Source organism: Sulfitobacter undariae, from assembly GCF_014196805.1.
Lineage (GTDB): Bacteria > Pseudomonadota > Alphaproteobacteria > Rhodobacterales > Rhodobacteraceae > Sulfitobacter > Sulfitobacter undariae.
The window spans coordinates 54706-95192 of record NZ_JACIEI010000013.1 but is presented as its reverse complement, the minus strand read 5'-3'; the positions used below and the strand labels follow the sequence as shown (position 1 = coordinate 95192).

At 56.1% G+C, this 40487-nt stretch carries 38 protein-coding genes and 1 tRNA gene (1 of these 39 running past the window's edge); 17 read left to right on the top strand and 22 right to left on the bottom strand.

Going from position 1 to position 40487, the window contains the following annotated elements; translation table 11 throughout:
• Nucleotides 1-51: 51 nt before the first annotated feature.
• Both GGR95_RS14895 and GGR95_RS14890 read right to left on the bottom strand, forming a co-directional pair.
• The gene (locus GGR95_RS14895; protein WP_184567238.1) at nucleotides 52-492 is read right to left on the bottom strand and encodes a hypothetical protein; all 441 of its coding nucleotides are present in this window, start codon (nucleotides 490-492) and stop codon (nucleotides 52-54) included.
• Between the two features lie 91 nt (nucleotides 493-583).
• Nucleotides 584-667 (bottom strand) — tRNA-Leu (locus GGR95_RS14890).
• Nucleotides 668-816: 149 nt separating this feature from the next.
• Here GGR95_RS14890 and GGR95_RS14885 point away from each other — a divergent pair.
• The 5 genes from GGR95_RS14885 (at nucleotide 817) to GGR95_RS14865 (ending at nucleotide 5076) form a co-directional block, all read left to right on the top strand.
• Nucleotides 817-1338, top strand: a complete 522-nt coding sequence (locus GGR95_RS14885; protein ID WP_184567236.1) for a Hint domain-containing protein — start codon at nucleotides 817-819, stop codon at nucleotides 1336-1338.
• 318 nt (nucleotides 1339-1656) lie between these two features.
• Nucleotides 1657-1995, top strand: a complete 339-nt coding sequence (locus GGR95_RS14880; RefSeq protein WP_184567234.1) for a P-II family nitrogen regulator — start codon at nucleotides 1657-1659, stop codon at nucleotides 1993-1995.
• 43 nt (nucleotides 1996-2038) lie between these two features.
• Nucleotides 2039-3445 carry a type I glutamate--ammonia ligase gene (glnA, locus tag GGR95_RS14875; RefSeq protein ID WP_184567232.1) on the top strand — a complete coding sequence of 469 codons (1407 nt, stop codon included), beginning with the start codon at nucleotides 2039-2041 and terminating at the stop codon, nucleotides 3443-3445.
• 185 nt (nucleotides 3446-3630) lie between these two features.
• Entirely contained in the window at nucleotides 3631-4434 is an 804-nt protein-coding gene (locus GGR95_RS14870; protein ID WP_184567230.1) for a lytic murein transglycosylase, read from the top strand.
• A 216-nt stretch (nucleotides 4435-4650) separates the two neighbouring features.
• Complete coding sequence (locus tag GGR95_RS14865) at nucleotides 4651-5076, top strand: glyoxalase superfamily protein (protein ID WP_184567228.1); 426 nt, start codon at nucleotides 4651-4653, stop codon at nucleotides 5074-5076.
• Between the two features lie 158 nt (nucleotides 5077-5234).
• Here the strand turns inward: GGR95_RS14865 and rpiB are convergent, their stop codons facing one another.
• Both rpiB and GGR95_RS14855 read right to left on the bottom strand, forming a co-directional pair.
• Nucleotides 5235-5684: a ribose 5-phosphate isomerase B gene (gene rpiB, locus GGR95_RS14860; protein ID WP_184567226.1), complete on the bottom strand. Its 450-nt coding sequence runs from the start codon at nucleotides 5682-5684 to the stop codon at nucleotides 5235-5237.
• 67 nt (nucleotides 5685-5751) lie between these two features.
• Nucleotides 5752-6906: a trans-sulfuration enzyme family protein gene (locus GGR95_RS14855; RefSeq protein ID WP_184567224.1), complete on the bottom strand. Its 1155-nt coding sequence runs from the start codon at nucleotides 6904-6906 to the stop codon at nucleotides 5752-5754.
• A gap of 163 nt (nucleotides 6907-7069) precedes the next feature.
• Between GGR95_RS14855 and GGR95_RS14850 the strand changes: the two genes are divergently transcribed.
• The gene (locus tag GGR95_RS14850) at nucleotides 7070-8287 is read left to right on the top strand and encodes a bifunctional alpha/beta hydrolase/OsmC family protein (protein WP_184567223.1); all 1218 of its coding nucleotides are present in this window, start codon (nucleotides 7070-7072) and stop codon (nucleotides 8285-8287) included.
• Between the two features lie 5 nt (nucleotides 8288-8292).
• Here GGR95_RS14850 and GGR95_RS14845 read toward each other — a convergent pair whose 3' ends face one another.
• Nucleotides 8293-8703 (bottom strand): DUF6314 family protein, encoded by a 411-nt coding sequence (locus tag GGR95_RS14845; protein ID WP_184567222.1) that lies wholly within the window; start codon nucleotides 8701-8703, stop codon nucleotides 8293-8295.
• 170 nt (nucleotides 8704-8873) lie between these two features.
• On the opposite strand from GGR95_RS14845, the gene purB reads away from it, so the two are divergent.
• The 3 genes from purB (at nucleotide 8874) to GGR95_RS14830 (ending at nucleotide 12382) form a co-directional block, all read left to right on the top strand.
• Nucleotides 8874-10178, top strand: coding sequence for an adenylosuccinate lyase (gene purB, locus GGR95_RS14840; protein WP_184567254.1), 1305 nt, complete (start codon nucleotides 8874-8876; stop codon nucleotides 10176-10178).
• A gap of 169 nt (nucleotides 10179-10347) precedes the next feature.
• On the top strand, nucleotides 10348-11415 hold the full coding sequence (locus GGR95_RS14835) for a flagellar motor switch protein FliG (protein ID WP_184567221.1): 1068 nt from the start codon (nucleotides 10348-10350) through the stop codon (nucleotides 11413-11415).
• 67 nt (nucleotides 11416-11482) lie between these two features.
• A complete protein-coding gene (locus GGR95_RS14830) occupies nucleotides 11483-12382 on the top strand; it encodes a lysophospholipid acyltransferase family protein (RefSeq protein ID WP_184567220.1) in 900 nt (299 codons plus the stop codon).
• On the opposite strand, the gene GGR95_RS14825 is transcribed toward GGR95_RS14830, so the two are convergent.
• Entirely contained in the window at nucleotides 12379-13089 is a 711-nt protein-coding gene (locus tag GGR95_RS14825) for a DUF1223 domain-containing protein (RefSeq protein WP_184567219.1), read from the bottom strand. The genes GGR95_RS14830 and GGR95_RS14825 overlap by 4 nt on opposite strands.
• Nucleotides 13090-13313: 224 nt before the next feature.
• Here GGR95_RS14825 and acnA point away from each other — a divergent pair, with 224 nt between their 5' ends.
• Together acnA and GGR95_RS14815 are read left to right on the top strand one after the other, a co-directional pair.
• Nucleotides 13314-16100, top strand: coding sequence for an aconitate hydratase AcnA (gene acnA / locus GGR95_RS14820; RefSeq protein WP_184567218.1), 2787 nt, complete (start codon nucleotides 13314-13316; stop codon nucleotides 16098-16100).
• Nucleotides 16101-16190: 90 nt separating this feature from the next.
• Nucleotides 16191-16877, top strand: coding sequence for an SDR family NAD(P)-dependent oxidoreductase (locus GGR95_RS14815; RefSeq protein ID WP_184567216.1), 687 nt, complete (start codon nucleotides 16191-16193; stop codon nucleotides 16875-16877).
• 11 nt (nucleotides 16878-16888) lie between these two features.
• Here GGR95_RS14815 and GGR95_RS14810 read toward each other — a convergent pair whose 3' ends face one another.
• From GGR95_RS14810 to yajC, 10 genes are read right to left on the bottom strand one after another with little or no spacing between them, the layout of a single operon-like run.
• Nucleotides 16889-17428: a DsbE family thiol:disulfide interchange protein gene (locus GGR95_RS14810; protein ID WP_184567214.1), complete on the bottom strand. Its 540-nt coding sequence runs from the start codon at nucleotides 17426-17428 to the stop codon at nucleotides 16889-16891.
• Entirely contained in the window at nucleotides 17415-17579 is a 165-nt protein-coding gene (gene ccmD, locus GGR95_RS14805) for a heme exporter protein CcmD (protein ID WP_425506410.1), read from the bottom strand. The genes GGR95_RS14810 and ccmD overlap by 14 nt, the downstream gene beginning before the upstream one ends.
• The gene (locus GGR95_RS14800) at nucleotides 17576-18307 is read right to left on the bottom strand and encodes a heme ABC transporter permease (RefSeq protein ID WP_184567212.1); all 732 of its coding nucleotides are present in this window, start codon (nucleotides 18305-18307) and stop codon (nucleotides 17576-17578) included. The genes ccmD and GGR95_RS14800 overlap by 4 nt, the downstream gene beginning before the upstream one ends.
• A 50-nt stretch (nucleotides 18308-18357) precedes the next feature.
• Nucleotides 18358-19014 (bottom strand): heme exporter protein CcmB, encoded by a 657-nt coding sequence (gene ccmB, locus GGR95_RS14795; RefSeq protein ID WP_184567210.1) that lies wholly within the window; start codon nucleotides 19012-19014, stop codon nucleotides 18358-18360.
• On the bottom strand, nucleotides 19011-19631 hold the full coding sequence (gene ccmA / locus GGR95_RS14790) for a heme ABC exporter ATP-binding protein CcmA (protein WP_184567208.1): 621 nt from the start codon (nucleotides 19629-19631) through the stop codon (nucleotides 19011-19013). Before ccmA ends, ccmB begins: the two co-directional genes overlap by 4 nt.
• 5 nt (nucleotides 19632-19636) lie before the next feature.
• Nucleotides 19637-19990 (bottom strand): Mth938-like domain-containing protein, encoded by a 354-nt coding sequence (locus GGR95_RS14785; RefSeq protein WP_184567206.1) that lies wholly within the window; start codon nucleotides 19988-19990, stop codon nucleotides 19637-19639.
• Between the two features lie 3 nt (nucleotides 19991-19993).
• A complete protein-coding gene (locus GGR95_RS14780) occupies nucleotides 19994-20749 on the bottom strand; it encodes a sulfite exporter TauE/SafE family protein (RefSeq protein WP_184567204.1) in 756 nt (251 codons plus the stop codon).
• Nucleotides 20742-21710, bottom strand: coding sequence for a protein translocase subunit SecF (gene secF, locus GGR95_RS14775; RefSeq protein ID WP_184567202.1), 969 nt, complete (start codon nucleotides 21708-21710; stop codon nucleotides 20742-20744). The genes GGR95_RS14780 and secF overlap by 8 nt, the downstream gene beginning before the upstream one ends.
• Nucleotide 21711: 1 nt before the next feature.
• Nucleotides 21712-23361 carry a protein translocase subunit SecD gene (gene secD, locus GGR95_RS14770; RefSeq protein WP_184567195.1) on the bottom strand — a complete coding sequence of 550 codons (1650 nt, stop codon included), beginning with the start codon at nucleotides 23359-23361 and terminating at the stop codon, nucleotides 21712-21714.
• Between the two features lie 37 nt (nucleotides 23362-23398).
• A complete protein-coding gene (gene yajC / locus GGR95_RS14765; RefSeq protein ID WP_184567193.1) occupies nucleotides 23399-23677 on the bottom strand; it encodes a preprotein translocase subunit YajC in 279 nt (92 codons plus the stop codon).
• 215 nt (nucleotides 23678-23892) lie between these two features.
• On the opposite strand from yajC, the gene serS reads away from it, so the two are divergent.
• Entirely contained in the window at nucleotides 23893-25185 is a 1293-nt protein-coding gene (serS, locus tag GGR95_RS14760; protein ID WP_184567191.1) for a serine--tRNA ligase, read from the top strand.
• A 15-nt stretch (nucleotides 25186-25200) separates the two neighbouring features.
• Here serS and GGR95_RS14755 read toward each other — a convergent pair whose 3' ends face one another.
• The gene (locus GGR95_RS14755; protein WP_184567189.1) at nucleotides 25201-26418 is read right to left on the bottom strand and encodes a DUF2235 domain-containing protein; all 1218 of its coding nucleotides are present in this window, start codon (nucleotides 26416-26418) and stop codon (nucleotides 25201-25203) included.
• A gap of 63 nt (nucleotides 26419-26481) precedes the next feature.
• Here GGR95_RS14755 and GGR95_RS14750 point away from each other — a divergent pair, with 63 nt between their 5' ends.
• Entirely contained in the window at nucleotides 26482-27192 is a 711-nt protein-coding gene (locus GGR95_RS14750; RefSeq protein ID WP_184567187.1) for a tryptophan-rich sensory protein, read from the top strand.
• A 55-nt stretch (nucleotides 27193-27247) separates the two neighbouring features.
• Here GGR95_RS14750 and der read toward each other — a convergent pair whose 3' ends face one another.
• The 3 genes from der to GGR95_RS14735 form a co-directional block, all read right to left on the bottom strand.
• Nucleotides 27248-28711, bottom strand: coding sequence for a ribosome biogenesis GTPase Der (gene der / locus GGR95_RS14745; RefSeq protein ID WP_184567185.1), 1464 nt, complete (start codon nucleotides 28709-28711; stop codon nucleotides 27248-27250).
• 81 nt (nucleotides 28712-28792) lie between these two features.
• Nucleotides 28793-30175 carry a PQQ-like beta-propeller repeat protein gene (locus GGR95_RS14740; protein ID WP_184567183.1) on the bottom strand — a complete coding sequence of 461 codons (1383 nt, stop codon included), beginning with the start codon at nucleotides 30173-30175 and terminating at the stop codon, nucleotides 28793-28795.
• 65 nt (nucleotides 30176-30240) lie between these two features.
• Nucleotides 30241-30924, bottom strand: coding sequence for a hypothetical protein (locus tag GGR95_RS14735; protein ID WP_184567181.1), 684 nt, complete (start codon nucleotides 30922-30924; stop codon nucleotides 30241-30243).
• A gap of 253 nt (nucleotides 30925-31177) precedes the next feature.
• On the opposite strand from GGR95_RS14735, the gene GGR95_RS14730 reads away from it, so the two are divergent.
• The 3 genes from GGR95_RS14730 to GGR95_RS14720 all read left to right on the top strand — a co-directional run bounded on the left by GGR95_RS14730 (nucleotide 31178) and on the right by GGR95_RS14720 (nucleotide 36787).
• On the top strand, nucleotides 31178-32419 hold the full coding sequence (locus GGR95_RS14730; RefSeq protein ID WP_184567179.1) for an efflux RND transporter periplasmic adaptor subunit: 1242 nt from the start codon (nucleotides 31178-31180) through the stop codon (nucleotides 32417-32419).
• A complete protein-coding gene (locus tag GGR95_RS14725) occupies nucleotides 32416-36228 on the top strand; it encodes an efflux RND transporter permease subunit (protein ID WP_184567177.1) in 3813 nt (1270 codons plus the stop codon). The genes GGR95_RS14730 and GGR95_RS14725 overlap by 4 nt, the downstream gene beginning before the upstream one ends.
• Before the next feature lie 97 nt (nucleotides 36229-36325).
• Entirely contained in the window at nucleotides 36326-36787 is a 462-nt protein-coding gene (locus tag GGR95_RS14720) for a DUF302 domain-containing protein (RefSeq protein WP_425506409.1), read from the top strand.
• Between the two features lie 45 nt (nucleotides 36788-36832).
• Here GGR95_RS14720 and GGR95_RS14715 read toward each other — a convergent pair whose 3' ends face one another.
• Nucleotides 36833-38686, bottom strand: a complete 1854-nt coding sequence (locus tag GGR95_RS14715; protein WP_184567175.1) for an ABCB family ABC transporter ATP-binding protein/permease — start codon at nucleotides 38684-38686, stop codon at nucleotides 36833-36835.
• A gap of 56 nt (nucleotides 38687-38742) precedes the next feature.
• Nucleotides 38743-39909, bottom strand: a complete 1167-nt coding sequence (locus GGR95_RS14710) for a LysM peptidoglycan-binding domain-containing protein (protein ID WP_184567173.1) — start codon at nucleotides 39907-39909, stop codon at nucleotides 38743-38745.
• Nucleotides 39910-40035: 126 nt separating this feature from the next.
• Between GGR95_RS14710 and GGR95_RS14705 the strand changes: the two genes are divergently transcribed.
• A protein-coding gene (locus tag GGR95_RS14705; protein WP_184567171.1) for an LOG family protein crosses the window boundary here: on the top strand, nucleotides 40036-40487 show its 5' portion. Its footprint extends 121 nt past the window's final position; the window shows 452 of its 573 coding nt (coding positions 1-452); it begins with the start codon at nucleotides 40036-40038; its stop codon lies beyond the right edge, outside the window.

Sequence of the window (40487 nt, the reverse complement as noted above, 5' to 3'; positions counted from 1 at the left end):
CCACTCAGCACTGGGCTGGAAAAGCCCTGTCGCCTTCGAACGAAAGGTGGCTTAAACGAGCACTTGGGGCGGCACTAAAGCGTGACAGGTCCAGTATTCGGGTGTGGGTGCATCGGGTTGAATGACCGCCTTGTAAAGCAGCGGGTCAGCTTGGCGCTGGGCAAGGTCTTCAGCCAATACTTGTCTGACCACTTCTTCCCCGCCATAGGAACCTTCAAGCAGCCTTTCAGCTTCTTTCTGTGCTTCATGCCAGAGAACTCTTGGAGATGTTTGCTCACGCTCTTCAAGAGTGTGCCTGTGGGTAGCTACAACAGCTTCAAATTCTTTTAGGAGTGCTGTGTGTTCAGCCACCAGATCAGCATCTGTCATGGCTTTGAGCGGCTCTTGGAAGAATGTTTCGCCTCTAATCTCGGCTACATCCTTGGGCCACCGTCTGCGGAATCTTTTACGGCCTCCGCTTAGCTCGTCGATATACTTTAATCTCATCGTCATTGGTAGTGTCTCGCTTATGTCCCAGAAAGTGTCCTGAACAACAACGCAAGTGCTCGTTAGCTAATGAAATATAGTTCTACAACCGAAGTTGTGGTGCGGGTGAAGGGACTCGAACCCCCACGCCATAGGCGCCAGAACCTAAATCTGGTGCGTCTACCAATTCCGCCACACCCGCACATACTGAATCAGTAACGAACCGTTCAGTAATGCGTCACTAACAAACAACACTCGAAGAGGCGAGACATAAAAAGCTCGCGGCATAAACATTTTATTGTCATAATGTTCGTACAACCTGAGGCAGGTTAAATAACAAGAGAGACGCCCATGAAACCGAATACGGTCGGGCGCGTTCGTGAAGATACTTCACCAACGGGCCAATACGCGCCTTACGCATCCCGTGATATCGGGTTGCTGCAAGGCACCATGCTACTGACACTTGATGGGGAAATGCCCGTCGAATTCGTAAGTGTCGGTGATAAAATCATTACACGCGACAGCGGCATCGCCCGCATCCAGCATATCCAGCGGACAAAACGTATGGTGCATACCATCGCTTTGGCAGCAGGTTCACTGGGTCACACCCGCCCTGAGCGGGACGCCACTCTGGCAGGTGATCAAATGTGCCTGATACGCGACTGGCGCGCAAAAGCCTTGTTCAGCGCAGACCGCGCGCTGGTGGCTGCCCGTACATTGGTCGACGGTGAATTCATCCGCGATCTGGGCATGCAAGAACAAACACTTGTGCAGATATTCTGTGACGGCCCGCATATCATCTATGCAGACGGTCTTGAGGTCAGCACCGCCGACGGCGCGCGCGCGCGCGGACAGGTCCTTCACGCGGCCTGATTCTACCCCTCTTGTTTAACCGCAAGGCTCCGGTTTATCCGGAGCCTTTGGCGTTGCGTAACGACATTTCCTATCGATCAAGAGGTCGAGCAGTTACACTCCCTGCCCCAAACCCGTTCTGATCTCGAAATGATTACGCCTATCTCCCAACGCGACAATCGCGATTCACTTCTGATTATATTTTAATCACTAAGCCAGATTATTATGCACAAATGGCAAATTGCCGCCCGTTCACCTGCGTTTTCAAACCCACATCTGGATTCATCCCGACGATGATGAAATGTCTTTCCCTGAACTTAGCCACAGGGAGGCACGACGGTGAAAAAGATCGAAGCAATCATCAAGCCATTCAAGCTCGACGAAGTGAAGGAAGCTCTTCAGGATGTCGGCGTGCAAGGCCTGTCTGTGATCGAGGTAAAGGGATTTGGCCGTCAAAAAGGCCATACCGAGCTGTATCGTGGCGCCGAATATGTTGTGGACTTCCTGCCGAAAGTTAAAATCGAAATCGTGCTGGACGACGATCAAGTTGACGCCGCCATCGAGGCCATTGTGAACGCTGCTAAAACTGAGAAAATCGGGGATGGTAAAATCTTTGTCTCCCCTATTGAGCAAACAATACGCATTCGTACCGGTGAGACCGGTTCGGACGCTCTGTAACACCAATCACTTGCGACTAGACCAAAAGTAAAAGGACATCGCCATGAACAACAAAGACCTGTTGAAGCTAATCAAAGATGAGGACATCGAATACGTCGATATCCGCTTCACCGACACACGCGGCACGTTGCAGCACGTCACAATCGTGAATGATCTGGTTGACGAAGACTTCCTTGAAGAAGGCTTTATGTTTGACGGTTCATCCATTGCCGGTTGGAAATCCATCGAAGCATCCGACATGAAGTTGATGCCCGATGCGTCCACGGCCTACATTGATCCCTTCTATGCAGAAAAAACCATCTGCATTCACTGCTCCGTTGCAGAGCCTGACACGGGCGAAAGCTATGAGCGCGATCCTCGTGGCACAGCCGAAAAAGCAGAAGCCTACCTGAAGTCTTCCGGTATCGGCGATACAGCCTACTTTGGCCCAGAAGCGGAATTCTTCCTCTTTGACAACGTCAAATACTCTAACTCGATCAACAAAGTATCCTACGAAGTTGATGCGTCTGACGGTTCGTGGAACACAGATACCGACTATGAAATGGGCAACACAGGCCACCGTCCTGGCCTCAAAGGTGGTTACTTCCCTGTAAACCCCGTTGACGAAGCCCAAGACCTGCGCGCTGAGATGCTCTCAACCATGAAGCGTCTGGGTATGAAAGTTGACAAGCACCACCACGAAGTGGCGTCTTGCCAACACGAGCTGGGCCTGCTGTTCGGCACACTGACCAAGCAAGCTGACGAAATCCAGAAATACAAATACGTTGTTCATAACGTCGCGCATGCATACGGCAAATCTGCGACCTTCATGCCCAAGCCAATCTACGGCGACAACGGGTCAGGCATGCACGTAAACATGTCCATCTGGAAAGATGGCAAACCATTGTTTTCAGGCGACAAATACGCCGATCTGTCACAAGAAGCGCTGTATTTCATCGGCGGCATCCTGACGCACGCGAAATCGTTGAATGCCTTCACCAACCCGACCACAAACAGCTACAAGCGCTTGATCCCGGGCTTTGAAGCCCCCGTTCTGCGCGCCTATTCCGCACGTAACCGCTCGGGTTGTGTACGTATTCCATGGACAGAATCCCCCAAAGCAAAACGCGTAGAGGCGCGCTTCCCTGATCCGGCAGCAAACCCCTACCTGTGCTTCTCGGCTCTGTTGATGGCTGGCCTCGACGGCATCAAAAACAAGATTGATCCGGGCGAAGCCATGGACAAAAACCTCTATGACCTGCCCGCAGAAGAGCTGGCTGGCATCCCAACTGTTTGCGGCAGCCTGCGCGAAGCGCTGGACGAGCTGCAAAAAGATATGGACTATCTGTTGGCTGGTGACGTGTTCACCAAAGACCAGATCCAAGGCTATGTCGATCTGAAGATGGACGAAGTTCACAAGTACGAGCACACACCTCACCCTGTTGAGTTCGGCATGTACTATAGCTGCTAAGGCAGAAAGACTGACAGTAATCAGGGCGTCCTTCGGGGCGCCCTTTTTTATTGGTGACGGCCCCAGCGCGATGCGCCTTGCATTGCCTCCCAAGCGGGCGATTGCACTCCGTGACGAGAAAGCTTTGCAACCCTTCAAAGGTTGGCTATTCTATGTGCAACTCAGCTTATCAAAGGTACATTTTTATGCGTTCACTCAAGTCCATTTCGGTTTCACTCGCGCTTACAGTTGCGCTGGCCGCCCCTGCCTTTGCCGCGCAATGCGGCAACAATTCAGGCGGCTTCAACGCTTGGAAAACCGCATTTGCAGCCGAGGCCAAAAAGGCTGGCGTCAAGCAACGCGGACTGGAAGCACTGGCAAATGCCAGCTACGCTAACGACACCATTGCCGCGGACCGCAACCAGAAATCCTTCAAATACTCGCTGGATAAATTCATGCAGGTGCGCGGTGCCAACACCATCATCAGCCAGGGCCGCAAACGCAAAGGCCAGAACGCAGGCCTCTATAACGCGCTGGAAAAGCAATACGGCGTCCCTGCGGGTGTTTTGCTGGCGATCCACGGCATGGAAACAGGATTCGGTGGTTTCATGGGCAGCAGCCGTGTGGTTTCAGCCATCACCACACTTGCCTATGATTGCCGCCGCTCGGATTTCTTTACGCCTCACGCCATCGGCGCGCTGATGCTGGTGGACCGCGGGTCGATCACCTCAAACACCAAAGGCGCGAAGCATGGCGAATTGGGCCATACCCAATTCCTGCCCGGCAATGCGCTGCGCTATGGTGTAGACGGCAATGGTGATGGCCGTGTTGATCTGTACAACCAGACAGATGCAATGGCCTCCACTGCCAACTTCTTGCGCAAAAAAGGCTGGAAGCCCGGTCAGGGATATCAGCAAGGGCAACCTAACTTTAAAGTGATCAAACAGTGGAACGCCGCCACAGTTTACCAGCAAGCGATTGCGATCATGGGCGCTAAAATCGACGGCTAAACCGCCTTGAACAGCACAAATACCACAGGCCCCGCACCGCAAGGTGTCGGGGTCTTGTTTTGTGCCCACACTCCTCCTATTTCCAGATCAAGGGTCAGGCCCCTGCCGTCCGCAATTTGGTGAAGCCCTGTTCAATTATTTCTGTCCTAAACCACACCTATACGTGGTTCACAGGCAACGCGGACACCTCTGACATGCGTAATTGGAGTGATGGACATGACACAAATTCCTTCTCGCGAAGACCTCAAAGCGCAGGCCAAACGCCTGCGTATGGAAATGAGTGCAAAAGGCACAGACATGACACATGCGGCGGCGCTGGAAACACTGGCCCACCAATGGGGCATGCGTGACTGGAACACGCTAGCGGCCAAGGCCGATCAACAAACCGTGCAATGGCACCCCGGTCAACGGGTGTCGGGGCGGTATCTAGGCCATAAATTTATGGGTATGATTAAGGCCGCGTCATTGGCAACATCGGGCCATTGGTCCCTGACCGTGCGCTTTGATGACCCTGTTGATGTGGTGACCTCCGAACTGTTTAGTTCGCTGCGCCGTCAGGTGAATACCACTGTGACACCGCAGGGTATTTCCCCACAAAAGACTTCAGACGGTCAGCCACATATGGTGCTGGCCGCTGCGTGACCGACAACAATCGCGCGCTCGGTAATAAGCTACCGAGCGCGTTTAGCTTGCCAGACGTGCATGGCAACAAGGGGCAAGCGAACGAGGCTGGCAGCACCATGCATCTCTGATGAAATAGCATCTGCACAACTGCGTCCATACCTACGGAACTGCCGATCTTACGCTTTTGACGGCTCAATCATATCCACCCGCGTGGCATGACGTCCGCCTTCGAATTCCGCGCTTAGGAAGGCTTCAACGATTTCCATCGCAACCCCTGCCCCAATCACCCGTGCGCCCATGGACATCATGTTTGCATCATTGTGCTGGCGGATCATTTTGGCCGAAAACGTATCAGCGCAAACGCCACAGCGGATGCCCTCCACTTTATTCGCCGCCATCATGATGCCTTGGCCCGTGCCGCATACCAGAATGCCAAGCTGGCAATCCCCCGACGCCACACGCTCAGCCGCCGCTTGGCCGTGCTTCGGGTAATCCGTGCTCTCGGATGTCATCGGGCCGATGTCCACAGCCTCATAGCCCAATGCAGCAACATGGGCGGCGATGTCCTTGCGCAGCTGAATATCAGCGTGGTCGCTTGAGATGACGATGCGTTTTTTGTCGGTCATTTGAATAAGTCTCGCTTGGGTAAAGTTTAGCGGCTTGGCCGCATGAGATCGGGGTTTCAGATCAGGTTCACTGGCCCAGCGCTTGTGCCAGATCATCAATCAGATCGCCTGCATCTTCAATGCCGACTGACACGCGCAGCAACCCTTCAGGGATGCCCGTATGTGGCTCAATCGTATGGCGGTGCTCGACAAGGCTTTCTACCCCGCCCAGCGATGTTGCACGGTGGAACAATTGCAAACGCCCCGCCGCCATCAACGCCGCAGGTGCGCCACCTTTGACAACAAATGATAGCAACGGTCCAAAGCCGCCTTTCATCTGGGCGCAGGCCAATGCGTGCCCCGTGTGGGTCGGCAGACCGGGATAAAGTACTGTTTCCACAGCAGGATGATCGCTGAGATATTCCGCCAGTTTTTGCGCGTTCTGGGACATCCGCTCCACCCGCAGCGGCAAGGTGCGCATCCCGCGCAACAACAGCCACGCCTCAAACGGCCCCAGAACTGCGCCCGCCGTATCACGGTCCAGACGGATTGCTTTCCAGATCGCACTATCCGCATCGGCCACAGCCAGCGCCCCCGCCAGCACATCGGAATGCCCGTTCAACGCTTTGGTCGCCGAATGCATCGCAATATCTGCGCCAAAGGCCAGCCCCCGTGTCAACACGGGTGTGGATGTCGTCATATCAGCAACCAGCAGCCCCCCAACGCCATGCACAGCATCGGCACAAGCGGTGATATCCACAATGCGCAACCAAGGGTTGGAGGGTGTCTCAATCAACGCAAGCGCGGGCTTATGGGTGGTGCAGGCCTGTGCAAAGGCTTGCGTATCAGCGGCTTCGACCTCAATCAGGGTAATGTCGCGGCGGGTGCAAAAATCTCTGATCCATGCGGTTGTGCCCCAATAAATCTGGCTCTGGATCAGTGCAGTCGCCCCTGCGGGCAATGTGCGGAACACGGCTGCCACGGCTGCCATGCCCGATGGAAACACCATCGCATCTGCCGCACCTTCCAGCTTGGCCAACACCCCTTCGGCCATTCGGCCGTTCGGTGCGTGACTGCGCGAATAGACGTTTCCATCGACAGCCGGCACATAATTTTCATCGCGCACAAACGTCGTGGCAGGGTGAATCGGCGGTACAACCCCGCCCGTGCCATCATCCAGAAGCCCCCCCGCCTGTGCCGCGATTGTTGCAGGAAGTAGGGTATCACTAAATTTTGAGGACATGAATTCAGGCTCCGCTGTGATCAAAGACGTTTTCTTTCCCGACTGTTATGCCTTGCACGCGAGCAGTGCAAACATTCCGTCACACCCGCGTGAGCGCTGTGACAGCCCCTTGAAGCTCGGCCTCTCCTGCGCCACCTTTACCTGACATCAAGGAGACAATCAGATGCCTGTGCAGCGTATCACCTTTCCCGGCCATGACGGATCGCAGCTCGAGGCGCGGCTGGATATGCCCAATGGCCCTCATTTGGCGACCGCACTGTTTGCGCATTGCTTTACCTGTGGCAAAGACATCCCCGCCGCCCGCCGCATCGCTGCCCATCTGGCAGCGATGGGCATTGCGGTTCTGCGTTTTGATTTTACAGGACTTGGCCATTCCGAGGGTGAGTTCGCCAACACATCGTTTTCCACCAATGTCGATGATCTGATTGCCGCTGCGACATGGGCCACGCAGCAGGGCATGCCCCCTAGCCTGCTGATCGGCCATTCGCTGGGCGGTGCCGCGGTCATCAAAGCTGCCAGCCTGCTATCAGGGATCAAAGCTGTCGCCACCATCGGCGCTCCTTTTGATCCTGCCCATGTGGTGCATCACTTCCAAGACGCCCTGCCCGAAATCACACGTGACGGCGCGGCGCAGGTGCAACTGGGTGGACGGCCCATCACCATCGGGAAATCCTTTATTGAGGATACAGGCAATGGCGTTTTGGGTGACATACTATCCAACCTCAAAACCGCCTTGCTGGTTCTGCATGCCCCCTTGGACCAAGTGGTAAGCGTGGACAGCGCTGCGCAAATCTTCATGGCAGCCAAACACCCCAAAAGCTATGTCTCGTTGGATGATGCAGACCATCTGATCAGCCGCCCCGAGGATGCAGAATATGCCGCCAGCGTCATCGCCGCATGGGGCGCACGGTATATAGAGCGCCCCCTACCCGCGCCCCCGATTGCAACCCCCGAAGGAATTGTGCGCGTGTCTGAGGCCGATCCGGACGGTTTTTTGCAAGACATTACATCTGGCAGTCACATGCATCTGCGCGCTGATGAACCGCTGGCCTATGGGGGCACAAACATGGGCATGTCGCCTTATGGTTTCCTATCTGCCAGTCTGGGGGCGTGTACCTCTATGACGATACGCATGTACGCACGGCGCAAAGGCTGGCCACTGGATCATGTCAGTGTTGAGGTCTGCCATGAGAAAGTCCACGCTCAGGATGCTGCCATGGGCACCGGCGAAAAAATCGATGCCTTCAACCGTGTGATCACGCTGACAGGCGACGACCTGCTTGAGGAACACCGCGCGCGCCTGCTAGAGATCGCCGACCGTTGCCCCGTACACCGCACGCTGGAACGGACCTCCCATGTGAATACGCGGCTGAAGCCGTAGCCCTTTCAGCGCGTAAACGTGGTCGTCATCACATAGTCTTTGGCAGGGCCATGAACTTGCCAGACGCTGCGCCACAGCGGCCATAGCTCGAAATCATAGGACACACGATAATCATCTGGAGCGCACCAATGGGCCGCCTTCCCGCCCAAGGGCGGCACGCTGTGGAAAAATCGCCCATCTGCGAAATGGACCTGCATACCGCGCTGCCACAGATACCGCCGCTCGGTCCGCAGCGGTGGCCCTGACGGCAATTGCATCTCTCCGCGCTCAAGATAAGCTAGATCATCGCCTTGCCACTCGAACTGCGCCACACCCGTAACCTGCATGCTGCTACCATCCCCGTGCAACACATCGCGCGTAAACCGCCAGTGGCCGGCAAAGTCGCTCAATTCTTTGGGCGTGGGGGTGTTGTTCATCCGGTGGCCTGCCTGCGGTTTCACTTTGCCCTCATAAATCAGAAGCACAAACCACCGTGCAACCCTGTAAAAGGGGCATTTGCATGGACAAGGCCGCGTCCAGCCTTGTTCTTGGGCCGTTGTCGGGCTATGCGCTGCGTGTCCCTTGTAAGCCACAAAAAGGTCTGCCGATGATCCCCCGCTATTCCCGTCCCGATATGGTTGCCATCTGGTCACCCGAAACGAAATTCCGCATCTGGTACGAGATCGAGGCACACGCCTGTGATGCCATGGCCGATATCGGTGTGATCCCCCGCGCAAATGCGGATGCCGTTTGGCAAGCCAAAGACGTTGAATTCGACGTGGCCCGCATTGACGAGATCGAAGCCGTCACCAAGCATGACGTCATCGCCTTCCTCACCCATCTGGCCGAACATGTCGGCAGTGACGAAGCGCGCTTTGTCCACCAAGGCATGACCAGCTCGGACGTGTTGGACACTTGCTTTAACGTGCAACTGACCCGCGCTGCAGATATTCTGATTACCGATATGGACCTGCTGCTGGCCGCCCTGAAACGCCGTGCGCTTGAGCATAAAGACACCGTGCGTGTAGGCCGTAGCCACGGCATCCACGCCGAACCCACAACAATGGGCCTGACATTTGCGCGTTTCTACGCCGAAATGGACCGCAACCTGACACGCCTGAAAACAGCCCGCGACGAAATCGCAACGGGCGCAATTTCTGGCGCTGTTGGTACATTCGCCAACATTGATCCACGTGTAGAAGAGCATGTCTGCGAAAAGCTGGGCCTCACGCCAGAGCCGATCAGCACGCAGGTTATCCCACGTGATCGCCACGCCGCGTTCTTTGCCTGCCTTGGCGTCATCGCCAGCTCCATTGAAAACGTCGCAACCGAAGTGCGCCACATGCAGCGCACCGAAGTGCTGGAAGGTGCTGAATTCTTCTCGGCGGGGCAAAAAGGCTCCTCGGCGATGCCGCATAAAAAGAACCCTGTGCTGACAGAAAACCTGACCGGTCTGGCGCGGACCATCCGCATGGCTGTGATCCCTGCGATGGAAAACGTGACCCTGTGGCACGAGCGCGACATCTCTCACTCCAGTGTTGAGCGTGCGATTGGTCCCGACACCACCATCACATTGGACTTTGCCCTTCACCGCCTGACAGGTGTGATCGACAAAATGCTGATCTATCCCGACAACATGTTGGCCAACATGAATAAATTCAGCGGCCTTGTGATGTCTCAACGGGTGCTTCTGGCCCTGACCCAAGCAGGCGTCAGCCGTGAAGACAGCTATAAACTGGTCCAGCGCAACGCGATGAAAGTCTGGGATCACGGCAGCGATTTCAAGACCGAGCTGTTGGCCGATGAAGAAGTTCTCGCCGCGCTCAGCGTTGAGGAGATCGAAGAAAAGTTCGACATGGGCTATCATACCAAACATGTCGATACGATTTTCAAACGCGTATTTGGCGACTAAACCTTACGAAGAATAAATGAGTTTTCGGCGCGGTCCCCCAAAGGGATCGCGCCGTTTTTCGTTCCGCAAGGTGCATTCGCATAATCTTTGCCGCCCTTTCAGGTCCTTTTTACTATTTCCTGTGATACCTCTCTCAACCCTGTTTTTGAGAGTGGCCCAGATGAATCAGATGACAACGCCTCCCGCCTCACCCGAAACCTTTAGCACAAGGCGCAGGTCCCGCCTGCCCCTGCTCACCCAACGTGCCAAGGCCGCGATTGTTGTACGCCTGTTGATCAATGAAGGCGCAGACATCGCGCTAGAAGAACTGCCGCCAGAATTACAGGCCCAACTGACCCATCAAATGGGCGATATGCGTGTGGTTGACCGTGTCACGCTGGCTGCGGTTGTAGAAGAGTTTACCGAAGCTGTAGAAGCAATTGGTCTATCTTTCCCGGGTGGCATTGTCGGTGCTTTGGACGCTTTGGAAGGGCGGATCAGCCGAGAAACTGCTGCACGGCTACGCAAAGAAGCAGGTGCGCGCGCGGCGGGTGATCCGTGGAAACGCCTGCGCACCCTTCCTGCCGAAGAATTACAGACCATAATTGAACGTGAAAGCACCGAAGTCGCTGCTGTTTTGCTGTCCAAGCTCCCCATACCTTTGGCCGCCGCCCTTCTGGGGCGCCTCTCCGGCCCCCAAGCGCGGAAGATTACTTATGCCGTATCCTTAACCAGCGATGTAACACCCGAGGCCGTTGACCGCATCGGCTTCTCCTTGGTGGCGCAACTGGATCAACGTAAAATTCCCGCCTTTGATACGGCTGCTGCGGATAGGTTGGGTGCGATTCTGAATTCATCTTCGACCCCTACTCGTGATGATGTCTTAACCGGTTTGGAAGAAAGCGATCTGGATCTGGCCAACTTGGTACGCAAGGCCATCTTTACCTTTGCCAATATCCCCGGCCGCATCGCCCCCCGCGATATCCCGCGTGTTCTGCGCGAAGTCGATGCTGGTGCCTTGCTCAAAGCAATGGCAGGTGCGGAGGCCGCAGGATTCGCAGAGGCGCGTGATTTTATCCTTGAAAATATGTCCGGTCGCATGGCCGACCAGTTACGCGAAGACATCGCAGAGGCCGGCAAAATCAAACCCGCTGACGTGGACGATGCCATGAGCGCGGTGGTTGCTGTGATCCGTGACATGCAAACGCGTGGCGATTTGGAATTGATTGAGGAAGAGTTGGAGGAAGAAGATGCCTGACACCAGCCCTTGTTGGATCAGGCCACAATGGGTATGTGTGAAACCCACGCAACTACTTCAGGCCTTTATGTCCGCAGTTCCCTCCCCAAAAAATTCCGACCCAGCCCGCGACTGGGGGCATTACCTCAGCAATTTGGTGATCCACAGCCTGATACGACTGCTTCTGCTTCTCCCTTACGCGCTTCGGGTTCGGCTGATGGGAGCAATGGTAGAGCGGGTCATTGGCCCCTTGGCAGGCTATCGGCGGCGTGCTTTGAGAAATCTGGCGTATATCTGGCCCGAGATGCCCGCCCCTGAGCGGGCGGAAATTGCAAAGCAGTGCCTCAATAATGTGGGTCGCAGCTTCATTGAAAATTACTCTGCTAAAGATTTCCCTGAACGGATGGCCAGCAACCAGTTAACGGGTGACGGCCTGCCCGCCTTGGAAGCCGCGATGGCGGAAGGCAAGCCAATCATACTGGTCAGTGGTCATTACGGAAATTATGAGGCCACACGCGCTGCTTTGGTAGCGCGGGGGCTGAATATCGGCGGGCTATACCGTGATATGAAGAACCCCTATTTCAACGCCCATTACGTAAAAACGATGGAGGCCTTTGGTGGCCCCGTTTTTGCGCAAGGGCGGCGCGGCACGGCGGGCTTTGTTCGCCACCTCAAAGAAGGTGGACAATTGGTGCTGCTGTTTGACCAACACGTCATTGGCGCACCCGAGTTCGAATTTTTAGGCCACCCCGCCAATACGGCCACCTCCGCAGCAGAACTTGCGCTGCGCTATGACGCCCTGCTCATCCCGTTTTACGGCATTCGCCAACCCGACGGGCTCGGCTTTGAGACCGTTTTGGAAGCACCAATATCTCATAGTAATCCCAGCGAGATGACCCAAGCACTCAGTGACAGTTTGGCCGCACGGATCAACGCCGATCCGACACAATGGTTCTGGGTACACCGCCGTTGGCGGCCCAAAATCTAGTCTAAACGCGCAGCAGCAACAATCGCGCCTGGGCCAGTTTCCTGCACCAGAACAACAATCGGATCATCACCCGATACAGTCATCGACATGTTGAGCGGGGTTTGCCCGTCCCATGTCCCAGCCACCTGCCAGTTATGCGCAATATTGGTATATTCGATGGTTTTAGATCTATTTTCGCCTCGGGTGATCTTGCTGGTCTGTGTTGGTGTCACGTGCAACACATGGATTTCCATAGGTGCCCTATTCCCTGTAGGCACCGTGCCTTTGATGCTCAAAACATCCCCGTCGCGCCGTGCGTCCAACGTCATACGCACTGCCGCGCTTTTATACATGGCAATCGCTTTGGATAGGTCCATCGGTTTAGCACCGACAATATCAGTTACACCATTCACAACCATCTCGGGCGTATAGATCGAACGCCGCCCCGCCTTGGCAGCATAAGCGCGCTGCCGATCGGTATAGGCTGCATCACTGAACTCATCTTCCCAGCCGATATAATCCCAATAATCCACATGTAAGGCGATGGCGATCACATCATCAATATCGGCCAACTCTCCAAAAATCTCATCCGCAGGCGGGCAGCTTGCGCAGCCCTGAGAAGTATAAAGCTCAACCACCACAGGGCGCTGCTCGGCCATGGCGGGGGCGGCCAAAGTGGTGACAACACCCAAAAGGCCGGCAGTCAGCATGTGGGTTACGCGGGACATGTGATTCCAATCAACTGTACAGTTGCCTCCACATTAGCGGTGGCCGCCTGAAATAACCAATCAAGGTTTCGAGAGAGATATTGTAATAAGTAACCGTAGCAGAATCATCCAATTTACGGTATACAATGGTATACAAATATTAGATTTCGGGTTGATTTCTTTTGATATCACCCCATCTTAAAACCAAGTTAGACCTGTAGCCAACCTCATTCACGGAGCCACACATGACAATCATCGTCGGTCAAGATACAGCCAAAGCCCGCAAAAAGCTGACTGCTGGAAATCAATCCATCGCATATTATTCAATCCCCGCCGCGCAGGCCGCCGGATTGGGCGATTTTTCGAAATTGCCCGCTGCCTTGAAGGTGGTGCTGGAAAACATGCTGCGGTTTGAAGATGGCAAAACAGTCACTGTCGATGACATCAAAGCATTTGGTGAATGGGCCAACAACGGCGGCCAAAATCCCCGTGAAATCGCTTACCGCCCTGCCCGCGTGTTGATGCAGGATTTCACCGGCGTTCCCGCCGTGGTGGATTTGGCGGCCATGCGCGACGGGCTTGTGGCATTGGGCGGTGACGCCGATCAGATCAATCCGCTGAACCCCGTTGATTTGGTGATTGACCACTCTGTCATGATCGACGAATTCGGCAATCCACGTGCATTCCAGATGAACGTAGACCGCGAATACGAACGCAACATGGAGCGCTATACATTCCTGAAATGGGGCCAGAAAGCCTTTAACAACTTCCGCGTTGTCCCCCCCGGCACAGGCATCTGCCATCAGGTGAACCTTGAATATCTGGCCCAAACTGTTTGGTCCGACCAAGACCAGCATGGCGAAGACGTCGCCTACCCTGATACGCTTGTCGGTACAGACAGCCACACAACTATGGTTAATGGCATGGCCGTTCTGGGCTGGGGCGTTGGCGGGATTGAGGCCGAGGCCGCGATGCTGGGGCAACCAATTTCAATGTTGATCCCCGAGGTTGTCGGGTTTGAGCTGACGGGCCGCATGATGGAAGGCACAACAGGCACCGATCTGGTGCTGAAAGTTGTTGAGCTGCTGCGCGCTAAAGGGGTGGTCAGCAAGTTTGTCGAATTCTATGGCAGCGGTCTGGATCACCTGCCACTGGCTGACCGTGCAACCATCGCCAATATGGCCCCCGAATACGGCGCCACCTGTGGGTTCTTCCCGATTGACGGTGAAACATTGCGCTACATGCGCACCACGGGCCGCGATGAAGACCGCATTGCGCTGGTCGAAGCCTATGCCAAAGAAAACGGCATGTGGCGTGACGCGGATTACGCGCCGATCTACACAGACACGCTCAGCCTAGATATGGGGACAATTGTTCCTGCTATTTCCGGCCCGAAACGTCCGCAAGACTACATTGCGCTCACCTCTGCGCATACAGAGTTCGCCAAATACGTCAAAGGCGTGCGAGAGGGTAAAGACACTTCAAAAAGTTCCGAGGTCCGTTGGGAAAGCGAAGGCGGCCAGCCCGAGCCACAGGAAATTCCCGGTGATGAAGGCCAGCACAATCGGGGTTATGTACAGAGCGAAGATGGTCATTACCAAATTCACGATGGTTCCATCGTTATTGCTTCGATCACTTCGTGCACCAACACTTCCAACCCCTATGTGATGATCGGTGCGGGCCTTGTTGCGCGCAAAGCGCGTGCACTGGGCCTGACCCGAAAACCATGGGTGAAAACATCCCTCGCCCCCGGCTCGCAGGTGGTTTCGGCATATCTTGAGGCGGCAAACCTGCAAGAAGATCTGGACGCCATCGGCTTCAACCTTGTTGGCTATGGCTGCACGACCTGTATCGGCAACTCTGGCCCGCTGGAGCCTGCGATCAGCAAAGCAATCAATGAATACGACCTGATCGGGACTTCTGTTCTGTCTGGCAACCGCAACTTTGAGGGGCGTATCTCCCCTGATGTGCGCGCCAACTATCTGGCCTCTCCACCGCTGGTGGTTGCCTATGCGTTGGTGGGGGATATGAACGTTGATCTGGCCAACAGCCCTCTGGGCCAAGACCAGAACGGCAAAGATGTCTATTTGCGCGACATCTGGCCCACCACCCAAGAGATCGCCGAACTGGTCGAACAGACTGTCACGCGTGAGGCGTTCCAGACCAAATACGCCGATGTCTTCAAAGGCGACGAAAAATGGCAAACGGTTGAGACCACAGATGCCAAGACTTACGATTGGCCCCCTGCCTCAACCTATGTGCAAAACCCGCCATATTTCCAAGGGATGAGCAAAGACCCCGGCGTGATCACCAATATCGAGGGCGCCAAAGTTTTGGCCGTGCTGGGTGACATGATCACAACCGACCACATCAGCCCTGCTGGGTCGTTCAAAGAAACGTCCCCCGCGGGCCAATATCTGATCGAACATCAAGTTCCTCTGCGCGAGTTCAATTCCTACGGGTCCCGCCGTGGCAACCACGAAGTCATGATGCGCGGCACATTCGCCAACATCCGTATCAAGAACGAGATGTTAGACGGTGTCGAAGGCGGCTATACAAAAGGCCCCGATGGGGAACAGACCTCGATCTATGATGCGGCAATGGCGCATCAGGCAGCGGGCACGCCACTGGTGATCTTTGGCGGTGAACAATACGGCGCAGGATCATCGCGCGATTGGGCGGCCAAAGGCACCGCATTGCTGGGCGTAAAAGCCGTGATCGCAGAAAGTTTTGAGCGTATTCACCGCTCGAACCTTGTGGGTATGGGCGTGATCCCGTTTGAGTTCACCAAGGGAGATACGCGCAAATCACTGAGCCTAACCGGCGAAGAAACTGTCAGCATCAGCGGTTTGGACACCATCAAACCCCTACAAGAAGTGCCTTGTGTGATCACTATGGCCAATGGCGACGTGAAAAACATCATGATCAAATGCCGCATCGATACGGCAATTGAGATTGAATATGTCGAGCATGGCGGCGTGCTGCATTACGTGCTGCGCGATCTGGCTAACAAAGGCATCGCGGCTGAGTAAACCGCCAGCCTGAAGAAAATTCAAAGCCCCTGTTGCAACTTGCAGCGGGGGCTTTTTGCGTTAGGCTGGCATGAAACAAGGAGAGAGCAAATGAAACCTGTGGTGCTGATTACAGGCGGAGCACGTGGCCTTGGCCGTGCGATTGCAGAGGCGTTTAGCGCAGATCACGCCGTTGCCGTGACCTATCACCGCTCTGCCCCAGAGGCATTGCTGACCCAGCACCCCGACGTCCACGCAATTTGCGCTGATTTGGCGGACCCAACTGCGGCGCCGCACGTCATTACGCAGATGATCAACCATTTCGGTCGGCTGGACACCATCATCAACAATGCAGGTGCGATTGAGATGGATGATGGCGCACCAGAACTTAACTTTGCCGTCAACACCGCCGCCCCTATGGCACTGTTGCAAGCCGCCTTGCCGCAACTGGAGCGTGGGGCATCTGTGGTCAATATTTCTTCGGTAAATGCCGTGCTGCCCGCTTTGGGGGCTAGTAGTTACTCTGCCAGCAAAGGCGCGTTAAACACTTGGACCAAAGGCATGGCACGGGAATTGGGGCCACGTGGCATCCGCGTAAACGCCGTCGCCCCCGGCGCGTTTGAGCGCATAGAGAGCCCCCGCCCCGCTGATCTGGTTCAGAAATTTGCAGACATGACCGCCCTTGGCCGCGCCGCCACCCCCGCAGACATCGTGCCTGTGGTCAGGTTCCTTGCCTCGGAGGCTGCGGGTTGGATTACGGGTGAAATCATCACTGCATCTGGCGGTTATCGCCTGTAGCGGTGGTGATTTTAACGCCCTAACGCCTTGTCCAGCGCAGGTACAAAACGTTGCTCATAATCGCTACCGATCAGCGGCCCCGCAAAGCGGAACAACACCACGCCATCGGCATCCAGAATAAATGTCTCTGGCGGGGCGGTCACACCCCAGTCAATTGCCGTGCGGCCTTGCGGATCAAATCCAATGCCCACAAACGGGTTGTCATCATCGCGCAAGTATTTTGTAGCAGCCGCAGCTGTATCTTTGAAATTGATCCCGACGATGTTGATCCCGGCCGCTTCCATCTCCAGCAGTTTGGGGTGCTCAACACGGCAAGGCGGGCACCAGCTGGCCCAAAAGTTCACCAGCGTCACTTCACCACTTGCCAGCATCGCGTTTGTCGCTTGTGGAAAATCGCTCAGCGCGCGTTCTGGCACACCGGGGGCGACTTGCCCGATCAGCGTCGAGGGCAGGCCTTCGGGATCTTCGCGGTACATGCCAATAACGGCAAATGCGACAAAGGCACCAAAAATCAGCGGCGGAGCAATCATCAACGGGTTAATCTTTGCCATGGCGGGCGGTCTCCTCTTCTGCGCGGCGCAGGGCAGCGCGGGCTTTGGCGCCGCGGATCAAAGTGATCGCCAGCAGTGCCCCGATCAAAATAAATGTGACGCCATAAGCGCTGAGCACTTCGGTGGCGTATTTTCCAAGGTCTGGCATCATGTGTTTTTGTCCAATCGTACATTCAGCGCACGGGTGCGGCGTAATGCGATTTCAGTGCCAGTGCGGTACAACACCAGCGCCAGAAACAGCAGTGTGAACCCCGCAATCGACAAGACCAACGGCTGCCAAAACACATCCGATATGTTTTCTTCTTTATCGAGGCTCAGACTCGCCCCTTGGTGCAATCCTTGGCTCCAGAACAGCACGGCGTAACGTGACAGCAGCGCAAAGACCGAACCGACAAGACATAAGATCGAGGTCAGATCAGCGGCCGTGTCAGGATCATCAATGGCTTCCCACAGGGCAATATAACCCAGATAGAACAGGAACAGGATCAGGAACGATGTCAGGCGCGGGTCCCAGACCCACCATGTCCCCCACATCGGTTGGCCCCAGACAGCGCCGGTAATCAGGCCAATCACGGTCATCACCAGCCCGATTGGCGCAGCTGCCTTTGCGGCAAGTGCGCTGACATGATGACGGCGCACCAGCCAGACCAGCGAGGCGAACAGCATCATGATCCATGCGTTAATCGCAATCCATGCAGCGGGCACATGGATGTAAATGATCTTGATGGTTGATCCTTGGCGAAAATCATCAGGGGTCGCGAAGAAACCCCATCCCAGACCGATGAGAATCCCTATTGCCGCAGCCGCCCAAGCATAGGGTTGCACACGGGCGCTGAGCGCAAGAAACTTAACCGGATTTGCATATTTCCAAAGTGACATGTCGGGGTTCTAATGCTCCATGCAAGAAGGCTCAATGGGGAAGGACATGATCACCTGATTGTCATCCGCAAAGCAGCAGCAGCGGCGAATGGCAAAAGCGCAATTGCGCCGAGGCTGATGCCCGCCAGCAGAAACAGCGGCGTTTGCACATCCATCCCCACCACACCACGCCGTGCGGCTTCGGCCCCGAAGATCAGTGTGGGCACATATAGCGGCAGCACCAGCAGCGACATCAAGAGGCCACCACGTTTGATCCCCACCGTCAGGGCCGCCCCGAATGTGCCGATCATCGACAGCGCGGGGGTGCCTAATAACAATGAAATCACCAACCAGCTAAACCCCTGCGTCGGCAGATTGAGCAAGATACCTAGAAAAGGTGCGGCAAGGACCAGCGGCAAACCCGTGGTGATCCAATGCGCCAATGATTTCATTGCCAGCGCAGCCTCCAGCGGCAGGGGCGCAGTTGCCAGAACATCCAAAGTGCCATCTTCAAAGTCCAGCGCCAGCAGACGGTCCAGTGACAGCAGGCACGCAAGCAGCGCCCCCAGCCACAAGACACCCGGTGCAATGGAGGCCAGCAATTCACCTTGCGGCCCAACGCTAAACGGGACCAACACCACCAAGATCAGGAAAAACGCCAGCCCAAGGCCAAAACCGCCACCCGCACGAAAGGCCAGCCGCAAATCGCGGATTAACATCGCCCTCACAGGAATGCCTCGTCGCTTGCGCCGTGCATGTCACTCGGCGCGGCGCGCAGCGGGGTCACATCTAACACCTGCGCCTGCGCTAGCCCCAGATCAATATGGGTCGCCAACAACGCCATGCCCCCTGCCGCCAGATGGGTCTGTACGGCCTTGGCAAACATTTCAACCGCATCCACATCCAAGGATACCGTCGGTTCGTCCAAAATCCATATGGGCCGCCCCGTGACCATCAACCGCGCCAGCCCTGCCCGCCGTTTTTGGCCCGCTGACAATGTGCCCGTCAACCGTTCGGCCAAGGGAGCCAGCGCATAAGCGTCAAGTGCAGGCCCGATATCACGGCGGCCATAGATTGCCGCCCAGAATTTGAGGTTCTCGGCCACGCTCAACATCGCCTTTAGCCCGTCAGCGTGACCCGCATAGGCAACCGCGTCTTCTGCGCCGTCAATCTGGCCTGACAGCGGCGGTTGTAGCCCCGCAATCGTGCGCAGTAGCGTGGTTTTGCCTGATCCGTTTGGGCCACGCAAAATCAACGCCTTGCCAGCGGCCAGTGTAAAGGACACACCGCTCAGCACGGGTACGCCGCCCCGCGCCACGGCCACATTTGTCAGGCGTAACTCCATATGCGTTAGATCGGCAGCATGGCAAGTGCCACGCGGCGGCCTTCGCTCAGCAATACATTGTAGGTACGCGCAGCCGCAGGGGATGCCATCGCCTCAACGCCCACACCGGCCTCTTCCAATTGCGCGCGCAGCCCATCAGGAAGATGCGCAATATCCGCCCCTGTGCCGATAAAAATCACATCGGCTTCGCCCGTCAGTGCCACCAATGCCGCGATGTCATCAAACCCGCCCCATGTGCGTGTGCCAGAAGGGGCCGCAATCACTGCGCCATGAATGACTTCACCGCCGATACGGAAAAATCCGGGGCCATAGCCTTCAACAGGTTTTGCATCGTTAAAGACGATCTCATTCAAACGCATTGCTTATCCCTTCCAAAGTGGAAGCCCGACAATAGCTGAAACAGCAATGACGAGATAGGCCACGTTGCGAAAAATACGCTCGGATGACGGGTCGAACAACCGCCCCCCGATCATGTTGGCGATCATATTGGGAATACCGATCAAGAGGCCCAGTGCAACGACGGACCAATTCATCATGCCCAACATCCACAGCATGGCAAATAGTATGACGTCGATTGCCACCAGATAGAGCAAAAAATTTGCGCGGATCACCGCGATTGGCAGGCTGCTGGCCATATACAGCATGATGACCGGAGGACCGGGGATGCCAGCAAAACCCGTCATAAAGCCCCCCAAAGCACCCGCCATAATCGTAAGCCGCTGGGTCAATGCCCCTTTGAGACGCCAACCCGAAACCGTGAGAATCAACAGCGTGATGACGCTAGCGGACACAACCCAGCCAAACAACGTGGCGTCCATGGTGGTCAGCGCCCAAAGCCCCAAAGGCAACGCCAGAAGTGCACCCAAAATCAGCAGGCCCACATCACGCGGCGTGCCCTCGCGCCAAGCCGCGCGTGCGTTTGGCACAGGGCCAATCAGCTCAACCGCGACAAGGAAAATCACCGCCTCAACAGGCGGTAGGATTGAGCTGGCCATGGGCATGATCACCATGGCCGAGCCAAAGCCCGCGAAACCGCGAACCAGCCCTGCAATAAATACCGTTAGCAGTAACCAGATCAGCCCATCAATTGCGAGGGCTGAAGCCAGCAGATCAGGCATCTACGTTAGCGTATTGATTGCCCGCGTTTGCGTCAGGCTTGGACCAATCGCGTTTCACACCAAAGTAGAGCAAGACCGACGATGCCACGAAGATCGAGGAATAGGTCCCGACAATCACGCCCCAGATCATTGCAAATACAAAGCCACGGATCACGTCGCCACCCAGAACAAACAGGGCAATCAGCGCCAGCAATGTGGTGAAGGAGGTCATGAATGTCCGGCTCAACGTTTCGTTGATGGACATGTTCAACACTTCTTTCAAAGGGCGTTTTTTGTATTTGCGCAGGTTCTCGCGAACGCGGTCAAACACAACAACCGTATCATTGAGAGAGTAGCCAACGATGGTCAGCAGCGCCGCAATAATCGCCAGATCGAAACGGATTTGCACCTCGGAGAAGACACCGATGGTCAGCACCACGTCGTGGATCAACGCCAGTACCGCACCCGCCGCAAACTGCCATTCAAACCGCAACCAGATATAGATCAGCACGGCACCAATCGCCAAAGCAACCGCCATGACGGCCGTATTGATCAATTCGCCAGATACTTTTGGACCAACCGATTCAACCGAGATGAATTTGATGTCAGGTCGTGCGGCTTGCAACGCGCCCTCAACCGCCTCAATCAGCTCGCTTGTGACGGCTTCTTGATCATCTTGCGCCTGAATACGGATCATCGCCACGTTCTGTTCCGGTCCAAACTGCGGATCGAACACTTCGGTGATGGTGATGTCACCCAATTCCAGCGTTGCAATCGCATCCCGGTATTCCGAGATTACAACAGGCCGTGGGCTTTCGGTGCGGATGGTGGTCCCGCCCCGAAAATCAATCCCGTAATTCAGGCCCTGCATCGCAAAGGATGCAAGTGCCACAACCATCATGATACCAGAGATGCCCAGCCATAGCTTCCAACGGCTGAAGAAATCAAAGTTTGTGTTTTGTTTTACAAGTCTGAGGCGCATATCAAAGCTCTATCGTTTTGGGACGGCGGCGTTCATACCAGATGACCACCATCAGACGTGTGACGTAGATCGCAGTGAAGACCGACGTGAGGATACCCAGACCCAGCGTGATCGCGAACCCCCGCACCGGGCCAGAGCCGATGGCGAAGAGGATCACTGCTGTGATAAAGGTGGTGATGTTCGCGTCCAGAATGGCGCTGAGCGCTTTTTCATAGCCCAAGGCAATTGCACGTGCAGGCCCTTTGGACGTTTCCAGTTCTTCGCGGATACGCTCGAAAATCAGCACGTTGGCGTCCACCGCCATGCCTACTGTCAATACGATCCCCGCGATCCCCGGCAGGGTCAGCGTGGCACCAATGAGGCTCAATAGGCCAAACATCAAACCGACGTTAATGATCAACGCAATGTTAGCGAAGATGCCGAACAGCCCGTAAGCCGCCCACATAAAGAACAAAACCGCGCCAAAGGCGACCATCGTTGCGACTTTACCCGCATCGATGCTGTCTTGGCCCAACTCTGGGCCGATGGTGCGTTCTTCAAGAAAATCCAGCTTGGCAGGCAAAGCACCTGCACGCAGCAAAACCGACAAGCGGGTGGATTCTTCGATGCTAAAGTTACCGGTGATGATGCCTGAGCCACCTGGAATGGCGCTTTGGATGGTGGGGGCGCTGACAACCTCGTCATCGAGAACAATCGCAAAGGGAGAGCCGATGTGTTCGGCGGTATAGTCACCAAATTTGCGTGCACCAGATGTGTTAAACCGGAAGCTCACCGCAGGGGCGCCGTTTTGATCAAAGCTGGGCTGTGCATCAACCAGTTCTTCGCCCGTCACCACAGGGGCGCTCTCGATCACATAGAACAGCCCCGGCTGATCCAACGAGGGGACAGCTTTGTTGCCGACACCCGGATTTGCGCTACCGTCACTGGTGGTGCTTACAACAGGGTTAAACGTCAATTGCGCGGTTGTGCCGATGATTTCTTTCAGCTCCGCAGCAGAACCGATGCCCGGCACTTGGATCAAGATACGGTCAGAGCCTTGGCGCTGGATTGTCGGTTCACGTGTGCCGACTTCGTCGATGCGGCGGCGGATGATTTCCAGCGATTGCTGCATGGTCCGCTCGTCAGTTGCGCTTTTTTCAGCGTCAGAGAGCACCACAGTGATCACACCATCATTGGCAGAGACTTCGATGTCGTTGGCCCCTGCCCCTGTGAGGGTTTGCACGGGCTGACCCAGACCGCGTACAATAGCCAATGCTTGCGTCATCTTTTCAGGATCGTTGAGACGTACCTTCAACTCACCATCAGGCGCGTTCTGGCGGCGTACAGGTGTCAAGGCGCGCAGCCCGTCACGCACTTCGGGCCACATGGCTTCTAGGCGGGCGGCATAGACGTCATCCACACGCACTTCGGCAAGCAGATGTGCACCACCGCGCAGGTCGAGACCCAGATTAACCAGCCCGTTGGGCAGGAAATCAGGCCACAGCGCACGCTGTGCATCCAGTTCGGGCGTATTACCCGATAACTCGATCGCTTTGACCGCGTCATTATGGCTTTCTACAGGGCCATAAAACGCGTTTGGCATCGCCAGTAACAAGCCGACAGCACATGTCAGCCAGATGGCGAGGCGTTTCCATACGGATATCTGGAGCATTGAGCCGCCCGCCTTTATTATATTAGTCTGGGTTGGATTACTTGGCTGGTTCGGTTTTGCTAAGCACGGTAGCAATCGTGCTTTGAATCACGCGCACTTTGATGCCGTCAGCAATTTCGACTTCCAGTTCGCCATCGTCTTTGACCTTAACAACTTTGCCAACGATCCCGCCTTGTGTAACAACTTGATCCCCACGGCGCAGCGCTGCAACCATCGCTTGGTGATCCTTGAGCTTTTTCTGCTGTGGGCGGATCAGCAGGAAATACATGATCCCGAAGATAAGAATAAGCGGGATAAATTGCTCGATGCCTGACATGTGGTGGTCCTTTTATGTGGGGCTTGGGGGCGTCGCCCCGATATCTTAAGTCGGGCAGAACCTATGCGCGGGTGGCGCGCTTTGCAAGGCGCAGCGCAGTGCAAAAGAGTGGTTTGACAGAGAATTCAACACCGCTTACGCCCTACCCCTATGCCACAGCTAAATAATGGGCCATAACGCGCCCCATACGATTCACCGATGATGAGGACAGACCCATGCATGACATTCGTGCCATACGCGAAAACCCCGATGCTTTTGACGCCGCTTTGGCGCGGCGCGGCGATGCGCCTTTGTCCTCGTCTATTCTGGAGCTGGACACAGCACGCCGCACCAAAATTCAGGCCGCCGAGGCCGCCCAAGCCGAACAAAACGCCGCCTCCAAAAACGTAGGTGCCGCCAAGGCCAAAGGCGATGACGCCGAGTTCGAGCGTCTGCGCGCGCTGGTGTCCGAGAAAAAGGCCGAAGTTGCCGCCATGCAGGCCGAAGCCAAGGATCTAGATGTCCAGCTGACGGATATGCTGGCCCGTATCCCGAACACCCCTGCCGATGACGTGCCTGATGGCGCGGATGAAGCCGCGAATGTCGAGGTCAAGCGCTGGGGCGATGTGCGTGCCTTTGACTTCGCACCGCGTGAACACTTTGATCTGGATAGCGTCGCCGCCTCCATGGATTTTGAAACCGCCGCGAAAACATCGGGTGCGCGTTTTGTGATGTTGAAGCGTGGCGTGGCCCGCGTGCACCGTGCGCTGGCGCAATTCATGCTGGATACACATGTAGACGAAAACGGCCTGACCGAAGTCAACTCTCCGGTTCTGGTGCGCGACGAAGCCATGTATGGTACTGATAAGTTGCCTAAATTTGGCGAAGACAGCTACCGCACCGAAGAAGGCATGTGGCTGGTCCCTACCTCCGAAGTACCGCTGACCTATACAGTCGCGGGTGACACGCTGGACGCCTCCGATCTGCCCCGCCGCATGACGTCACACACGCTGTGCTTCCGTTCCGAAGCGGGATCAGCGGGCCGTGATACCTCGGGTATGTTACGCCAGCACCAGTTCGAAAAAGTCGAAATGGTGTCGATCACCCTGCCCGACGAGTCGGACGCCGAGCAAAAACGCATGCTGGGCTGTGCCGAGGGTATTTTGGAAAAACTGGGTATCCCCTATCGCACGTTAATCTTGTGCACAGGTGATATGGGCTTTGGCGCGCGCCGCACCTTTGATATCGAAGCATGGTTGCCCGGTCAGAACGCTTACCGCGAGATCAGTTCGGTTTCCACAACAGGTGATTTTCAGGCGCGCCGCATGAACGCACGTTTCAAACCTGCCGAGGGCGGCAAGCCCCAGTTTGTGCATACGCTGAACGGTTCTGGCCTTGCTGTGGGGCGTTGTTTGATTGCTGTGCTGGAAAATGGCCAGCAGGCAGACGGCACCGTCAAACTCCCCGCGGTTCTGGCCCCCTATCTGGGCGGCAAAACTGTGCTGGGCCTTGATGGGCAACTTGCGTAAAATAGCGGTCGGGGCCTAGCGCCCCGACACATCCTTGCCTTCCGTTTTCTTTGACGGGTCCACTGTACCAATCGCAGGTTCCCCGAAAAGTTCAGGCATCAGGCTTTTGAGCGAACGCGGACGATAGTCCCGTCTGCCTTTGATCCGCACATCCGCACTGGGATGCAGATCAACCGGATGCCCCGGCCCTTTGCGCCACTTCAAAAAATTCCCAGCAACCGTATACAGGAACGGCGGCTGGCTCAGCGTGTGACTGTCTGCCATTGGGTCGGGAGCACGGTCCAACAACTCTTCCATGTTAATCTCCAGCCCCGCCGCAACGGCCCCATCGGCGATCCATTGCAGCGACTGCCCCGTCAGCGCCCGCGCCTTGGCAGAGCCCCCAACGATGGAATGGGTGCCTGTGAACCAGACTTGCTGATAAGGCCGATCATCGTCGCGTTTGCCCTTGTTCAGCCCCTCGCTGTCACGTGAGGCCTCCAGATTATCCCAAAGCGCAGGACGGTAGAACACCCGCCGCTCGTCCAATGCCAAGGCGTGGCGGGCTGATTTCACCATGGAGCTGAGCAGCGTGTCATGGAAGCGGTATTTCTTGTTCCACAGATGCGCCACAGGCCCCAACAATGGTGCGGGGATACCCAGCGAGCCAACCGTGTCCCAAATGCCCAGATAGGCAATCTCAACCTGATGCATCGGGCCAGTGTCTGCCGCCCAAGGCGTCACTGTACGCCAATCAATATCCGCCCTAGAGGTCGCAAAACGCGGCGACAGCCTGCGCCGCGCTTGCAGGATATGCAGCGCATCAGGATGGTTCTCTGCCCCCGGTTTGCGATAAAGCTTGAAAGCGGCGTCCAGCTTTTCAGGTGTAGGTTTTTCAACGATACCGCATTTGCGCACCATCCCTGCCAGCGACCGCGCTGTGTAAGCGCCCCGCGAAAAGCCAAAAATGAAAATCTCGTCCCCTGCTTCATAAAGCTCGCACAGTTCCGCATAGGCCAGCTTGATGTTTTCATTCAGCCCCCAGCCAAAAGCGCCGCCACCGATCTTCATCCATGTTTTGCGCAAAAAGCCGATTTCTTCTCCATCAGCCCCCACAGCGCCCACACCTTTGAAATAGCGTGCGTGCTGGGCGTTGCTGACTGGCGTGTTTTGAAACAGGCGATCCACATGCGTGGTTTGCTCCATCGTGGGGCTGTTCCATGTGCCGTCGCAGAAAATCGCGATCCGTGCCATTGGCAAAATTCCTTTGTGCTTTATCTCAACAGTGAGTTAACAGATTTCACAAGGAACGTCCCTATGCCACGCACCTTTACCGCAATTTTAGCATTTATTTTGGCGGCACTTTTCGCCATCTCGCCCGCCTTTGTGCCCGATTTCGGCGGTTTTAATCCCGATCAATTCCCAGTCCCACAGGTTGATCCCGCAGTGCAGCCAGCCGGATATGCTTTTGCGATCTGGGGTCCAATCTATCTTTGGCTGATTATCGGGATGGGGTTTGGTCTTTGGAAACGGCGTGAGGACGCAGCGTGGCACCCCATGCGTGTTGCGCTGATCCCGTCCTTGGCGGTTGGCGCCATTTGGCTTGCTGTTGCCGTTGCCAGCCCCGTTTGGGCGGCCGTGTTGATCTGGATTATGTTGATAACAGTCCTGATTGCATTGTTCCGCAGTCCAGTGGACGACAAATGGTTCGCGGCCTTGCCGCTTGGGCTTTATGCGGGGTGGCTCAGCGCGGCTTCCTGCGTGTCGCTCGGCCTGTTGGCCGCAGGATACGGCTATACTGATGGCACGACAGCCGCGATTGCAGCTATTTTGCTGGCCCTTGTGATCGCCTCAGGTGTGCAGAGCCAGCTTGGACGCGCGCCCAGCTATGGTTTCGCGGTCATTTGGGCATTGGTCGCAGTGGTTGTGCAAAACATCGCGACCAACACAACCGTTGCGGCACTGGCGGCGGGTGGTGCGCTCGCACTGATGGTCCCGACGTTCAAAGCATGGCGATCCGCGCAGTAGAGGCACCCGAAGTCAAAAATTAAGGCCGGAGCTTTTGAGAACTCCGGCCTTATCTTTAATCTCTGCGTTTGCTGCTGGCTGTGTGTTTACGCAGCTTGGACGGCGGTGCCTTTTTGCGGCCCTTAAACGGGTTGGCGTCTGACTGCCCCCGCATCCACAAACGAATTGGCGTGCCGGGCATGTCAAAATCAACCCGCAAACCGTTCACCAGATAGCGGCTATAGCTTTCGGGCAATTTATCCGGATGGCTACACATCACAACAAAGCCCGGCGGACGGGTTTTGGCCTGTGTCATGTATTTCATCTTAATGCGCTTACCTTGGGGTGCGGGGGGCGGATGCGCCTCCATCATACCCGAGAGCCAGCGGTTCAATTGCGCCGTGGTCACACGACGGTTCCACATCTCATAGGCGCGCATAATCGCTTGGTGCAGGCGGTCCAGCCCCCTGCCCGTTTTCGCCGACACTGTAATCAGCGGCGCACCGCGCAACTGCGGCAACAGGCGTTCAAAGCTCTCTTTGAGTTCTTTGAGCTTTTCCTGACGGTTTTCTTCGACGTCCCATTTGTTCACCGCAATCACCACAGCGCGGCCTTCACGCTCGGCCAGATCAGCGATGCGCAAATCTTGCTGCTCAAAGGGGATTTCGGCGTCTAACAACACCACAACAACTTCGGCGAATTTCACCGCACGCAAACCGTCACTGACGCTAAGTTTTTCCAGCTTTTCTTGGACCTTGGCCTTTTTACGCATGCCAGCCGTATCAAAGATACGCATCGGCACATTGTCCCACTCGGTCATAAGCGAGATCGCATCGCGGGTAATCCCCGCTTCGGGGCCTGTCAGCAGACGGTCTTCTTTGACGATCTGGTTGATCAGCGTCGATTTACCTGCATTCGGGCGGCCCACAACGGCCACTTGCAACGGCTTTGCCCGTGTTGGGACGGGCATCGCGTCCTCGTCTTCATCTTCGTCGCTGACATCCACATCAACTTCGGGCGCATCATCGCGGGCTTTTTCAGCAAAAGCATCCGCAAGTGGCATCAACTGGGTGTAAAGATCGTTCAACCCTTCGCCATGTTCGGCGGAAAGGCGGATCGGTTCGCCCAAACCAAGGTTATAAGCCTCGATCACGCCCGCATCAGCGGCAGAGCCTTCGGCTTTGTTCGCGGCAAGAATCACATTGGCGGAGCGTTTGCGCAAGATGTCTGCAAACACGAGATCGGTTGGCGTCAGGCCTGTGCGTGCATCAATCATGAACAGACAAACGTCCGCCATATCCACAGCGCGTTCTGTCAGACGGCGCATGCGGCCCTGTAGGCTGTCGTCGGTGACATCCTCTAAACCTGCGGTATCAATGACAGTAAAGCGCAAATCAGCAAGCCGCGCGGCCCCTTCACGCAAGTCGCGTGTGACGCCGGGCTGGTCATCCACCAAGGCAAGGCGTTTGCCAACAAGACGATTAAACAGCGTGGATTTGCCCACATTGGGGCGGCCCACGATAGCGAGGGAGAATGACATCTGGGAAGGCTCCGATACGGCGTTAGACCCGCGCAATAGCCTAAACTGCGCGGCTATGAAAGCCCTGTCTGCGATCCGGCCTTAACGGTAGGCGAGCAATTGGCCCTTTGAGGACACAACATAAAGCGTTTGCCCCGCCACAACAGGCGCAGTTGTCGCCCCGCCAGGGATCTCAACCGAGCCCAAAAGAGCACCGTTTGCAGGGCTATAGCTGCGCAAGACACCATCACCAGAGGCAAGGATCACACGCCCGCCTGCCACAATGGGCCCGTGGTGGGTGACAATTGCGCCTTGTTTCTTCGGCTTGCTCTTCACAAAGTTTGGCAGTTTTACACCCCAAATTTTGCTGCCGTCCGCAGCATCAAGGCGTAGCAATTCGTTCAGGTCGCTGACCGCGAACAGGCTCCCGCCTACGGGCCATACAGGGCCAGTAGCCCCTTCACGTGCGGACCAAATGCGCATACCCGAATTCACATCAAGCGCCACAATGCGGCCCGACTGGTTACCCAGATAGACGCGATCCCCTGACACCACAGGGGCGGCAGTCACATCAGATACGTTGCTAAACGCGCGGCCCGGACGTTTACCCAGAACAGACGCATCCCAGCGGCTAAGGCCCCCACGACGGAATACCGCCTGCACTTCGCCTGATCCAAAGGCGAAGATGGCCAGATCATCGGTCAAGGCGGGTGCAGGCGCGCCCAAAATATTATGCGTGTCGTCTGACGCGCCAAGCTGCCATTCCACCGTGCCATCGCGACGGTTCACAGCCCACCCCGTGTTATCCCCCGCAGTCACATAAACCAGATCACCCGACACCGTAGGCGCGCCAGAGGCGCTTGCATCAAGTTGTTGGGTCCAACGCACCGCGCCAGTTGCGGCGTCCAGTGCAGCCAGAACACCGTAGCCGATAGAAACATATACAGTATCGCCTGCGACAACCAAACCGCCGCCCGTGGCATCGCCCGCCTGATCACGCGCAGGGCGCAGATCGGCTTGCCATATCTGGCCACCCGATGTTGAGGTCGCCGTGACCATCGTTTGCGCATCTAACGTGAAAATACGTCCAGCGGAAACAACGGGGTCTGCAGTGATGCGGTACTTCCGGCTATCACCGGTTCCGATATTCGCAGACCATGCAAGCGTAAGCGATCCAGCCAATGCCGGATGGCTGATCCGTGTCGCGGCCGTACCTGTCGATTGCGTCCATTCCGCATTCACACGCGCTGCGGGCAGCGAAATAGCGCGGTTTTGATTGCCTGCAAATGTCGTTTCAGAGGCAGGGTCTTGTGATTGCAAAACCGAGCGGACATCTTCACGTGCGCCGGGTAAAATCACATCAGGTTCCGAGCACGCTGACAGGAAAGTTGCAGCACCCAACAGTGCCAATACCACCTTACGCGGCGATGCCGCCCGCAGCGCTGTCTGCCGTTTATAGTGCAGAGAATAATCTGTATCTGTCATGGCCTGCTCACTCTGGTCTGCTGCGCGCTGCGGTTTCGATTTCTCGGAACTCAGCGCGGCACTCTTTATCCGTTTCTGACGTCTGTGGCGGCACCTGTCAAATCAGGTTCTCCACCCAAGGCGACAATCACCTGCATTGCGCGCTGTTGCAAGTCTGGTGTGACCAAGGCATCGCTCAGGATGGCCTGATATGCAGCGATTGCGCCTGATTTATCGCCTTCTTCCACCGCAATCAGCGCCAGTTGCTCTTGCGCGAGCATCCGCAACGCGCCGCCAGCCGACACCAAAGCTTCAAAACCCTGCTTGCGGGCGGCGACATCCAATGTGTCTGCCTGAAGCGTCAGCGCCTTGAACTGTGCGATTTCGCGGTACATTGGCGCCACGTCAGCATTTGCAGACACGGCATCAAGGCTCGCAATTGCCGCTTCAACTTCACCAGCGGAAGCTTGTGCGGATGCGGCAAGTAAAGAAACCAGTGCCGCCGCTTGGGGAGTGGAGGCGTCAACCGCGCCCAAAGCAGTGGCGCGTTGGTCTGCAGCTGTCATATCCAGTGCCGTCAGCAATACATCGCCCAGCTCTTCGGCCTGCGCCCGTTCTTGCGCTTGACGATACTCTGAATAGGCAGCCCCGCCGACAATCAGCAGCACGGCAAGCACGCCAATCCAGCCATATTTCTTGAGTTTTGCCATCATCTGGTCACGGCGTAACTCTTCTGTGACTTCCTCGATAAATCCGTCGCTATTGCTCATCCGGCTCTGGCCTTTGCATAAACTGTTTCGCCCCTCTTAACGAAGCTACAGGTGCAAGCCAAGTCCCAAGCCTGCTGCTCAATGAATGAGCAGCGCCAACATGCGAATGAAAGAAGGCGATAAAATCATAAAAAAGTCTTAGTCTAAGCTGTGCAATTAACTATTCTCCCCCTACAAAACACCAATGGGTAGGTGGTTGTCTTTTTGTTTCCGTGAACGACAACCCTTGGTGATGACCGATAGGGGCCTCTAAATGCGTATCTTTCCGATTATTGCGGCTGTTGTACTGGCTGCGTTTTTATACATGGCGATTCTGGAACGCCCTACCCTCATGGGGTTCTTTGGCGCCGGGGATGCCGTAGCCGCACAGCCTGCCGAAGGCGGACCGCCCCCGAACGCGGAAAAAACGCTTGCCGAAAAGCGTGTGAAAGTAGTTGTAGAGGCGCTCACGGCGCAAAATATTGACAGTGCTGTCTTGTTACGCGGTCAAACTGCCGCTGCACGTCAGGTCGATGTGCGCTCGGAAACCTCCGCTACCGTGATATCCGCCCCGCTGCGCAAAGGGTCCCGTATCGAAGCAGGACAGATCATGTGCAAGTTGGACGAAGGCACACGCAGCGCGGCGCTTGCCCAAGCGCTTGCACAAGCATCTGAAGCACAGTCGCGTGTTCCTGAAGCAGAGGCGCGTGTACAAGAGGCCCAAGCCCTGCTGGAAGAAGCCAAGATCAATCAAAACGCCTCATCCCGCCTGAGCGAAGGCGGCTTTGCCTCTACCACACGGGTGGCCAGTTCAGATGCCGCGGTTGCTTCGGCTCGAGCCGCAGTAAGCAGCGCAGAATCCGGCTTGCGTGCCGCCCTTTCGGGGATTGAGACAGCACAAGCCGCTATTGCGGTTGCACAAACTGAAATGAACCGCTTGGAGATCAAAGCGCCCTTCAGCGGATTGCTGGAAAGCGACACCGCCGAACTTGGGTCTTTGTTGCAGGCTGGCGCGCTATGCGGCACGGTTATTCAACTCAACCCCATCAAACTGATCGGCTATGTCCCAGAAACAAGCGTAAGCCATGTTCAGGTTGGTGCCATGGCTGGAGCACGGCTGACCGCAGGGGGCGGCGATGTGCAAGGGCGGGTCACGTTCCTGTCGCGGTCTGCTGATCCTTTGACGCGGACATTCCTGACCGAAATCGAAGTACCAAACCCCGATCTGGCGATCCGTGATGGCCAAACCGCAGAAATTCTCATCGCCTCCGATGGTGCCAAAGCCCATCTGGTACCGCAAAGCGCCCTGACCCTTGATGATGAAGGTGCTCTGGGCCTGCGGCTGGTGGATGCTGACAATATTGTCAAATTCAACGCAGTGGAAATTGTCCGCGATACGCCTGAAGGTGTCTGGGTCACGGGCCTGCCACAACAAGCCACCGTTATCGTTGTTGGCCAGGAATATGTCGTAGAAGGTGTGCAGGTCATCCCGACCCTGCGGGAGACATCCCGATGACCGGAATGGTCGATTGGGCCGCCTCACGCGCCCGCATGGTTTTGGCATTTATCCTGCTCAGCCTTGTCGTCGGCGGTTATGCCTACACGACCCTGCCCAAAGAGGGCGAGCCGGACATTGAAATCCCTGCGCTGTTTGTCTCGGTCCCCTTCCCCGGCATTTCGGCGGCAGATTCGGAAACTCTGCTTCTCAAGCCCATGGAAACCGAGCTGAGCGATCTGGACGGTCTCAAGAAAATGACAGGCACGGCGGCGGAGAATTACGCTGGTCTTGTGCTGGAGTTCGAATTCGGCTGGGACAAGACCTCGATCATTGCGGATGTGCGCGATGCCATGGGCACCGCCGAGGCGCAATTCCCGTCTGGATCAGAAACCTATACGATCAACGAAATCAACTTTTCGGAATTCCCGATCATCATCATCAACATGACAGGCCCCGTGCCGGAACGCACGATGGCGCGCTATGCCAAGCAACTGCAAGATGCCTTGGAAGGCATGGACGCGGTGCTGGAAGCAGGCATCGCAGGCAGCCGTGACGAGATGCTGGAGGTGCTGATTGATCCGCTCAAGCTGGAAAGTTATGACATCACAGCGAATGAGCTGATCCAGACCGTTCAAAACAACAACCAGTTGATTGCGGCGGGCGAAGTTGAAACGCAAAACGGCACGTTTTCGGTCAAAATCCCGTCCAACTATAACGAACCACGCGATATTTATAACCTGCCTGTCAAAACCAATGGCGACCGCGTTGTCACGTTGGGGGATCTGGCTCAGATTCAACTGACATTCGAAGACCGTCTGGGAACTGCACGGTTTGATGGTCAATCCTCGATGGCGCTGCAAGTGGTGAAGCGCAAAGGGTTTAACCTGATCGACACCGCCACTGCCGTGAAAGAACTGGTCGCACAGACCAGCGCGCAATGGCCCGATGAATTGAAGGCCGCAGTAGAAGTCGGCAGTTCAAATGATCAAAGCCGCGTTGTCGACAGCATGGTTCAACAGCTTCTTGGATCGGTGTTTACGGCCATCGCTTTGGTGATGATTGTTGTACTGGCCGCGCTGGGTATCCGTGCTGCGCTGCTGGTGGGGTTTGCGATTCCTACATCATTTCTACTGTGTTTTGCCTTTTTGGCGCTCATGGGCATCTCTATTTCCAACATCGTGATGTTCGGCCTTATTCTGGCTGTCGGCATGTTGGTGGATAGTGCGATTGTTGTGGTGGAATACGCCGATCAACAACAGCAACAAGGCAAAGGCCCGATGGAAGCCTATGTAGAGGCGGCCAAACGCATGTTTTGGCCGGTGATTTCCTCTACCGCAACCACGCTGTGCGCGTTCCTGCCGATGCTATTCTGGCCGGGTGTCCCGGGTGAGTTTATGGGCATGTTGCCCGTGACGCTGATCTTTGTTCTATCGGCCTCGCTGATTGTGGCGCTGGTTTACCTGCCTGTTCTGGGCGGTGTGACAGGTCGTTTGGAACGCTGGATGGCCAGCAACATGGAGCGGATTGCAGGCCTGCCGTGGTATCTGCACCTTGCACTATTCCCCATCGCCTTTGTGATGATTTTTCCAGCGATGGCGCTTCTTGCCCCTGCCAGCCCAACCCAAGCAGGGCTTCTTTTTCAATGGATGGGCGGTCAATTCGGCGCGATGGACGGGTTTGACCTGCTCACCTCCGTCATCCCGACCTTCGCCAAAGTCTTTGCACTGGTCTTGCTTGGCGCGTTTGTCTTGGCAGTTGGCTTGAGCGGTCTCATGCTGTTCTTGCTCGCAATCTTTGCGGTCCTGACACGTATGGGCCAAGGTGGTCGCTGGCTGGCGTCCAAACTCTTCCGCAAGCCACCTGATCGCATTTATTCAGGCTACACACGTTCCGCTTTCGGACGGTTCATCGCCTTTATCGCTGGTAATCCGGTGATGCCGCTGGTGTCTTGCGGGTTGGTGTTTGTTTTTGTGGGCAGCACCCTGATCTATTTTTCCAACAACTCAAAGGGTGTTGAGTTTTTTGTAGAATCAGAACCAGAGCAAGCGATTGTCTATGTGCTGGCGCGGGGCAACCTGTCTTTGAATGAAAAAGACGATCTGCTGCGTCAGGCAGAAAATATTGTTCTGGATCACCCCGGTATTGCCACCGCCTTTGCCTTTGCGGGTCAAGGCGGGCTGAACAGCAATACAGGCGGGTCACAAGCCCCTAAAGACCTGATCGGACAAATCCAGTTTGAGACCATTCCGTGGGAGGACCGCGCCTTACAGCCCGAACTGGATGGCGACATTGTCATCGCAGAGCTGACAGAAGACCTCTCCAATATTCCCGGTGTGAAGATCGAAGTGCTATCGCTGGATATGGGCCCTGCTTCGGGCAAGGCCGTACATCTGCGGTTCAAAGGGGACAGTTTCGAAGACCTTGTTGCGGCAACAGGCATGACCCGCGATTACTTTGACACCGTTCCCGGCCTGACCCTGATCGAAGACACACGCCCCCTGCCCGGTATCGATTGGCAGATCAACGTGGATGTGGAAAAGGCTGGCCGCTACGGCGCGGATGTGGTCAGTGTCGGTGCAATGGTGCAATTGGTCACACGCGGGCTGTTGCTGGATACCATGCGCGTAGAGTCGTCGGATGAGGAAATCGAAATCCGCGTGCGCCTCCCCGAAAAGGACCGCCTGCTGTCCACCCTCGACACGCTGAAGGTGCGGACCCCTGATGGGTTGGTGCCCTTGTCCAATTTCATCACCCGTACCCCTGTTCCCAAACTGGCCGAAATCAGCAGGATTGATCAAAAGCGCTATATGGATGTGAAAGCAGACGTGACCGAAGGCTTGCTCAAAATCGTGCGCCCCAGCAGCACAGGCGATGTGACGCTTGCCACCCTGCGCCCTGCTGGGCGGGATGCCGATTTTGTCACATCCGAGGGCGACAGCTATAAGATCACCGATCGCACCACAGCAGGTCAGGATACCGAACTGCAAATCGACTATGGCGCGCAAAAGCTGCGATTGGTTCCTGTTAACGGAAATGAGCGGATTACAGAAATATCCAAATGGCTCAAAACCGCCGACCTGCCCGATGGCATCACCTATGAATGGACAGGCGATCAGGAAGAACAAGAAGAGAGCCAAGCCTTCCTCAGCTCGGCCTTCACCGCCGCTTTGGGGTTGATGTTCATCATCCTGCTGGCGCAGTTCAACTCGCTCTATAACTCTATTCTGGTGCTTGTGGCGGTGGTCCTGTCGACCACTGGCGTATTGATCGGGATGCTGGTGATGGATCAAACCTTTAGCATTATCATGACAGGCACGGGCATTGTCGCGCTGGCGGGGATTGTGGTGAACAACAACATCATCCTGATCGACACCTATCAGGAGTTCAGCCAATATATGCCAAGGATCGAGGCGATCATCCGCACCGCACAGGCGCGTATCCGTCCCGTTTTGTTAACGACAATCACCACAATGGCAGGGTTGGCCCCGATGATGTTCGGCCTCAGCCTCGACTTTGCCGAGGGCGGCTATACCATGAACAGCCCGACATCCTTGTGGTGGAAGCAGCTGGCAACAGCAGTGGTCTTTGGCCTTGGGGTGGCAACCGTCCTGACGCTGGTGGTCACACCATCCTTGCTGGCGATCCGCGTTTGGGCCGCCACCTATGCGGAATGGATCGCCCGCCTGCTGGCGCGGATGTCCATGGGGCGTGCCAGCCGCGCCGCGCGCGATTGGTCACTACAACGCCAAACCAGCAACAGAAAGCAACAAGAGCTGATCTGGAGCGATGAAAACCTTGAAGCAGCCAGCGTTAAACCAGCAGAATGATGCCAACTCACAGTGAAGTGACACAGCGCCCCTCGCCTAACAGGCGGGGGGCGTTATTGTATTCGTTACATATTTCCCAACTCAAAGGACCACGCCCATGCGCCGCCTGCCCCAATTTGCCACTGCCCTAATACTTGGCACTGCCGCAATGACGACAACCGCCTTTGCCGAAAGGGTCACCAAAACCAGCCCCTATTCCGTTGCCGTAACGATGGATCGTCTGCAAGCGGCTGTTGAAGGTGCGGGTGCCACCGTGTTTGCGCGTGTGGATCACGCCGCAGGAGCCAAAAGTGTTGATATGGAACTGCGCCCGACCGAGTTGCTGATCTTTGGCAACCCAAAGCTGGGCACACCTGCGATTGCGCAAAACCAAACCGTTGGCCTTGATCTGCCGTTGCGCGTGCTGGCCTATGCGGATGGGGAAGGCGTTGTGCATGTAACCTATCACACCCCTGATACGCTGGCTGCGGACCACGACCTGCCCACTGATGCGCCCTATCTGCCAATGATGACAGGCGCGCTAGACAAGCTGACAGCCAAAGCCGTCGCCGCAGAGTAACCAAAGCTTAGCGCCCCTCCCTAGCAGAGGGGCGCTAGGGTCTCTCTATTCTTCGGTCTGCTGACGATGCCACAGCTGCGCATAACGCCCGCCTTGCGCCAACAGTGCATCATGGGTGCCCTGTTCAACCACCTCGCCCTTTTCCAACACAACAATAGTGTCAGCTTCGGCAATTGTGCTGAGACGGTGCGCAATGGTCAAAACCGTGCGCCCTTTGCCTGCTTGGCGCAGCGCATCTTGGATTTCGCGTTCTGTCTCGCTATCCAATGCGCTTGTCGCTTCATCCAGCAACAAGATCGGCGGGTTCTTTAGCAAGGTCCGCGCAATCCCCACGCGCTGCTTTTCACCACCAGACAGCTTCAAGCCCCGCTCGCCCACAGATGTGTCATAACCCTCTGGAAGCGCCGCGATGAAATCATGGATTTGCGCGGCTTTTGCGGCGGCCTCCACCTCGGCTTGGGTGGCGCCGTCACGGCCATAGGCGATGTTGTACCCGATGGTATCGTTGAACAGCACTGTGTCTTGCGGGACCACACCAATCTGGCGATGCAGCGAATTCTGGGTGATGTCACGCACATCTTGCCCGTCAATGCTCAGGCTGCCGCTCTGCACGTCATAGAAACGGAACAGCAGCCGCCCAATGGTGGATTTCCCAGATCCCGTGGAACCGACGATCGCCACCATTTGCCCCGGCTCTGCGGTCAGGCTCACGCCTTTCAGGATTTCACGGTCAGGGTTATAGCCAAAGCGCACATTATCCAGACGTACCTGCCCGCCTGTCACAACCAGTTCTGGCGCGTCGGGCTTATCGTTGATCTCGGCGGGTTGCTCCAGCAGGTCAAACATCTGGCCCATATCCACCAAGGCCTGACGAATTTCGCGGTACACTGTGCCAAGGAAGTTCAGCGGCACGGTGATCTGGATCATATAGGCGTTGACCATGACAAAATCGCCAACGGTCAGCGTGCCATTTTGCACACCAATCGCCGCCATGATCATCACGCCCACCAAGCCGATGGTGATGATCACGGCCTGACCAAAGTTCAGGAAAGAGAGCGAATAATTCGTCTTGATCGCGGCCACTTCATAGCCCGCCATAGCCGTGTCATAGCGCCCAGCCTCACGTGCTTCGGCGCCAAAATATTTCACTGTCTCATAGTTGAGCAGACTATCGATGGCTTTTTGATTGGCGTCAGTGTCTTGGTCATTCATCTGGCGGCGCAGTTTCACGCGCCATTCGGTCACCGCAAACGTGAACCAGACGTAAAGCGCAATCGTCACCGCCACGACAACTAAATAGAGCGGGTCAAACAGGATCGCGAGGATCACGCCGACCATAATCAGCTCTAGGATCAAAGGGCCGATGCTAAACAGCAAAAACCGCAGCAAGAATTCCACGCCTTTCACGCCGCGCTCGATAATACGGCTTAGTCCGCCCGTCTTGCGGGTGATGTGATAGCGCATTGAGAGGCGGTGAATGTGGTTGAATGTTTCAAGTGCCAGCATCCGCAAGGCGCGCTGTGCCACCCGCGTAAAGATCGCATCACGCAATTGCTGGAACCCCACCCCCATCAGACGCGCCATGCCATAAGCAATGGTCAGGCTGATTGCGCCCAGTGCGAACATTGGCATGCCTTCGCCCGCCAGTGCATCCACAGCATCGCGGTAGAAAAACGGCGTGGCCACTGTCACCAGTTTTGACACCACAAGGGCAATCATCGCCCAAACTACACGTTTGCGTACCCACGGCATATCCTCGGGCCACAGATAGGGCGCAACCTTGCGCAAGACGCGCATGGACGATTGGCGCTCTTGCTCGGCCGCGATTTCTTCTTCGGTGGTGGCCTGTTTGGTAATGGGCGTTTGTTTGGTGGGTGTGGCGTTCGGGTCAGCAGACATTGTATTTCCTATGTAGTCATTTCCCTACATAGGGCGCATGAGGGCCAAGGACCATATCAGTTGGGCAAATCAAATACCTGACCGGGGTAAATCAGATCGGGATCGCGGATCGAACCTGTGTTGGCCTCAAACACCCGCACGTACAACGTGCCATCGCCATAGCGTTCACGGGCAATGGCCCAAAGAGTGGAACCTGTTTGCACTGTGATGGATTTAACCGGCCCGTCGTCGCTGGCAGCGGCAGCCTGTGCCAATGCGGTCACGGATTCGCGTTTAAATGGCGTCTCAACACGGCTGCTCACTGCGCCTTGCGCGTCGATCTCATCCACACGCAGGGTATAAACACCCTCATCCACATCGGGCAAATCACCGCGCCAACGGCCATCTGTGGCGATAGGTAAGCTGATCACGGGTTTACTATCCAAATAGATACGCACCATGCTGGTGTTGCTTTGGGCGCGGCCTGTCAATTGCACATCCCCCAGTTCGGAATAGCCGATGGTATCCAGCGCAACCGAGGTCATCGCCTGCGGTTTGGGGGCGTTCAACAGGCTGACCCCGTCAGCATCAGATTTCAAAACGGCAACGCTGGTGGGTTCTTGTGGCTGCGTAACCGCGAGGTTTGCCGTTTCGATGTTGCTTTGCTCTACCTCACTCTGAGCAGCTTCGCCCTGCTCGGGCGTGGCTTGTTGGATTGGCACTTCTGCCTGTTCTGCCTGCACGGGGGGCGATACCGCTGCTTTCGTTGAGGGCGCAAGGATGATCTCATCAACCGAGGCAAAATCCGTTTGCGCATTGCGTGAGGACAGGCTGACGACTTGGGCCGCAGCGGCAGGCGGCAACATGGCGATAGCGGCAAATCCGCCAGAGGCATCTGCCTTCACGGTTGCCACCTCTTCATCGTCCAGCAAGATTTTAACCTCGCTCAAAGGTGCCGCGCGGCCTGCGATGATGGTCGTGCCATCAGGTTCACGCCGTAATTCATCAAAACTAGGTGCTTGTACGGCAGGTTCTTGTGCGACAGTTTCTTGAACATCAGTCGTTGCGGATTGGGCGCCTTGGCTAGCAGAAGCATCATCAGGCACAGATACGGCGATCCCTTCGCTGGTCACATCCCCGCGTCCGAACGCCAGATAAGCCCCCAGCGCAAGCAGGACCATCGTCGCGCCGCCAGCAATCACTGCCCCCGTGTTGCTGCCCAGTCCTGATGAAAATTTGCTCATTCCCGCGCATCCTTATCCGCTCCGCGCCAAACGCGCGTTGAGCCTTTGTAACGAAGAGGTTATCACGGGTCAAAAGCCCAATCTACGCGTGTAAATTTTTCCCCGAAGTGATGCAGGAGTTCCCCTATGCCTATAAAATCCCTTTCCAAATCTGTCTGTGTCTTCTGCGGCTCACGACCCGGCGTTGACCATGCGTATACGGCAGATGCCGAAGCTCTGGGCACAGGGATTGCCGCACATGGCTGGCGGCTGGTTTACGGCGCAGGCGATGTCGGACTGATGGGCAGCGTCGCACGGGCCACGCAAAAGGCTGGCGGCGATACATTTGGCGTCATCCCCGCGCATCTGGTTGCATGGGAAGTCGGCAAGACAGACTTGAACCGCTATATCGTGACCGAAACCATGCATGAGCGCAAAAAAGTCATGTTCATGAACTGCGATGCAGTTGTTGTTTTGCCCGGTGGTGCCGGTTCACTCGATGAATTGTTCGAAGTCCTGACTTGGCGTCAGTTGGGCCTGCATGAAAAGCCCGTTTATATCGTGAATACAAATGGATATTGGGACCCACTCAAAGAGCT

Coding starts and splice junctions, on each gene's coding strand:
- GGR95_RS14895 (WP_184567238.1), bottom strand. CDS start 492: ATGACGATGAGATTAAAGTATATCGACGAGCTAAGCGGAGGCCGTAAA.
- GGR95_RS14885 (WP_184567236.1), top strand. CDS start 817: ATGAAACCGAATACGGTCGGGCGCGTTCGTGAAGATACTTCACCAACG.
- glnA (WP_184567232.1), top strand. CDS start 2,039: ATGAACAACAAAGACCTGTTGAAGCTAATCAAAGATGAGGACATCGAA.
- GGR95_RS14870 (WP_184567230.1), top strand. CDS start 3,631: ATGCGTTCACTCAAGTCCATTTCGGTTTCACTCGCGCTTACAGTTGCG.
- GGR95_RS14865 (WP_184567228.1), top strand. CDS start 4,651: ATGACACAAATTCCTTCTCGCGAAGACCTCAAAGCGCAGGCCAAACGC.
- rpiB (WP_184567226.1), bottom strand. CDS start 5,684: ATGACCGACAAAAAACGCATCGTCATCTCAAGCGACCACGCTGATATT.
- GGR95_RS14855 (WP_184567224.1), bottom strand. CDS start 6,906: ATGTCCTCAAAATTTAGTGATACCCTACTTCCTGCAACAATCGCGGCA.
- GGR95_RS14850 (WP_184567223.1), top strand. CDS start 7,070: ATGCCTGTGCAGCGTATCACCTTTCCCGGCCATGACGGATCGCAGCTC.
- GGR95_RS14845 (WP_184567222.1), bottom strand. CDS start 8,703: ATGAACAACACCCCCACGCCCAAAGAATTGAGCGACTTTGCCGGCCAC.
- purB (WP_184567254.1), top strand. CDS start 8,874: ATGATCCCCCGCTATTCCCGTCCCGATATGGTTGCCATCTGGTCACCC.
- GGR95_RS14835 (WP_184567221.1), top strand. CDS start 10,348: ATGACAACGCCTCCCGCCTCACCCGAAACCTTTAGCACAAGGCGCAGG.
- GGR95_RS14830 (WP_184567220.1), top strand. CDS start 11,483: ATGTCCGCAGTTCCCTCCCCAAAAAATTCCGACCCAGCCCGCGACTGG.
- GGR95_RS14825 (WP_184567219.1), bottom strand. CDS start 13,089: ATGTCCCGCGTAACCCACATGCTGACTGCCGGCCTTTTGGGTGTTGTC.
- acnA (WP_184567218.1), top strand. CDS start 13,314: ATGACAATCATCGTCGGTCAAGATACAGCCAAAGCCCGCAAAAAGCTG.
- GGR95_RS14815 (WP_184567216.1), top strand. CDS start 16,191: ATGAAACCTGTGGTGCTGATTACAGGCGGAGCACGTGGCCTTGGCCGT.
- GGR95_RS14810 (WP_184567214.1), bottom strand. CDS start 17,428: ATGGCAAAGATTAACCCGTTGATGATTGCTCCGCCGCTGATTTTTGGT.
- ccmD (WP_425506410.1), bottom strand. CDS start 17,579: ATGATGCCAGACCTTGGAAAATACGCCACCGAAGTGCTCAGCGCTTAT.
- GGR95_RS14800 (WP_184567212.1), bottom strand. CDS start 18,307: ATGTCACTTTGGAAATATGCAAATCCGGTTAAGTTTCTTGCGCTCAGC.
- ccmA (WP_184567208.1), bottom strand. CDS start 19,631: ATGGAGTTACGCCTGACAAATGTGGCCGTGGCGCGGGGCGGCGTACCC.
- GGR95_RS14785 (WP_184567206.1), bottom strand. CDS start 19,990: ATGCGTTTGAATGAGATCGTCTTTAACGATGCAAAACCTGTTGAAGGC.
- GGR95_RS14780 (WP_184567204.1), bottom strand. CDS start 20,749: ATGCCTGATCTGCTGGCTTCAGCCCTCGCAATTGATGGGCTGATCTGG.
- secF (WP_184567202.1), bottom strand. CDS start 21,710: ATGCGCCTCAGACTTGTAAAACAAAACACAAACTTTGATTTCTTCAGC.
- secD (WP_184567195.1), bottom strand. CDS start 23,361: ATGCTCCAGATATCCGTATGGAAACGCCTCGCCATCTGGCTGACATGT.
- yajC (WP_184567193.1), bottom strand. CDS start 23,677: ATGTCAGGCATCGAGCAATTTATCCCGCTTATTCTTATCTTCGGGATC.
- serS (WP_184567191.1), top strand. CDS start 23,893: ATGCATGACATTCGTGCCATACGCGAAAACCCCGATGCTTTTGACGCC.
- GGR95_RS14755 (WP_184567189.1), bottom strand. CDS start 26,418: ATGGCACGGATCGCGATTTTCTGCGACGGCACATGGAACAGCCCCACG.
- GGR95_RS14750 (WP_184567187.1), top strand. CDS start 26,482: ATGCCACGCACCTTTACCGCAATTTTAGCATTTATTTTGGCGGCACTT.
- der (WP_184567185.1), bottom strand. CDS start 28,711: ATGTCATTCTCCCTCGCTATCGTGGGCCGCCCCAATGTGGGCAAATCC.
- GGR95_RS14740 (WP_184567183.1), bottom strand. CDS start 30,175: ATGACAGATACAGATTATTCTCTGCACTATAAACGGCAGACAGCGCTG.
- GGR95_RS14735 (WP_184567181.1), bottom strand. CDS start 30,924: ATGAGCAATAGCGACGGATTTATCGAGGAAGTCACAGAAGAGTTACGC.
- GGR95_RS14730 (WP_184567179.1), top strand. CDS start 31,178: ATGCGTATCTTTCCGATTATTGCGGCTGTTGTACTGGCTGCGTTTTTA.
- GGR95_RS14725 (WP_184567177.1), top strand. CDS start 32,416: ATGACCGGAATGGTCGATTGGGCCGCCTCACGCGCCCGCATGGTTTTG.
- GGR95_RS14720 (WP_425506409.1), top strand. CDS start 36,326: ATGCGCCGCCTGCCCCAATTTGCCACTGCCCTAATACTTGGCACTGCC.
- GGR95_RS14715 (WP_184567175.1), bottom strand. CDS start 38,686: ATGTCTGCTGACCCGAACGCCACACCCACCAAACAAACGCCCATTACC.
- GGR95_RS14710 (WP_184567173.1), bottom strand. CDS start 39,909: ATGAGCAAATTTTCATCAGGACTGGGCAGCAACACGGGGGCAGTGATT.